The sequence below is a fragment of the Pantoea sp. SGAir0183 genome (assembly GCF_043545505.1).
In genome coordinates, this window is record NZ_CP028053.1 from 1 (window position 1) to 57671 (window position 57671).

Sequence of the window (57671 nt, forward strand, 5' to 3'; positions counted from 1 at the left end):
GTGTCACTTACGCTTTGGCAACAGTGTCTTGCCCGTTTGCAGGATGAGCTTCCTGCCACCGAATTCAGCATGTGGATCCGTCCACTACAGGCTGAATTAAACGACAATACGCTTGCCTTGTATGCTCCTAACCGCTTCGTACTCGACTGGGTTCGGGATAAATACCTAAACAGCATTAACGCATTGCTGAACGAATTCTGCGGTGCCAATGTCCCGCTGTTGCGTTTTGAGGTGGGCACGCGTCCGGTTCAACACGCCGCAGCGGTCAGCCAGCCCGCGATGGCCAGCGTCAGTGCGCCGGCAGAGCCTGTGCCAAGCCGTCCGGCACCGACACAGATTTTACGTCCGAGCTGGGACAACGTGCCTGCTCCTGCGGATGTGACCTATCGGTCCAATGTTAACAATCGCCATAACTTCGATAACTTTGTTGAAGGTAAATCTAACCAACTGGCGCGCGCGGCGGCACGCCAGGTGGCCGATAACCCTGGCGGTGCCTACAATCCGTTGTTCCTTTATGGCGGTACTGGCCTCGGCAAAACTCACCTGCTGCACGCCGTGGGTAATGGCATCATTGCGCGTAAGCCAAATGCGAAAGTGGTTTACATGCATTCCGAGCGCTTTGTGCAGGACATGGTAAAAGCGCTGCAAAATAACGCGATTGAAGAGTTTAAGCGTTACTACCGCTCGGTTGATGCGCTGTTGATCGATGACATTCAGTTTTTTGCCAATAAAGAGCGTTCGCAGGAAGAATTTTTTCACACCTTCAATGCCCTGCTGGAAGGCAATCAACAGATCATTTTGACGTCGGATCGTTACCCCAAAGAGATCAACGGGGTTGAAGATCGACTGAAGTCACGGTTTGGCTGGGGCCTGACCGTGGCGATCGAACCGCCTGAACTGGAAACCCGCGTTGCGATCCTGATGAAAAAGGCGGACGAAAACGACATTCGTTTGCCGGGCGAAGTGGCCTTCTTTATTGCCAAGCGTTTACGTTCGAACGTGCGTGAGCTGGAAGGGGCACTGAACCGGGTGATTGCGAACGCTAACTTTACCGGTCGGGCGATTACGATCGATTTCGTTCGCGAAGCATTGCGGGATCTGCTGGCCCTGCAGGAAAAACTGGTCACTATTGATAATATTCAGAAGACCGTTGCGGAGTACTACAAAATTAAAGTCGCGGATTTGCTCTCTAAGCGCCGTTCGCGCTCAGTCGCGCGTCCGCGTCAAATGGCGATGGCGATGGCGAAAGAGCTGACCAACCACAGTTTGCCGGAAATTGGCGATGCTTTTGGCGGTCGCGACCATACCACGGTGCTTCATGCCTGCCGCAAGATTGAGCAGTTGCGTGAAGAAAGCCACGACATCAAAGAAGATTTCTCTAATCTCATCAGAACATTATCTTCGTGACGCTATGAAATTTATTGTTGAACGTGAACAGTTGCTAAAGCCGCTGCAGCAAGTCAGCGGCCCCCTTGGTGGTCGTCCGACGCTGCCGATCCTTGGCAACCTGCTGATGCAGGTGAATGACGGATCGCTGTTGCTGACCGGCACCGATTTGGAAATGGAAATGGTGGCGCGCGTGGCGCTTACTCAGGCGCACGAGCCTGGCGCAACCACCGTGCCGGCACGCAAATTTCTCGATATTTGTCGCGGCCTGCCGGAAGGCGCAGAGATCAACGTCACACTGGAAGGCGAACGGATGTTGGTGCGCTCTGGCCGCAGCCGTTTCTCGCTTTCGACCTTGCCCGCCAGCGACTTCCCCAACCTGGATGACTGGCAGAGCGAGGTGGAATTCACGCTGCCGCAGGCAACGCTGAAACGGCTTATTGAAGCCACGCAGTTTTCCATGGCGCATCAGGACGTGCGTTACTACCTGAACGGCATGATGTTTGAGACCGAAGGCGAAGAACTGCGTACGGTCGCCACCGATGGTCACCGTCTGGCCGTCTGTTCCATGCCCGTTGGCCAGGCGCTGCCCAGCCATTCGGTCATCGTGCCGCGTAAAGGGGTTATCGAGCTGTTGCGTCTGCTGGATGGCGGCGATACGCCGCTTCAGGTACAGATTGGCAGCAGTAATATCCGTGCACATGTGGGCGACTATATCTTCACCTCTAAGCTGGTGGATGGTCGCTTCCCGGATTATCGTCGTGTGTTGCCCAAGAATCCGGATAAGGTGCTGGAAGCCGGTTGCGATCTGCTGAAACAGGCGTTTGCCCGTGCTGCGATTCTGTCGAATGAGAAATTCCGTGGTGTTCGTCTGCATATCACCGAAAATCAGCTAAAAATTACCGCGAATAACCCTGAACAGGAAGAAGCGGAAGAGATGCTGGATGTCAGCTATAACGGCAGCGAGCTGGAAATTGGGTTCAACGTGAGTTACGTGCTGGACGTGCTGAATGCGCTGAAGTGCGAGAACGTCCGTTTGCTGCTGACGGATTCTGTGTCGAGTGTGCAGATTGAAGATGTCGTCAGCCCGGCGGCGGCCTATGTCGTCATGCCTATGCGCCTGTAGGCCATCGTACGCTGGCCTGCTCGCCATTCGGGTTTCGGACGGTATTGTCCGTGACCCGAGCGGCTTGTTTTTCAAAGGCACAATCCCTTTCATCCTGACTTTTGCCCTTCACGCTGGATTGATTCATGGCTTTAACCCGCCTGCTAATAAAAGATTTTCGCAATATTGAACAGGCTGACCTGGCGTTAGCGCCGGGATTTAATTTTCTGGTGGGCGCGAACGGTAGCGGCAAAACCAGCGTGCTTGAGGCGATCTATACGCTGGGCCACGGACGTGCGTTTCGCAGTTTGCAGGCGGGACGGGTAATTCGGCACGATCAGGCCGCCTTTGTGCTGCATGGCCGGCTGGAAGGCCAGGAGCGCGAGTTCTCCGTCGGGCTCAGTAAAAATCGCGCCGGGGAGAGCAAAGTCCGCATTGACGGCAGCGACGGACATAAAGTGGCCGAGTTGGCGCAGTTACTGCCGATGCAGTTGATCACGCCAGAGGGTTTTACCCTACTTAATGGCGGTCCTAAATATCGCAGAGCCTATGTAGACTGGGGCTGCTTTCACAATACGCCGGGTTTTTTTAATGCCTGGAGCAACCTGCGGCGCCTGCTCAAACAGCGCAATGCGGCATTGCGTCAGGTCACGCGCTACAGTCAGGTTCGTCCCTGGGATCAAGAACTGGTGCCGCTGGCCGAACAGATTAGCCAGTGGCGCGCCGAGTACAGTGACGCGATCTCAGCCGAGATCGTCACCACCTGCGGGCAGTTTTTACCCGAATTTGATCTGCGTTTTTCGTTCCAGCGCGGCTGGGACAAAGAGAGCGATTATGCCGAACTGCTTGAACGCAACTTTGAACGCGATCGGGCCTTAACCTACACCGCCAACGGCCCGCATAAAGCGGACTTTCGTATTCGTGCCGAAGGTACGCCGGTGGAAGATTTACTCTCACGCGGGCAGCTTAAACTGCTGATGTGTGCATTGCGTCTGGCGCAGGGCGAGTTCCTGACTAACCAGAGCGGACGCCGTTGTGTTTACCTCATTGATGACTTTGCCTCTGAACTGGACGACAGTCGCCGCCGCCTGCTGGCGGAACGACTGAAGGCGACGCAGGCTCAGGTCTTTGTCAGCGCCATCTCGTCCGAGCATGTAATCGACATGACTGACGAAAAGGGCAAGATGTTCCGCGTGGAACAGGGTAAAATAGCGGTTCAACCTAAAGATTAAATGAGCGAGAAACGTTGATGTCGAATTCTTATGACTCTTCAAGTATCAAAGTTCTGAAAGGGCTTGATGCGGTACGCAAACGCCCGGGCATGTACATCGGCGATACCGATGACGGAACCGGTCTGCATCACATGGTATTCGAGGTCGTGGATAACGCAATCGACGAAGCGCTCGCCGGTCACTGTAAAGATATCGTTGTCACCATCCATGCGGACAACTCGGTTTCCGTACAGGATGACGGACGCGGTATTCCAACCGGTATCCACGAAGAAGAAGGCGTGTCCGCGGCAGAAGTGATCATGACGGTGCTGCACGCTGGCGGTAAGTTCGACGATAACTCGTATAAAGTCTCAGGCGGCCTGCACGGCGTGGGCGTGTCTGTGGTTAACGCCCTGTCACAGAAGCTGGAGCTGACCATTCGTCGCGAAGGTAAAGTGCACCAGCAGATTTATCTGCATGGCGTGCCCGAAGCGCCGCTGGCGGTGACAGGCGATACCGACGCGACCGGTACCCGTATCCGTTTCTGGCCAAGCCATGACACGTTCACCAACGTGACCGACTTCGAATACGACATCCTGGCGAAGCGCCTGCGTGAGCTCTCTTTCCTGAACTCCGGTGTTTCCATTCGTCTGGAAGACAAACGTGACGGCAAAAACGACCATTTCCACTACGAAGGCGGGATCAAAGCGTTTGTTGAGTACCTGAACAAGAACAAAACGCCTATCCATCCGACCGTATTCTATTTCTCGACCGAAAAAGACGGCATTGGCGTGGAAGTAGCTCTGCAGTGGAACGACGGCTTCCAGGAAAACATCTACTGCTTCACTAACAACATTCCTCAGCGCGACGGTGGTACGCACCTTGCCGGTTTCCGCGCCGCGATGACGCGTACCCTGAATGCCTACATGGATAAAGAGGGATACAGCAAGAAGGCCAAAGTCAGCGCCACCGGTGATGACGCGCGTGAGGGCCTGATTGCCGTGGTGTCGGTGAAAGTGCCGGATCCAAAATTCTCTTCACAGACCAAAGACAAGCTGGTGTCTTCTGAAGTGAAATCGGCCGTTGAGCAGCAGATGAATGAACTGCTGGCGGAATATCTGCTGGAAAATCCGGGCGATGCAAAAATCGTTGTCGGCAAAATCATTGATGCCGCCCGCGCCCGTGAAGCCGCGCGCCGTGCCCGTGAAATGACCCGCCGCAAAGGTGCGCTGGATCTGGCTGGCCTGCCGGGCAAGCTGGCGGATTGTCAGGAGCGCGATCCGGCTCTGTCTGAAATCTACCTGGTGGAGGGTGACTCCGCGGGCGGTTCTGCCAAGCAAGGCCGTAACCGTAAAAACCAGGCTATTCTGCCGCTGAAAGGGAAAATTCTGAACGTTGAGAAGGCGCGTTTCGATAAGATGCTGGCGTCTCAGGAAGTGGCTACGCTGATTACCGCGCTGGGCTGCGGCATTGGCCGCGACGAATATAACCCGGATAAACTGCGCTATCACAGCATCATCATCATGACCGATGCGGACGTCGACGGCTCGCACATTCGTACACTGCTGTTGACCTTTTTCTATCGTCAGATGCCAGAAATTATTGAGCGTGGTCACGTCTACATTGCTCAGCCGCCGCTGTATAAAGTGAAAAAAGGCAAGCAGGAACAGTATATTAAAGACGATGAGGCGATGGATCAGTATCAGATCGCTATCGCCCTCGACGGAACGACGCTGCACACCAATGCCAGCGCACCGGCATTAGGTGGTGAGCCGCTTGAATCTCTGGTCGCGGACTTTAACAGCACGCAGAAGATGATCAAACGTATGGAGCGCCGTTTTCCGCTGGCGATGTTACGTGCGCTGGTCTATCACGACACGCTGAGCGATCTGAGTAATGAAGCGGCCGTTAACGCCTGGATTAACGGACTGGTGAGCTATCTGACTGAACGTGAAGCGCACGGCAGCACCTATGTGGCACACGTACGTGAAAATCGTGAGCTGAATCAGTTTGAGCCTGTTTTACGCGTACGGACCCATGGCGTGGACACGGATTATCCTCTGGACAGCGAGTTTATTATGGGGCCGGAATATCGCAAAATTTGCGCCCTGGGTGGCAAACTGCGCGGCCTGCTGGAAGAGGATGCTTACATCGAGCGCGGTGAGCGCCGTCAACCGGTATCCAGCTTCGAACAGGCGATTGAGTGGCTGGTGAAAGAATCCCGTCGTGGTCTGTCTGTACAGCGCTATAAAGGTCTGGGTGAGATGAACCCGGATCAGTTGTGGGAAACGACAATGGACCCAGACAGCCGTCGCATGCTGCGTGTCACCATTAAAGATGCGATCGCCGCCGACCAGCTGTTTACAACCCTGATGGGGGATGCCGTTGAACCACGCCGCGCCTTCATCGAAGAGAATGCGCTGAAAGCCGCTAACATCGATATCTAATCGCGCCAAAAGATGTAAAACCCTTCCTCGTGAAGGGTTTTTTTTTGCCAGATCATCGTGGAGCGAAACGTAACACGTTATGGTTCACGCGTGCTGAAAAGCGCCGATAAACTGGTCAATGTGAGCTGAATCGCGCTAGCATTGCTGCAAACCCGACACAATGAGGATGCTATGGCTATTAAACTGATCGCAATTGATATGGATGGCACGCTGCTGAATCCGCAGCACGAGATCACCGCAGGCGTAAAATCGGCACTGAACCGCGCCCGGGAAAAAGGGGTTTCCATCGTGTTGGCGACCGGCCGGCCTTATGTTGGTATTGAACGTTATTTAATGGAACTTGATCTCCATACGCCAGGTCAGTACTGCATCAGTAATAATGGCGCGCTTGTTCATCGGGCTGAAGATGGTGAAGTCGTCGCCGATGTGACGCTGGGCTTTGACGATTACATGTATGTTGAGAAGCTGGCCAGAGAACTGGGCGTGCATTTTCAGGCGTTTGATAAATCACACCTGTATACGCCAAATAAAGATATCAGCGAATTTACAATTCATGAAGCCAGCCTGACCGGCATCCCGGTACGTTATCGGGCCGTTGAAGAAATGGATCCGGCAACGCGTTTTCCAAAACTCATGATGATTGATAAACCCGCTCTGCTTGATGCGGCCATCGCCAGACTGCCTGAGCATGCGCACCAGACGTATACCATTTTGAAAAGCGCGCCCTACTATCTGGAAATTCTCGACCGTCGGGTAAACAAAGGTTATGGCGTAAAAATGCTGGCGGAGAAACTGGGTTTGCAAGCGGAAGAGGTCATGGCGATAGGCGATCAGGAAAATGATCTGGCGATGATTGAATACGCAGGGACCGGCGTCGCGATGGGCAATGCGATTGATTCTGTGAAAAAAATAGCCCAGTTTGTGACCAAAACCAATATGGAAGATGGGGTTGCGCACGCCATTGAAAAATGGGTGCTTTAATCGGTTTCTTTTATGGGTAAAACCGCGCAGACAGGTCAGTCATCTGCACGGTTTTACCCATAACATCACTGCAACTGTCAAATAACGCGCCTGCTCACGAGTGCTTTCATGCCTGAAAAACAGATTACTTTTGCTCCTCGTCATCATCAACTGACCAACATCAACGTCTGGACGCCCGACAGCCAGTGGCTGGCCTTTGATGTGCGGCCTTCCGGCGCGTCGTTCACCGGTAAGACAATTGAACGCGTTAATGTGAATACCGGCGAAGTGGAAGTGCTGTATGAGGCAACGGCGGGCGCCCATGTTGGCGTGGTGACGGTTTGTCCCACCTTACCCGAGCGCTATGTCTGTATTCATGGGCCAGAGCATCCTGACGACAACTGGCATTATGACTTTCATCATCGCCGCGGCGTGATCATTGAAGCGGGTCAGGCCGCCAGTCTGGATGCATGCGATATCACGCCGCCCTTTACGCCAGGTGCTTTGCGCGGCGGTTCTCACGTCCATGTTTTTAGTCCGGATGGCTCGCGCCTCAGCTTCACCTATAACGATCACGTGATGCACGAGCTGGATATCAGTCTTGATCTGCGCAATGTCGGCATTGCCGTCCCGTTAAAAGCAGTGAAACCAGAAAAACAGCATCCGCGCGAATATGATGGCAGCCATTTTTGTGTAGTAGTCAGTGAAACGACAGCGCACCCACAGCCGGGCAGCGATCAAATCAATCGGGCCTATGAAGAGTGCTGGATTGGTCATCAGGGCTATGAAAAGCCGGACGGCAGCCGTCAACGCTGGGCCATCGCCTTTATTGGCGACACGCTTTCCGCGGCAGGAGACAAGCATCCCGAGGTATTTGTCGTCGATTTGCCAGAGGCACTGGAAGCCTATGCCAAACCCGGCCGCTCACCGCTGGAAGGGGACAGCCACCATCTACCTGCGCCACCAGCGGGGGTTCAACAGCGACGGTTAACCTATAGCAAGGGACTGGCGCAGCAACCTCGCCACTGGTTACGTAGCTCACCCGATGGCAGCGCTATCGCCTTTTTGATGGCGGACAGCCAGCAGGTGATTCAATTATGGTGGGTATCGCCTAACGGCGGTGAACCGCGTCAGATAACGCGGCTGAACCACAGCATTCAGTCTGCATTTAGCTGGCATCCTCGTGGTGAAGCCATTGCCTTTATTTGCGACAACAGCGTGATGCTGTGTCACTGGCAAACGGGAGAGTGCGAACGCTTAACCGCCCGCACCGGGTCGGCACCGTCCGGGGATGCGGTGGTCTGGTCACCGGATGGAAAAAAGATCGCTTTTATGCGGGAAAAAGAGGGCTGGCAGCACCTGTTTACTGTGACGGTTGCATAGCGGGCATGGGCTGAGCATGCGCCAGATTCTCCTCGGTGTGGGCCAGCTTTTCACTCTGAAGCACGCGGGCGCGCGGCGAATCCAGGGCTTTATCCTTGTCGCTGCGATAGTAATCCCAGGGCAGTAACAGCGTATCCATGACGGCAGAAAAAGGCAGATCAACCAGCGCCAGGGGCTTTAGCGCCCAGCTGGCCTGACTGTCCGTCAGAATGTCGGCACTGGCACGTGTGCCCGGATAGTAGCCCTGACTTGCACCGGTATGCGTCATGACGCTGGAACATCCACCGGAAGCGACTGCGCAACACATCACGCCAGCCAACGGTAACCTTTTCATCATTTTCATATGTCGTCCCTTCGATTCTGGCACCTGATTGCGTGAGCGCACCAGCGTACCCTCTCAGTCATGAAGTCCGTTCTGGTCCGGCAATTTACCCTTGAGTGTATGCCATTTCGCCAGTTTGGCGAAAAAAATCACGCATCGGGTCTTGAAAGACTGGCGTCTGCACCCATTTTCTAAACAAGGTCGTTAAGGCTGCCGCCGAAAGGGGCAATGCGGTCCTGCACAACCTGTCCAATAGTGGAAGGTTGCCAAAACTTGCTGACATTCAGGAGTCTTTTTATGCGTAACTTTGATCTGTCTCCCCTTTATCGCTCTGCCATCGGATTTGATCGCCTGTTCAACCTGCTTGAGTCCAATCAAAATCAGAGCAACGGTGGTTATCCCCCTTACAATGTTGAACTGGTTGATGAGAACCATTACCGCATCACTATCGCGGTAGCCGGTTTTGCTCAGAGTGAACTGGATATTACGGCCCACGACAACGTGCTCATCGTGCGTGGTGCGCATCCGGAAGAGCAGACAGAACGTAAATATCTCTATCAGGGCATCGCCGAGCGTAATTTCGAGCGTAAATTCCAGCTGGCTGACCATATCGTCGTGCGCGACGCGCGCCTGGAAAATGGTCTGCTGAGCATCGATCTTGAGCGTTTGATTCCTGAAGAAGCGAAACCACGCCGGATTGAAATTTTAAAATAAAGCGGCCGTGACGGCTGAGTAAACATGAGAACGGTCACAGCATACAGGTTGTGGCCGTTTTTTTATGACCGCGACAAGCAGATTGATGCGGATGCGGCGAAGCGATCGGTGATGGCCTGATGGTAAGAAAACGAAAAGCATCAGGTCGCGTTGACAAACGCAGGCTTCACCTGTCCCGCGCCTTCTTTTGCAGGTTCAGATCAATGCTGAATCTGTGCCAGATCTGCTTCACTCAACCCGGTCATTTTCATCACGGTTGTTCTGTCCAGGCCATGCTGAAGCATAGTGCGCGCAACCTCGCGTTTACCTTCATTGCGGCCTTCACGTAAACCGGTCTGAATTCCCTGCTTAATTCCCTTATCAAAGCCCTTCTGCATACCTTTTTGTTCAAGCTGCTGTGCAATGGTCATAAGCGTGTCTCCGTGTTGCGGCACCCGCAGGGCCAGTTCCTGAATAAAAGCCTCGACGTCTGGGGTTTCACCCGCCTGCACAATGTAGTGCACCAACGATACAATCTGTGATGACGAAAGATAACCGGACAGCAGCACAGGGACAAGTCTGTCCATCAGATTTGCGAGATCGCGCTGATGGATGTGCTTTTGCAGCAGCGTCAGTGCCGCCATGCTGCGATGTTCCACAATCTCATCGTCAGGCATTACCGTAATATCAACCAGAGGGAAGCAAGTACTGTAGAGCCTGCGAGCCAGTGCCGGATGCGTAAAATCATCCAGCCAGCAGGTGGAATAAGGATAGGGTCTGCGTTTACCCATATAAAACAGCACCGGTATCACCAGCGGCAGCGTTTTATAGCCGGCATCCAGGTGGCGCTTCATGGCCGCGACCGCGTAGCGAAGAAGCCTGAACGCCATATGCCTGTCAGGTGAAGACTGATGTTCGATCAGGACGTACATATAGCCCTCACCCGCTGTCGTTTTGAGACTATACAGCACATCACTGAAATACTGCCGGAGATCGGCTTCAACAAAGGAACCGGACGCCAGTTTTAACGTCCGTAAGTCGCAAATCGCGCGCAGATCTGCGGGAAGATGAATTTCCATGAAATCGCGGGCAATGTCAGGTTGGGTGAGAAACTGACGAAAGGTTGCATCATGTGGTGTTGGCGTTGCGTTTTTCTTCTTCATCATTGCTGGCCCGGTTATAAAGCACACGGGCGAAAGTCGTGATGAGTGAAAAGAGATGTCTGGCCGCCCTGGCAATGCGGATACTTCCATGCATCCGCATTGCTGTCCAGGCGGAGGTTTTATTCTGCGAGCGGGCTGCCAAAGCCAGCCCGAAAACGCGCGCATGCACAGGCATTTACGAAAAGGTAGTCACGTCGGGCACGTCAGTTTGACGAGTGGTAAGCGCTAATGTTGCGGCTGCCTGAGCCAGCGCTGACCAATCACGCCACCAAACATATTGACCAGCAGCCCGACAATGATGATTACAGCACCCACAATCTGCTGGCGTGATAAGGTTTCCCCCAGCACCAGGGCTGCCGAAACAATCCCAACAACAGGCACCAGCAGGGAAAGCGGTGCCACACGCCAGGTTTCATAACGGCTAAGCAACGTACTCCAGATGCCGTAACCCATAATGGTCGCCACAAAGGCCAGGTAAATCAGCGCCATCACCGTCTGTAGATCAATGTGCGTCAGACTGGTAATGATTGCCGACCGGCCTTCAAACAGCAGCGAACAGGCAAAGAAAGGAACGACGGGCACCAGCGCGCTCCAGACCACCAGCGACATAACCGGTACGGGATAATGCCGGGTGATGATTTTATTGGTGATATTCCCCAGTCCCCAGGAAAACGCCGCCGCCAGCATAAGCATCATAGTGGTCAGTGTTATGCCGGCGGCGCTCTGGCCAGCCATGCCGGAGGTGGCTAATAAAAAAATGCCTGAGGTGGCAATCAGCATGCCCGCAATGTGATTCCAGCGCAGCTTTTCGGCCAGAAACAGCGCCCCAAGCAGCAGCGTAAAGAACGCCTGCGCCTGTAATATCAGCGAAGCAAGGCCTGCAGGCATACCCAGTTTGATGGCCAAAAACAGAAACGCAAACTGCCCAAAACTGATGGTCATGCCGTAAAGTAAAAGCCACTTTACTGGCACAGCAGGACGGCGCACCAGTAAAAGGGCAGGAAAGGCAACCAGTGCAAAACGCAATCCCGCCAGCAAAAAGGGAGGCATGTTATGCAGACCCAGTTTTATGACAACAAAGTTCACGCCCCACGCAATCACTACACACAGGGCTAACAGCCAGTCTTTTCCCGACACCGCACTCTCCTTTTGCCCGCGCTGGCCCGCACGGCCATATGCGCATCACGTCTGTTAATAATGCAAAATGCCTTTGCGATCGGGTTAAGGCAGCGTTGCGCTTCATCAAGGCCGGCCGGATAGAGACGACGCCTTGTTGCCCGATCGGGTCTGTAGATTTAACTGTCGCGCCAGGCGAGCTCCACTTCTTCAGCCAGAATCTGTATGGCGCGCTCAATGTTTTCCGCATCCGGTACATAATTCATGCGCATGCACTGGTGCGTGTGCGGCCAGTCATGCTCCAGACCCGGAAAGAAAAAGTGGCCCGGCACCATCAGCACGCCCCGAGCTTTAAGCCGCTGGTACAGCAACTCCGTACTGATCGGTAAATCCCGGAACCACAGCCAGAGAAAAATTGCCCCCTCCGGTTTATGGATCAGACAGCGCTCCGCCGATAAGTAGCGGCGAATAAGGGTGATCGTTTGCATCACCTTGTGCTGATAAAAAGGTTTAATCACTTCTTCAGACAAGCGCAGCAGATCGCCACGTTGAATCATTTCGCTGGCAATGGCCGGGCCAATACTGCCCGGTGCCAGGCTGATGATGCCGTTCATGTTACCGATCGCGGTAATCGTGCTCTCATCGGCGATGATAATCCCGCAACGTGCGCCTGGCAGACCGAGTTTGGATAAACTCATGCAGAGAATGATATTGGGGTTCCACAGCGGCCGCACATCACTAAAAATAATGCCGGGAAATGGCACACCATAAGAATTGTCGATAAGTAACGGCACCTCATGCTGCTGCGCCAGCGCATCCAGTTGCAGAAGTTCGTCATCCGTAATGACATTGCCGGTTGGATTGGTCGGGCGCGATACGCAAATCAGCCCCACATCGTCATTCATGGGGAGATGTTCAAAATCGACGTGATACTTGAACTGCCCTTCCGGTAATAACTCTATGTTGGGCCTGGCAGAAATAAAGAGGTCTTCATCCAGGCCCGCATCAGCGTAACCCAGGTACTCTGGAGCCAGAGGAAACAGCACCCGTTTTTTACTGCCGTCACTGCGCCGCCCCGCGAACAGGTTGAAGAGATAAAAAAATGCGCTCTGACTGCCGTTAGTCAGCGCGATATTTTGCGCAGTGACAGACCAACCGCACTGCTCACGTAGCATTGCCGCCAGGGCATCCAGCAGCACGGCTTTACCGCGTGGACCATCGTAATTGCATAAGGCCTCACTCAGTTTGCCCTCGTCGTGCATCTGCTGCAGCAACTGCTGAAAATAATCGTTCATTGCCGGGATCTGTGCGGGGTTGCCGCCGCCAAGCATGATCGTGCCGGGCGTACGCAGGCCTGCGCCCATGTCTTCCATCAGACGTGAGATGCCGGAATGTTGAGTAAACTTGTCGCCGAACTGAGAAAAAGCCATAGCGGTTAAAAATTTGTAATAAAGAATGGGATAACCACCATAACGCCCGCTCCCGGCGGGCGCAATGGGCAGCCGCAGGATTACTTCAGCACCTGAGGATTCACGCAGTTCTTTTCAACCTTGCCGCTCAGGGCGGCAATGAGATTTTCTACCGCGTCCTGCATCATCCCATAGCGGGTTTCGTGGGTTGCAGAGCCAATGTGCGGCAACGTAACAACATTCGGTAACGACAGCAGCGGCGAGTCAGTCGGCAGCGGCTCTTTTTCGAAAACATCCAGCCCGGCGGCGTGGATCGTGCCCTCTTGTAGCGCGGTAATCAGGGCATTTTCATCTACCACTGGCCCACGGCCCGCGTTGATCAGCACCGCACTGGGCTTCATCATCGCCAGCTGTTCTGCGCCAATTAAATGATGCGTTTCTTCGGTAAGCGGCAGGCTGATGCAAACGAAATCGCTTTCTTTGAGCAGCGTTTCCAGCTCACACCGGCGGGCTGCAAACTGCGATTCGGCCTGGTCGTGCTGACGGCGCGCATTGTAGAGAATGTTCATGCCGAATCCGAAGTGCGCACGCTGGGCCAGCGCCATACCGATGCGTCCCATACCAAGAATTCCCATCGTCTTATGGTGCACATCCATGCCAAACCGGTCCGGACCAATACTTTTTTGCCAGTTGCCAGCTTTCACCCAGGCATCCAGCTCCGGTATACGTCTTGCCGTACTGAGAACCAGCACCATGATGGTGTCGGCCACCGTTTCCGTCAGTACCGTTGGCGTGTGCATCAGCACTACCCCTCGCTGATTCAGGGCATCCACATCAAAGTTGTCATAGCCGACAGAAACGCTGGAACAGGCGCGCAGTGCGGGCATTTTGGCCAGCAACTCGCCGTTGACTTTTCCGCCCGATCCCAGCATTCCTTCGGCCTGTTGCAGTGCCTGCGCATGTTGCTGCTGGCTTTCGGATGATAAATCGTTGATTTCGGTGATCGTGGCATAGTCTGCGAGACGCGCACGGAGATCGTCAGGCAATTTTTTATAAAGAATGACGGCGGGTTTCATCAGATAGCTTCCTGTAAATAAATGACGGGCAACACAAAGGTCGCCCGGAGAAGATGCTAACGCTTACGCTTTCAGGCCGGTTTCGCGCCTTGTAGCGGAGGCGCCTTATTTTGTGCGGGTTTGACGATAAGCGTCAGGACCACGGACAGCAGTAGTGCGCCACCCATAAAAATATAGGAGGCCGAAGGACTGCCGGTTGCCCCGTTCAGATAACCCACAATCCAGGAGCCGATAAACGAGCCCAACGCCCCCATACTGTTGATAAGCGCCATTGCGCCGCCGGAAACATTGCGGGGCAGCATTTCCGGAATAATGGCAAAGAACGGGCCATAAGGCGCGTACATCGCGGCACCGGCGACGACTAACAATGTATAAGACAGCCAAAAATTGCCCGAACCTACCATGTACGAACCGAGGAAGGCGAAGGCACCCACCAGCAACAGTGGCCAGACAAACAGTTTACGGTTTTGCGTTTTGTCCGATGCCCAGGACACCACCACCATCGCAATCGTGGCTGCCAGATAAGGCACAGCCGATAACCAGCCCGCTTCCACCATGCCCATTTGTGTACCGTTGCGCAAAATTGAAGGCAGCCACAGGACAAAACCGTAAACGCCAATACTCCAGGCAAAGTACTGCATACAGAGAATGATCACGTTACGATTGCGAAAGGCTTCGCCGTAGTTGCGCACTGCTTTGATGCTTTCTTGCTCTTTTTGCAGCGCGGCCTGTAGCGCGGCTTTTTCTGCATCGCTCATCCAGCGCGCTTGCGCAGGCTTATCCTGTACCATAAACCACCAGGCAATGGCCCAGATCACCGCAGGAATGCCTTCGAAGATAAACATTTCCCGCCAGCCAAACGCTTCTATCAGATACCCTGAAACCACGGACATCCACAGGACCGTGACGGGATTACCGAGAATTAAAAAGGTGTTTGCCCGCGAGCGCTCAGATTTTGTAAACCAGTTACTGATGTAAATCAGCATAGCAGGCATTACCGCAGCCTCGACAACCCCCAGCACAAAGCGAATCGCCGCCAGCACAGGGATGTTGCTGACAACGCCGGTGAGTGAAGCACAGCCGCCCCACAACAGCAGGCACCAGAAGATCAGTTTTTTTACACTGCGGCGCTCCGCATAGATCGCCCCAGGGATTTGAAAAAAGAAATACCCCAGAAAGAACAACGCACCCAGCAGGGAAGACATTCCTTTGGTAATGCCCAGATCGTCATTGATGCCAGCGGCGGATGCGAAGCTAAAATTTGCCCGATCCAGATAGGCAAGACTGTAGGTGATAAACACGATGGGCATAATGAACCACCAGCGTTTAGGCGCGATAATCTGCGTTTTCATCGGGAACTCCTCTGTTTCTGTTTGCGGGCCGGGCTACACATCACCTAACTGCTGACGCGTCGGCAAACCTTCGCTGTCACCACTCACCTGAATCGCCAGTGAACCAATTTTGTTCCCCCGGCGAATCGCCTCTATCAGTGGTTTCCCTTCCAGCAATGCACTTATGACTCCCACGGCAAACCCATCTCCGGCCCCGACCGTGTCCACAACCTGATCAACTTTGATTGCCGCCACCTGGCCCTGCTCACCCCCGGCTGTCTTATACCAGGCGCCCTCGCCGCCGGTTTTAATCACCACCGCTTTTACCCCTTTATCGAGATAAAAATCGGCAATATCCTGCGGTTGGCGATAGCCGGTTAAGATGTAACCCTCTTTTTCACCGGGCAGTACCCAGTCTGCGTATTCCGCTAACAGATTGAGCTGCTTACGCATTTCCTCTTCGCTGCGCCACAGCACCGGACGCAGATTAGGATCAAAGGAAATTGTTTTACCCCGCGCCCGCATCTCTTTCGCAGCATGCCTGGTCAGCTCAAGCGAACTGTCTGATATTGCTGCCGCCACGCCGCTCAGATGCAAATGGCGTGCAGAGCCAAAATAATCGTGGTCAAAATCCTCGGGTGACAGATGACTGGCAGCGGAGCCTTTGCGGAAATATTCCACGAGCGGATCGGAACCATCATCCACTTTAGATTTAAGCTGAAAGCCCGTGGGATAGCGCGGATCGACGGTCACCTGACGATGGTCGATATTTTCTTTATCCAGCACCTGACAAATAAAACGACCAAACGCGTCCTGTCCAATACGGCTCACCCAGCCTACTTTCAGCCCGAGGCGTGCCAGACCGATGGCGACATTCAGTTCTGCACCTGCGGCGCGTTTGATAAATGTTTCTACTGCAGCCAAATCACCCGTTTCGCGGGCGACAAACATGGCCATGGCTTCGCCGATCGTGATGACATCAAGCGTACCGTTAGGATGAGTCGTCATTTTTACTCCTCAGACATTACGCAGCAGCGTCACATAATGGCGCGTAACCGCAATCAGATTGTCGCCTTCCAGCGGAAATTCAATACCGCGAGGGGCTCTCGCCGGTAGCCGATGCAACAGGTCTTGCCAGCCCGGTCCGGCATCGTCGAGCGCAATAGCGCGATAGCTTTTCCCCTGCGGCACCGCTGATTTGACGTGCACGTAACCCACCTGGTCGGTCAGCAGGACTGCGGCCTGCTCCGGGTTTTCGCCTGTCCAGTGCCAGTTCCCCATATCGAAAGTCATGCCAATCGGCAATGCCGCCTCACGGGCAGCGTTAAAAAAGCGCAGCATCGGTTGCAGTTTGCCGTGCACTGTCTGGTCATTTTCCACGGTCAGCGGCACGCCATATTCCGCAATCAGCATGCGCAGTGTTTCGCTGTACAGAGCCCCCGTAAAATTGCCCAGCGCCACCTTTAGTCTCTGCGCGTTTAGTTGACGAGCTTCGGTAAAATAACGCGTCAGCAAAGGGTTCAGCTTGCCGTCCTCACTGAACAAGGTATCGGGTACAGAATAGCTGGCGCGCAGCCGGTGCTGATCAATGGCCAGCGCCAGCGCGGGCAGGTCATCGAAAGTCGTGTCATCGAACAATTCGCGACGGATTTCCACACCGTCCGCACCAGCCTTCTGAATGATCGGTAAGAGCGCCCTTTGTCCGCCCAGCGCAGCAATCTGTTGATATCCATAAGCCGCCGTGACGACGATAATTTCGGGCTCCATTGCGGACTCCTGAGGGGGAAAATCGGTATTAACGTTATAAAAACGTTAAATGGAACCGGTTCCAAAGCAAAGTAGCAAAATGCGGAATTATGATCGTGCTCACGAAGCGAGCACGTAAGTGAAGGGAACAATCTGAAAATTAGCGAAGACGCTGGCTTGATCCCCGGACAATCAGTTCACCCGAAAAAACCTGCTCACAGGGAGGATGATCGTGGCCTTCGATACGCGAAATCAGGCGCTCCAGCGCATGGTAGCCAATCTGCCAGGTGGGCTGTTTAAGCGTGGTAATCCCGACACCTGCCAGCGCCGCCCACTCCAGCTCATCAAACCCCAATAGACCCATATCGCTTCCCCAGTGCAAATTTAGACGCTGAAGGGAACGGGCCACCTGTAAGGTCAGCGCACCGTTTGCCACCATAACTGCGCAACGCCTGTCTGCATGACGCTGACAGAAGTCATGCAAGACGGTATCCATCACATCGGGCTGATGCAGCGAGACTTCTGCATTTTCATGGAGGATGGCCGGATGCGCAGCCAGACGCTGGCGAAACGCCTGCAGGCGCTCACGACGGGTATTCACGCTGCCTAAGGGTTCACTCAAAAACAGCAGCGCCTCATAACCGTTATCAATTAAGTGATCGGTGGCCGTTTCTGCCGCTTCAGCATTATTCAGGCCCACCACATCACAGGGAAAATCGGGGATTTTTCGGTCAATCAGCACCATCGGCAGCAAAGATTGCTGCAGCCGGCTCAGTACCTTTTCATGCATACCTACCGCGTTAACGACAATGCCTTCAACCTGATAGCTACTCAGCAACTGCAAATAATGCTGTTCAAGATCGACTTCATTGTTGGTGTTACACATAAGCAATGTAAAGCCGCAGGCACGACAGGCCGCTTCAATGCCGCACATAACGTCCACGGAATAGGGATTGGTGATATCGGCAATGATTAACCCGATTAGCCGGGTTCGCCCCCGTTTAAGCCCGCGCGCCATCTGGCTTGGCCGATAGTTAAGATCGCTAATTGCCTGTTCAATGCGCGCTTTTAAGTCGGGAGAAAGCACATGCTGTTCGCCGTTAAGATAACGCGAGACGCTGGTTTTCCCGGTTTTTGCCGCGCGGGCAACATCGCTAATAGTGGCGCGAGAAGGCCTGATTTTCATAGAATATTCCGCAAATTACGCATGCCGCGAGACTACCACAGGCGTCCGGCATGGCAAACACGTTAGCGCTGTGCGGGCAGTTGCAGACTGGGTTGCCACAAGACCTGTAGCCGGGCCAGCGGTGCGCCGTCCAGTAACTGCATCACCATGGTCGCAAGCTGTTCGCCTCTTTCCTGCTCACTGGCCTGACGAATCGCAATAACCGGAAAATCAATGATGGCGTCAACCGGGAGTCCATCCCAGGCCATCAAAGTGATGGCATCCTTACCCTGCAGTCGTCCTGCCTGCTGAAGCGCCATTAACGCGCCTTCGGCCAGCGTACTGCTATCAGTAATAATGGCCTGAGGTTGTAGTCCTTCAGCCAGCCAGGCGGAGACTTGTTGATACCCTGCGCGGCGCGAGGGAGCAACCGCCGCAGTGGCATAAGGTGGTACGGAATCCAGGGCGTTCAGGTAGCTCTGACGGCGATCGCGAACAAACGTACAGCGTTCGTTTCCCCCGAGAAAGGCGATGCGCTGCATGCCCTGGGTCAGGCAGTGTTTTACCGCCAGCGCGGAACCTGCGGCGTTATCGACATCAAACCAGGCATGATTTTGCTGTGCATCAGTGCGCCCCAGCGAGAGAAAATTAAAGCCCTTCTGCTGTAGGCAGCGCAGGCGTTCGTCCTGCGGCAAGGTGTGCGTGATGATTAGCGCATCGACCACGCGACTGCGTAGCATACGCATCAGTGAACGCTGTCCGTCACAGGGTTTATCCGTCAGCAACAGCAGGTCGATATCATAGTGGGAAAGACGCTGGTCCAGCACCAGTAATATCTTATTGAAATGGATATCGCTGAGGGGCGGGGCGCTCATCGGGTAGACGACGCCGACCGCGTTAGCGCGTCCGGTTTTTAAACGCCGGGCAGCTACATTAGGACGGTAGCCACGTCGCCGGGCTTCTTCTTCCACGCGCTGACGTGTGTGTTTTGCTACATCCTCATACCCATTCAGGGCGCGACTCACGGTGGTTACTGAGAGCCCCAGGACTGACGCAATGGCTTTAAGTGACATGATGCGTTATCCATTGTTCAATTTGAACCATGCTGGCATAAAGCGTTAACTGGCACTGTGTACAGGCACCAACTGGAAACCTTACCGAGTTTATTGTCTAAAAATTGTCGAATAACTGACAGTAGCATGTCTTTCGCCCCCAGTGACAGGGGGCGAAATGATCAATTTAACGGGCTCAGCGTAATTTCAACCCGGCGGTTTTGGGCTTTGCCTGCTTCAGTACTGTTGGTCGCAATGGGGCTGTCGGGGCCGACACCCTGCGTATGCAGACGGTCAGCCGCCACGCCCTGTACGATCAAGGCGCTGGCCACGCTTTCTGCGCGCTGCTGTGACAGGCGCATATTCAATGCGCGCGAACCCGTACTATCCGTATGCCCCACCACGTTTACGGCCGTTTTCGGATACTCTTTTAGTACCATTGCGACGCCGGTCAGGGTATTGGCACCGGCTGGCTTCAGACTGCTGCTGCTGGAATCGAAGGTCACATTGTTTGGCATATTCAACACAATATTGTCGCCCTGTCGCGTCACACTGACGCCCGTACCCTTCATTTTATCGCGCAGTTTGGCTTCCTGAACATCCATGTAATACCCCACACCGCCGCCTAAGGCTGCGCCGCTGGCGGCACCGATGAGTGCCCCTTTACCCCGATCTTTCTTCGAGGATGAAAGCACGCCCACACCGGCGCCGACTAATGCACCAAGACCTGCCCCCACGCCGGATTTTCCGGCCTGCGACTCGCCGGTATAGGGATTCGTGGTACAACCGGATATCACCAGGCTACCGCTGATTAATAACGAGATGGCAATCAATTTTTTCTGCATTATGTGTCCCTTGGGTTTCTCTAATCGGGGCGCCCCGGCCCCTTACTGGCCCTGATTATGCCGCGTAAAAGTGAGGGAAATCCTGAGACAATGTCTTATTTTGTAAAGGAGCGGTGTTAAATGTTATCAGGATGGCAAAAGCAGTTGGTTTGGTGATCGTTAATCAGGCCGCAGGCTTGCATAAAGGAGTAACAAATTGTCGGACCGATGAATTTGAAACCACGCGTCTTTAATGCTTTAGAGAGTGCTATAGCCTGCGGAGAGGTGGTCGGGCTCTGTTTGTAATCCGCATAGTGGTGAACAATTGGCTGGTTATCGACGAACTGCCAGACGAAATGGGCAAAATCTTCCCCTTCCGCCTCCATCGCCAGCATCGCTCTGGCGTTGGCAATAATCGCCGCAATTTTACCCGGGTGACGGATGATGCCGCTGTTTTGCATAAGTTGGACAACGTCCTGATCGTTCATCAATGCCACCGCCTGCGGATCAAACTGGTGAAAGGCCGCGCGGTAATTCTCGCGCTTTTTCAGCACCGTAATCCAGGATAACCCGGCCTGTTGACCTTCCAGACACAGCATTTCAAACAGCGCCAGTTTATCTCTCTGCGCACGGCCCCACTCATTGTCATGGTAAGCCAGATAGAGGGGATCCTGCGTAACCCAGCCGCATCGTTGCATCATGGTATTCCTTTATAAAGCGCCAGTTTGTTGACCGATGGTAGAGGGAAACCGCCACCATTTGAACCCGCCACATGACAAAATGCGAGGCGGCTTCCATAGTCACCACCAAATCCGTAAAGCATTGAAAGCGAAGGCAGCCCCACGCCAGGCGAATACAATGATAACGATAGTCATTTTCAGGTCATTCCATGCGTAACGAAGTCATTCTTATCGGCCGTGAAATCACGGTATTCCTTTTTGCCTCCCTGTTTATCACCTTCATGCTTGTCCCCCTCTATATGGATGTGGTGTGGATGGATAACGCGCTGCACGAAGCCTCTTTTACTGAAACCACACAGGAACTGTTGTTAGTTAGTCTCGCCGGCGCATTTTATATTGCCGCACGACACCGTCCCGACCAGTGCGGTGGATTAACCTTAATAGCCGGTTTTTACAGCTGTATGCTTATCCGCGAGCTGGATTTCTTCTTCGATCTTGTTCGTCACGGCAGTTGGGTGTGGTTTGCACTGGCGACCGCACTGGCGAGTTTCGCCGTCGCCATGCGTACTCCCAGGCAGACGCTCCGTACGCTGGCGAACCTGCTGCACCATAACCGTTGGCCCGTGATGGCGACCGGACTGATGATTGTGCTGGTTTTCTCACGTCTGTTTGGCATGAACACCCTCTGGCAACACCTGATGCCCGATCATTACAACCGCGGGGTAAAAAACATGGCCGAAGAAGGGGTAGAGCTGCTGGGATACAGGCCGGTCTGCGCTATCTGTGGCAAACCCGGCCGTGAACGCGCAAGTCTCTGTCCGCCCCACGGTTGCATAACAGGCGCTCGCCGGGGAGATCGCCGGCAACGCTTTTTCAGCGATCCCGCGCCTTAAAAAAGGTACAATATGCCCTTCTGCACCGCGACAGGTGATCCGGTGTTGGGTGTAAGTTAACCGCAGGTCTTTTCATGTCAGTCAAAATCTTAACGTCAACGCTAATCGGTCTGGAGGCTTTCCGTCAGGACCCGCAGAGCGCCTTACAGCAGGCTGAAGACGGCATGCTGGCGGTGCTGGATAATTACACGCCAGTGATGTATGCCCTCACTCCCGCGCGTCTTGCACAGTTATTAGCCCTTGAAGCCGCCGCTCAGCAACCCAGTGATGTGGCGCTGGATGACAGTCTGTATGACGATGTTTCTGCTACGCTGCATAAACCCGTCGGCAAGTTTGCCATGTATGACGGCTGGCAGCCTGACGCCGACTTTACCCGCCAGGCAGCAATCTGGGGCGTCGCGCTCAGCGAGCCGGTGACGGCGGCAGAGCTGGCCGCCTTTGTGGCTTACTGGCAGGCCGAAGGCCGCCTTTTTCATCATGTACAGTGGCAACAGAAGCTGGCGCGTAGCCTGCAGATGAACCGCGCCGCCAATGGCGGACAGCCGCGTCGCGATATTACGCAGATCAGCAGTACTGACTACGATATTCCCGATGGTTTCCGAGGTGAGTAATGAAAACGCCCAACGATCTGTTTAACCGTCTGAAAAGAATGATGCCAGCAGGAACCCGTCCCAAATTCACTAATGGTGAAGAGTTGCTGGCCTGGAACCAGGAACAGGGGCGGTTGCGTTCAGAAGCGATTGTGCGAGAAAACCGCGCGATGAAAATGCAGCGTATCATGGGGCGTTCTGGGATTCGTGATCTGCATATTAACTGCTCATTCGACAACTACCGCGTCGAGAATGAAGGTCAGCGCAAAGCCCTGGAGCAGGCGCGCCAGTATGCTGCTAATTTTGAAGGAAACATTGCCAGTTTTGTCTTTGCAGGTCGGCCGGGCACAGGGAAAAATCATCTGGCTGCCGCCATCGGTAACGATCTGATTTTGCGTGGCAAGAGCGTGCTTATCGTGACTGTCGCGGATCTGATGTCCAGCATGAAAGGAACGTTCAGCGGCAGCAGTGATATCACCGAAGAGCGACTGATTCAGGATCTGAGCAGCGTGGATTTGCTGGTCATTGATGAGATTGGTATGCAGAGTGAATCGCGCTACGAAAAAGTGATTATTAACCAGATTGTTGACCGCCGCTCGTCATCTAAACGTCCGACGGGGATGCTCACCAATCTCGATCCCACCGGCATGAACGCCCTGTTAGGTGAACGCGTGATGGATCGTATGCGTTTAGGTAACAGCCTGTGGGTGCGCTTCGACTGGGAAAGCTATCGCAGCCGCGTCCGGGGTGACGAATACTGATGTTGCTGCCCGCTGAAGCGGGCGGTAGGGTTACTCCCCAGTTGCATGATCGTGTGGCCTGGCCCCCATTTCTGACGTAATCCCCTTATTCAGAGGACATTGCTATTTGGCAGCCCTCTCTGCCCAATGCTAAGTTTTCATTAGACATCAAACTAATAAGACTTCGTTGGCGGTGGGCGTTCCCTCGCCGCTGTGCACCTCTGGGGTAAGCCGTCATGAGAGCAACTGGCAAAGGGCCTGCATTGATGCGGCTGAATAATCAAAAGCGCGTAATGGCTCAACTGCGTCAGCTGCGCATCACATCGCGCCAGGATCTGGCGCAGGTACTGGCGCTCAGCAAAAATACCGTTTCGCAGATTATTGATGATCTGCTGGAAAACGGTTGGGTTCAGGAACTAGGTAAAGCCAGCGTTTCTTCGGCTGGCCGTCCTAAAATTCACATTACCCTGCGCCCGGAAAAGCTGGTCAGTGCCGGTATCATGGTGGAAAAAAACCTGATTCACTGGCAGATCTGCGATTACTTTTCACAACCGCTTGCCGAACAGACAATACGGACGGACACCAGTAAACCTGGCCCGATCCTGGCTGAAATCGGCGCCTTGTGCGAAAAACTGATGGAAGCCTGGCCAGGGCTGCTGGGAATTGGGCTGGGGTTTCCCGGTGTCGTCGATTCACGGCGAGGCTGGATGCATTTATCGACCCACCTGGGCTGGCAGAATGTTGACCTGGCCAGTGATCTGCGCAAACAGATCGCCTTGCCGATTCGGATTATGAATAACGTCAGGGCCGCTGCGCTGCTGTCTGTGCAACAGCTCAATCTGCCCGCCGAAAGCGGGCATTTTTATTTGCGCATTGCGGAAGGCATTGGCGGCGCGCTGGTGCAGCATGGCGTGGTTTTCACCGGCAACAGCTGGACCGCTGGTGAAGCAGGACATCTTACCGTCCAGCCAAATGGCCCTCGCTGTAGCTGTAATCGACAGGGTTGTCTGGAGGCGATGATCAGCAAACCTGCCATTAACCAACAGCTTGCCCAGCGTCAGCCGGGATTAACCTGGCACAGTCGTGACAGCGCACCGAATGTCGTAAATGAAGTGATGCAGCTGGCAGGCAACTATCTGGGCATCGCGCTCAGCCAAATCATGTTATTACTGAATCCTGCCACGATCATCATTGACTGTCCCTGGAGCATCAGCCCGACCTTTTGCCAGGCCGTGCTCAATCAGACGCAGGCCAACAAACTGGCGTTTATTGCGGCCCATACGCAGGTACATTTTCTGCAATCGCATCTGGCCCCGGCAACCGGGCTGGCGCTGGCCATTATCGAACAGATGGAGCAGCGTCTCGAGTAACAGGCCACTGAGCGTGGCCCGGTGGCTTAGCGCTGGCGAAAATCGGGAATAACCAGATCGCCACGCATTACTGAGGAATGTAACACGCTCTGCGTCTGTTGATTCAGTGCCTTCACAATACGCGCGGCCATGGCATCCATTGAATATGAGATAGCCGGAATCGTCGGGATACCGGGCAGATCCAGCGTGCCGGCCAGACTAAAGACCATAATGTCTTTTGGCACCTGCTTATTGAACGCCTGCAACTGAGGAATCACTTTTTGTGCCTGCTGTTCATCGGCCACCAGCAATGCATTGAAATTGAGCGTGGAGGCATTGTTCAGAAGTTCCTGCAACGCCACTGAAGAAGATGGCGTGTCCATAAAGACCAGATTACGGTTAAAAGGCAGGAAATTTTTTTCCAGGGCATGTTTATAGCCCAGCAGAACCTGATCGGCAAAGCCCATGCCCTCGGGATGAATCAGAGCAATTTGACGACGATTTTGACTGATAAGATAGTTACAGGCCGTTTCCGCTGCAAAAGCATGATCACGCTGGATACTGTTCACTTCTTCGCCGGATTCCAGACAATCCACCAGCATCACGTTTGGCTGACGCAGGTTTAACGGAAAGCGCGCGCCGATAATTAAGACGTCATCACATAACCCACAGGTCAACTCACTGAGGCAGGTCATCACGTCCGCTTTCGTGTTGGCGAAACGAAGTAACAGGTGTTTTTGATGCTGACTGAAATGTTTCTCCAGCGCATAAAGGTAACCCGTCGTCTGATTGATATTTTCCTGCGCACAAATAACACCGATACAGCCCGTAGACTGACTCAGTAGTGACTGGGCGATGACATTTGGACGATAATTCAGTTCATCCACCGCTTTTAACACCGCAGCCCGACTGGCCTCTTTCACCCCACGTGACCCACTCAACACGCGCGATACGGTGGCTTTTGACACGCCAGCCAGTCGCGATACATCGTTGATAGTAGACATCATTTTCCCCTAACAGAACCAAACGGCTCCCTGAAAACTGACCGAAACGGCGGCTTAATTTTTCGCCACAGGCAGTATAGCGTTTTCATTTTTTCATGGAAACCGATTTTCCGTTTCTACTCAATAATGATTTTTACCGCTTAATTTAGTGATCTGAATCGTAATTAAACACCCGTTATCAGCCAGAGCATGATGCCTGTCACACTTCCTTTTGCGACAAATGGAAACCGGTTTCCATATCGTATCAAATCATCTCCGTAACAAGTTTTACACGTAAAGGAGCGTTCTCATGATCAGGATTATGTTGTGCTGTTCGGCAGGTATGTCCACCAGCATGCTGGTGCGCAAAATGGTAGAGGTGGCGGATCAGCGTGGCCTCGCTGTGCAGATTGATGCCTGGGGCATTGCCGAGTTTGATACGCAGTTTCCAACGTATCAGGTTGTGCTACTCGGCCCGCAAGTGAAGTACATGTTAAACACGCTTTCAGAAAAAGCTGCCACCCACGGTATTCCTGTCCGGGCTATTGATATGACGGACTACGGTATGCAACGCGGTGACAACGTGCTGGATTACGCTCTGTCGCTTATTGAAGCGACACACTAAAAGGTGTCATTTATGGGTTCGTTATATCAGTCAATGGTGACGGTGATTGAACAGGCTATTACGCCCCTCGCCGGAAAATTGGGTCAGCAAAAGTACGTTATCGCTATTCGTGATGGTTTTACGGCGGCCCTGCCGTTTATGATTATTGGCTCGTTCATGCTGGTGTTTATTTTCCCGCCCTTTTCAGCGGATACCACCAACAGCTTTGCCCGGGCCTGGCTCGACTTTTCGGTCACTTATCGCCAGCAACTGATGCTGCCGTTTAATCTCAGCATGGGCGTCATGACCTTCTTTATCTCAGTCGGCATCGGTGCCAGTCTGGGCCGACAGTTCAACCTTGATCCCATCATGTCAGGTTTACTGGCTTTTATGGCCTTTTTACTGGTGGCAGCGCCCTATGCTGATGAAAAGATCTCTACGCAGTACCTGTCCGGTCAGGGAATTTTTACGGCCCTGATTACCGCGATTTATGCCACCCGTGTTTATGCCTGGCTCAAACAGCATAACGTCACGATTCGCCTGCCCAAAGAAGTCCCCACTGGCGTCGCCCGTTCTTTTGAGATTTTAATTCCGGTATTGGTGATCATTGGCACCCTGCATCCGCTTAATCTGTTTATTGAAGCCAAAACGGGCATGATTATTCCTCAGGCGATTATGCATCTGCTGGAACCGCTGGTATCCGCCTCGGATTCCCTGCCAGCCATCTTGCTGTCGGTGCTGCTGTGCCAGATTTTTTGGTTCGCCGGTATTCATGGCGCACTCATCGTCACTGGCATCATGAATCCCTTCTGGATGGCTAATCTCTCCGCCAATCAGGCCGCTCTGGCAGCCGGTGCGGCGCTGCCCCATGTCTATCTGCAGGGCTTTTGGGATCACTATCTGCTTATCGGCGGCGTCGGTTCCACTTTGCCGCTGGCCTTTTTACTGCTGCGCAGCCGGGTGCTGCATCTGCGTACCATCGGCAAAATGGGCGTGGTTCCCAGCTTCTTTAATATCAATGAGCCGATCTTATTTGGTGCGCCCATCATCATGAATCCCCTGCTGTTTATTCCCTTCGTCTGCGTCCCGATGATTAATGCCGTTCTGGCCTATACCGCCACAAAACTGGGCTGGGTTGCGCAGGTCGTTTCGCTGACGCCCTGGACGACGCCCGCGCCGATTGGTGCTTCCTGGGCGGCCAACTGGGCGCTTAGTCCACTGGTCATGTGCCTGATCTGCATGGTGATGTCGGCACTGATGTACTTACCTTTTCTGCGCGCTTACGAACGCAGCCTGATCAAAGCAGAAGAGAAAAAAATTCAGGATACCGTGCCCGCAGGCAATACCGTGCACGGTCATCCCCAGGCTTAAGGAGTCAGTCACATGCACTACCGTTTTCCCGACAATTTCTGGTGGGGCAGCGCCAGTTCGGCGTTGCAAACCGAAGGCTGTAGCCTTCAGGGCGGTAAAAGCGCCACCACCTGGGATCACTGGTTCGCACACCAGCCGCATCGTTTCCATCACGGTATTGGTCCGGCCGATACCTCCGGCTTTTATCAACACTGGCGGCAGGATATCGCGCTGCTAAAAGCGTTAAAGCACAACAGCTTTCGCACCTCGCTGAGCTGGGCGCGGCTCATGCCGGACGGAGCGGATGAGATCAATCCCGAGGCCGTCGATTTCTATCACAGGGTCATTGATGAATTACTGGCGCAGGGGATTACGCCGTTTATCACGCTGTTTCATTTCGATATGCCGCTGGCCCTGCAGGAGAAAGGGGGCTGGGAAAACCGCGAAGTGGTACAGGCGTTTGGCCGCTACGCGCAGCGCTGTTTCGCGCTGTTCGGTCACAAAGTGAAGCACTGGTTTACTTTTAATGAGCCCATTGTGCCGGTTGAAGGCGGCTATCTGTATGATTTTCATTATCCCAACGTGGTGGATTTTAAACGCGCCGCTACCGTGGCCTTTCATACCGTACTGGCACATTCCCTGGCGGTACGAGCCTGGCGTAACGGCGGCTATGATGGCGAAATAGGCGTGGTACTGAATCTCACACCGTCCTATCCGCGCTCAACGAATCCGGCAGATGTCAACGCAGCACAGCATGCCGACCTGCTGTTTAACCGCAGCTTTCTCGATCCGGTTCTCAAGGGCGAATATCCGTCTGCGCTGCTGGACTTATTAAAACAGCATGACCAGTTGCCACACTGCCTGCCTGGCGACAGCGCCTTGCTTGCCGACGGCATCATCGACCTGCTGGGTGTCAATTATTATCAACCGCGCCGGGTGAAGTGCCGGGACAGCGCCGTCAACCCTGACGCACCGTTTATGCCGGAGGCATTATTCGATCATTACGACATGCCTGGCCGACAAATGAACCCATACCGCGGATGGGAAATCTATGCGCCGGGTATTTACGATATTCTGATCAACCTGCGCGATAATTACGGCAACCCTCGCTGCTTTATTTCTGAAAATGGAATGGGCGTCGAAAATGAACAGCGTTTTATTCAAGACGGTAAAGTTCAGGATGATTACCGTATCGAATTTGTTTCCGAACATCTTAAATGGCTGCATAAAGGCATTCGCGAGGGCTGTCATTGTCTGGGTTATCATATGTGGACCTTTATCGACAACTGGTCCTGGCTGAATGGCTATAAAAATCGCTATGGCTTAGTGCAGCTCGATCTGGAAACACAACAACGTACGATAAAAAAGAGCGGGAATTGGTTTGCTAACGTTGCCGAAAATAACGGTTTTGACTGAGAGCGATAATAATGATTGAACTTGAAGACGCTGTAATGACGATTATCGTCAATTCAGGACACGCCCGCAGCCTGTGCTTTGAAGCCCTGCAGGCGGCGCGGCAAGGCGAGTTTGAGGAGGCCCATGCGCGCCTCAAAGAGGCCGACGACTATTCCCGCAAGGCCCATCAGATGCAAACCCGGTTAATTGAACAGGATGCTGGCGAGGCCCGACAGCCGATGACGTTAATTATGGTCCATGCTCAGGATCATTTAATGACGTCGCTATTAGCCCGTGAATTATCAGAAGAAATAATTCATCTCTATCAACGGTAATTTGATCGCTTAATACAGGAGAACGCCTGACAAAAAACATCCCTCTGGAAAGAAAACATACTCTACAAATCAACTTGTTTTGGTGACAGTCAATAAGCCGAAACGGGCGGGTTATTATCTGAAAACAACAGCACGCGTCTTTCGGGTTAATTCGTGTTAACCCGAAGGATGAGGTGTAAACGAGATAACCATGAACATGATAAAAACATTTTCACTTCCTCTGGCGGTGAGCGCCGCGCTGTGCCCGATTGCCGGCCTCGCACAGGAATTCACGCAGGAACAAATCGACGCTATCGTCGCCAAAGCCGTCGATAAAGCTTTAGCAGAGCGTCAGGCTAAGATGGATGCCGCCGTCGCGAAAAAAACGGATGTGATAACAGAACCGCAGAGTCCTGCACAGTCACCGGATATGGCCATTCCTTTTGGCGTGAAGTTTAGCGGCTACGCCCGTTATGGCGCGCATTACCAAAGTGGTGACCAAAAGTATGTCAATGTTGATGGCTCTTACAATGGCGCCTCCGGTATTGGTCGCCTGGGGAACGAAGGTAACGGCGGCGAATTCCAGCTCTCTAAAGCGTTTAAAAGCACGAACGGTGCCATCTGGGACGTGAACGTGATGATCGATCACTGGGGCGATGAAGTGAACCTGAAAAAAGCTTACGCTGGCGTGACCAATGTGCTGGCCTCGAATCCTAATGCCTATCTTTGGGCCGGACGGGACTTTCATCAGCGCCCGCAACAGAACATCAATGACTATTTCTGGATGAATCACGATGGTCAGGGCGCGGGCGTAAAAGACTTTGACGTAGGCGGGATAAAATTTGACCTTGCTGCCGTCGCGGCGGTGGAATCCTGTAATCCTGAAGTGCTTAGCGATGAATCCAATCCATCACGCATTACCTGTACGGGCGGATCGGGAACCGGCGATAAAGGAAACTATGCCGCCACATCTAAAATCCACGGCATGAAACTGGGGCCGCTGGATCTGGAGATGTATGCCAATTACGGTTTCGACTCTAAGGCCGTGGAAAGCGAGGATCGCCTCAACGCCTGGCAGGGTGCGTTTGTCGTAAGCCACACCACCGATCATGGCGTCAATAAAGTGATTGCACGCTACTCAGACAATGCGGATAACAGCGTTTACAGCAAAACCCATGGCCTCAGCACGCTTTACACCAGCTTTGAAGGTAAGCACCTGTTTACTCAGCAGGCGCAGGTGGAGTATCTGCTGGCCTATCACGATTATGACAACAGTCGACTGAAAAGCGACAACCGGAAAAACTACGCTGCCATTGTGCGCCCGATGTATTTCTGGAATGACGTGCACTCCACCTGGCTCGAAGCCGGTTATCAACGGGTCAACTATGATGCAGGCGGTAGCAACAACGGCTGGAAGCTGACGCTGTCGCAAAATATCGCTATCGCGATGGGCCCGGAGTTCCGTCCCATGCTGCGCTTCTATGTGACGGGCGGCAAGGTCGATGATGCGCGCACCGCACGCGTGAATGGCCGGGAAAACGATATTCTGGACGACTTCAATCTGGGTGCGATGTGGGAAGCCTGGTTTTAAGACGAAACACGGGTCGTCTACGGCCAGTGTGAGGCGGTGTTCGGATTTACCTGCAACGATAAGCAACCCTCGCCCCTCGGGCATTTCTGCCGTATGCCCGATTGGGTGGTAAGCTGTACGAAGGGCGCGCTACACCGCCTTGCCGTGTCAACGCGACATTCACCTCAGCGACCTGATAAGGAAAAGCACCATGTCGGCAATCGGTAATACATTTCATCACATCGGTATTGTGGTTCAGGATATTGAAGCCAGTGAAGCCTGGTATAGCCAGATGCTGGGATTTACGCGTCTGTATGATTATGGCTGGCCGGGCGTACAGGTTGTTTTTATTGCGCGGGGCAATGTGAAACTGGAGCTGTTTCAACATGCGCAGGCTACCCCGATGGATCCACAGCGGCAACGCGCAGAAACCAATCTGAAAATCGGCGGTATCAACCATTTCGCGCTTCAGGTCGACGATCTCGATGAGGCGGTTGCGGAACTGCAGGCAAAAGGTGTCGAGCTCGTTTCCCCGCCCCGTGCCGTACCCAACGGCGATGGCGATCGTTTCGCTTTCATTCATGATAACGAGAAGATGCTCGTCGAGCTTTTTCAGCCCGGCCGCTAACCCGCCTCCTGTCTGGAATGATTTCACTCGCGACGGGGCGAACGCGCGCGTCGCCTGATAGAACCTGACAAAGGCTTTACGCTACCCCTTTTCCTTTAAATACCCATATGAACCCTGTCACAAAACGCGCATTCGGTTTTTTGGGCTGGTTAAACGTCCACCCGCCCGGCAAACTTGTTAAAGCCTTGTTGCACATAGCCCAATGTAATTGTTAACGGCCATTAATGCGCATAGCGCATCAGTCGATGAGTTTATTGCGCTTATTTACTTTATTTTCCTGATCCAGTCTTCAGCAACAGGCGCAGCAAAAAGCGTCAATGATAAACTGGAGATACCGATGCATTCCTCGACTTCACCTATGACCACTCGCGCCAGAATCGGCGCAATCTTGCGCGTTACCTCGGGCAACTTTCTGGAACAGTTTGACTTCTTTCTGTTTGGTTTTTATGCCACCTACATCGCGCATACTTTCTTTCCGGCGAGCAGTGAGTTCGCCTCACTGATGATGACCTTTGCCGTCTTCGGCGCAGGTTTCCTGATGCGCCCGATCGGCGCCGTGGTGCTGGGCGCTTATATTGATAAAGTCGGCAGACGCAAAGGATTGATCGTAACCCTGTCCATTATGGCTACGGGCACCTTTCTGATCGTATTAATCCCGTCTTATCAGAGCATTGGCCTTTGGGCCCCGATGCTGGTGCTTATCGGTCGCCTGTTGCAGGGCTTCTCTGCCGGTGCCGAACTGGGCGGCGTGTCGGTTTACCTGGCCGAAATCGCTACGCCAGGCCGTAAAGGCTTCTATACCAGTTGGCAGTCGGGCAGCCAGCAGGTCGCCATTATGGTTGCCGCTGCCATGGGCTTTGCCCTGAATGCCGCCCTGGAAGAGAGCGCGATTCGTGAATGGGGCTGGCGTATTCCGTTCCTGTTTGGCTGCCTGATTGTGCCTTTCATTTTCTTTCTGCGTCGTAAGCTGGAAGAAACGCAGGAATTTAATGCTCGCCGTAAGCATCTGGCGATGCGCGAGGTCTTTAAAACCCTGTTAGCTAACTGGCAGGTAGTGGTTGCGGGCATGTTGATGGTGGCGATGACCACAACAGCGTTCTATCTGATTACCGTTTATGCCCCCACCTTCGGCAAGAAGGTGCTGATGCTCAGTGCGTCTGACAGCCTGCTGGTTACGCTGCTGGTGGCCATTTCCAATTTCCTCTGGCTGCCGGTCGGGGGTGCCCTGTCGGACCGCTTTGGACGTAAGCCGGTTCTGATTGCCATGACGTTGCTGGCCCTGGCAACGGCTTATCCGGCCCTGACGCTGCTGGCCGAAGCACCGAGTTTTACGATGATGCTGACCGTACTGCTGTGGCTGTCATTTATCTACGGCCTGTATAACGGTGCGATGATTCCTGCCCTGACCGAGATTATGCCAACCGAAGTTCGGGTGGCGGGCTTTTCACTCGCTTACAGCCTCGCAACGGCTGTCTTTGGCGGATTTACCCCGGTGATTTCAACCGCATTGATAGAGTACACCGGCGATAAAGCGTCACCCGGTTACTGGATGAGCTTTGCTGCCGTCTGTGCCCTACTGGCGACGCTGTATCTTTACCGCCGCAGCGCTGTCAATTTACAACCCGCCGTTAAACATTAAGTCAGGGACTCCATTATGAAACGACTATACCGATCACTCCTTGCCACCCTCGTGCTTTCAACCGTCAGCACGACGGTACTGGCAAAGGACGTGACCGTGATGATCTCTGGTGGCTTTAAAGCCGCCCTGGAGAAACTCACGCCTCAGTTTGAAGCCCAAAGCGGTGACAAAATTATCCTGGTATCCGGCCCTTCAATGGGTAAAACCCCGCAGGCAATCCCTAACCGCCTGGCACGTGGTGAAAAGGCCGATGCGGTAATTATGGTGGGCAATGCGCTGACTCAGCTGGAAAAAGACAAGTGGATAAAACCCGGCTCACGCGTGGAGCTGGCTGACTCGCCGATTGGTATTGTCGTGAAGCAAGGCGACGCTAAGCCCGCAATTAAGACGGATGATGAATTACGTCAAACCTTACTGAGCGCGAAGTCTATTGCGTATTCCGATAGCGCCAGCGGTCAGTATGTCAGCAGCGAGTTGTTTAAGAAGTTAGGCATTGAAGACAAAGTCAAAGACAAAGCACATCAGGTCGAACGTATTCCTGTCGCCTCGGAAGTGGCAAAAGGCCACTATGCACTGGGACTACAGCAGGTCAGCGAACTGCTGCCCGTCAAGGGCGTGACTTTTGTTGGCGAGTTGCCTGACGATGTCCAGTACATTACCCGCTTTGCGGGCGCTGTCCCGGCGAAAGCCGCGCATCCGGAAGCAGGTAAAGCGCTACTTGATTTCCTGGCCTCAGCCCAGGCGCAGGCGGTCGTTCACGCAACCGGTATGCACTCGGTGAAAACGCAGCAGCCTGTTACGCAGCGTGATACTGTTCAGTAATGAGCTTTTCCAGTTCTGCTGCAATATACGACTGAATACGTCCGCTGCGTCTGAGCAGCCCTACAGTACGTTTCACCACCGGATCGGTGAGGGGTAACTGCACCAGCACCGAATGACCGGATGACGGCATTGACATGGCGGGCACGGCAGCAATGCCGATTCCCGCTTCAACCATACCGAGCATCGTGGTCACATGTCGGGTCTCACAGATACTGGGACGCGCCGGAACAACATGACCCAGGGCAGAATCCAGCAGGTTGCGATTACCCGACGTCTTATCCAGCCCCACATAATCCTGCTGATAAAATTCCTGCCATGTCAGCCCTTTACGGCTGGCAAGCGGATGGTCGTGTCGGCAGGCGACAACATACACATCCTCAACCAGGGGTAAAAATTCGGTGCCAGGTGGTGGATTGCCGGAGAAGCAAATGCCAAAATCTGCCTGACCACTGGTTACCGCCTCGATCACGTTGCCTGCGCTGCTATCAATGATTTTGACGCGTACGCGAGGATAGCGGGCCTGAAAGCGGCGAATGACATCCGGCATAAAATAGTAGGCCGCAGAGGGCACCGTCGCCACCGTCACCAGTCCGGTCCGATCCTGGCTGACTTTACTGATATCGGCCATAACCTCTTCAAAATTAGCGAGCAGCTGCTCCGAACGTGCGGCAAATGTCTGACCATAAAGCGTAAGCGTAACCCGGCGCGTGGTTCTGTCGAACAGCTTAATCCCCAGTGCCGTTTCCAGCTTTTCAATCCTGCGGCTCAGGGCCGACTGGGACAGGCAAATGGACTCCGCTGCAATGCGGAAATTGCCATATTCGACCAGGGCGCGAAACGCGTACAGATCGTTAAGATCGAAATTAACCGGCATGGCGACAGACATTCCCGTGATGTTGAAAAGGCTGGAACCATAGTGCCTTATCGCTTAACAGCAAACAAAGTGAAATATGCGCGAAACGGCGGGTGTTAAGCGGGGAAACCGGTCACCCGTAAAGGCAGGCGACCGGAAAAAATACTCAGACAGGATGTGGCGTGGATGAACGGGAAACGTTTCTGACCGCTTCCTCGACGCGCTCAGAATTGCTCTGAATACTGGCGATTACCTCACCCGCCTGACGCATAAGATTGACTCCACGCGCCGTGTTTTTCAGGTTATTTTCGATGTCTTCCAGCACCTTTTTCGCCAGCTGATTATTACTGGACACCACGCGTCCTATTTCTTCTGTCGCTTCGTTAATACGTGCCGCCAGCGTGCGTACCTCGGCGGCTACGATGGCAAAACTGCGCCCCGACGTGCCAGCGCGGGCAGCCTCAATGGCTGCATTCAGCGCAATAAAGCGCGTCTGCTCGGCGATATTGCGAATGGAATGCACCATATCGGCAATCCGGTCAGACTGGCCGTTCAGGCCAAAGACATCCGCCGAAACGCTGTTCATCTCATTGGCGATTTCCGCCATCGTTCTGACGCTGTCTTCGATGACATCGGCACCCGTTACCGAGCTTTCACGTGTCTGTTGCGCCATCTTCCATGCGTGCTGAGCGGCTTCGTTTTCCTGCTGGTTTTGCAACACCTGCTCCGTCACATCCGTCGCGAATTTCACGATCTTATATAACCGGCCTTCGGTATCAAAAACCGGGTTATAGGTTGCACGCAGCCAGATGGTTTTACCCTGGCGGTTAAGGCGCGGATACTGGCCGGAAAAAAATTCGCCCTGGTTCAGGCGTTGCCAGAACTGCTGATATTCCTGGCTGTTACGCAGTTCCTCAGAGCAAAACATACGGTGATGCCGCCCGAGGATCTCATCGGCTTTGTAGCCGGTCGCTTTCAGGAAGTTTTCATTCACCTCCAGTACTTCCCCGGCCTTATTAAATGCAATGACGGCCATTGAGCGGCTGATCGCCTGTACCATGGCATCCTGCTGCTGCGCTTCGCTGATACGCTCGGAAATATCAGCCGCCAGCTTGATGACCTTAATGACCCGACCCTGCCGATCTTTTACTGGCACATAGCTGGCTTCCAGCCAGACGGGATGATTATCTTTGCCTAAACGCAGGTATTTACCGCTGAAGCTCTTGCCGCTGGCCAGCCGTAGCCAGAACTGGCGATACTCGGCTGAGTTGACCAGCGAGGGCGAGCAAAACATGCTGTGATGACGACCCACGATTTCTTTTATCTCATAGCCCATCTTGTTGAGAAAAAGATCATTTGCCCGAAGGATCGTGCCTTCTGGCGTAAACTCGATGATCGGAATGGCATCATTCAGTGCTTTGAGCGAATCGGCGGCGTGTTTATGCTGGTGTTTTGAGAAAAGGGAAAATAATTTTTTTAGAATTGTCATTTTTATACTGCCATGTTGAGTGGTCTGGAGAGTTTATCGGCAGAAGAAAGAGCAGGCTTGAGACAATGGAGAATAAACAGGCAACAGATTGTGACCGGGCTAATAACGTTAATTAAAGGATGAATACAGCGCCCTTTATTTTTGGCCGCGTTAAAACGTAATGACTGACATTAAGTGAAAATTATTTGCACACCAGGTTTACGTCACTGTCGACATAAACCGTCCTTTTAACGCTCTGCAGCGACCAAAAAAAAGCTGCCATCAGGCAGCTCTTTGCGCTTCTTTCAACACGACGCGGTTATTTATACAGCTCGGCGGTCATGTGGACACGGTCGTTCGTGTTGGCTTCGATGATTCTGTACTGCGCACCCTGCTGTTCAGCCTGGGCTGCAATTTTCGCTTCGGTACCATCAAGGGTTGAACCAGTTGCGGTGACAGTTTGCGCAAAAGCAGAGGCTGACATCAGTGAAAGCGCAGCAACGGCAGCAAGGGAAAGTGTTTTCATGGTTTTCATAATCCGGTTCCTTATCGTGTAAGCGGGAAAGCAGTGTGCTTTCGATGGGAGTAATGATAACCATAGTTATTAATGCAAATTTAACAATAAGTGCCGCAATTGTGATCATACTATCTATCACGCTGATAGCTAAAACCTCATGCCGACGTTGCGGAATTGACATATAACGTTTTGGTAAGGGTGACTGAGGCAGGAGAAGCAGAAGCTCAGCGCGATCTGCAGCTATATTTCACGTTTTGCTATGCCAGGGATTAAGGATATCTCACTTGTCTGGCAGATCTTATCTGCGCACTAAGAGCGGTTAACTGCGAAGCTTGTGCGCTTTTAAACGCACACATCTGGATGACTGCTGCCAGACGACAAACAGGATAATGCTTTATTGCTGCTTGCGCGCGTTAGTACGTAGCGCGACCTTTTCCCCTGTTGGTTTCTTATGTGTCAACCCGTGGCTTAGATTCCAGAGAGCGGATGGGTTTGTTTGTCACGGCTTTCGGCTTTCGGCTTTCGGCTTTCGGCTTTCGGCTTTCGGCTTTCGGCTTTCGGCTTTCGGCTTTCGGCTTTCGGCTTTCCAGGTAAGCAAAGCGCACTAAAATTTGCCAGTAATCCTGAAAAATCATGCCTTTTCGCCCTCCTCCGCTCTTTTCTTTAACTACCTGTTTTTCCTGTGGCAAAAGCGACTGGAATATTACGCGTTAATGTGCGTCTTTTCATCGCGGTGATATAGTCTGCTGAGAGGCTTTATCAGCGCCATCTGCGCGCTGATATTTTGTGGAGGAGAGCTTTAATGGCGCTGTACGCTCTGGACTGGTTTAGTCGCAATGGTATGGAGTGCTCGCGCGTTAAAGCGCATAACGCAACCTTTCCAAAACACACGCACGATGAATATGTGCTTAGCGCCAACCTGTCGGGCATTGAGGAAATCACACTTAATGGCCAGACACAGCAGGTCAATGCGGGTCAGATCACCCTGTATAATCCGGCCAGCATCCAGTCTTCACGTTTCGATCAGCACGGCGCTGAATTCCTCAGCATCCATATTCCGCAGACGCTATTAAAAACATTCAATCTCAGCCAAAATCTCAGCAGTCACCGTGAGGCACCCGTTTTAGCTGAAGGCGTTTTCACGCATCAGGCGTTATTTAACGCTATATGTCGCTATGCCCAACTGACACAACACCATGACAGCGAAGAGGAAGAGCAGGCACTTTTGCTGTTGTGCGCAGAATTGTTCTCTGAGAAAGTCACGCGAGATGCCGTGGTCGATAAAGACCTGGACCGCATCATTGCTTTTATGCGTCAGCATGTGAACATGAAGCTTACGCTGAATGCATTGGTGCAGGTAGCGGGAATAAGCAAATACGCGCTGGTGAGGCGTTTTACTGCTTATACCGGGCTTCCACCTTTGCAGTATCACATGCAGCTTCGCCTGTGTGCAGCGCGGGCGCTTCTGCGACAGAATCAGCATCCTCTGGACGCCGCGCATCGCCTGGGATTTTACGATCAAAGCCATTTTATCAATGCGTTTCGCAAAGTAATGGGCACCACGCCCAAACACTATGCTTCACAAGTAGGTTCAGGAAAGCAAAAATTCTTTATAACCTGAAACGATGACGTAAAAAGCAAAACAGGCAAAGATAAGGGCAGAAAGCATGTAGGAATATCTCAACAACTTTTGTCCTAATAGCCTGCCGCCCACGCTGCCAACCAGACAGAGCACACCCGTCCATATCACCCCGGCCAGAAAAAAACCGCTCAGAAATAGCGTGGTTCCAGTAAGGTTTTGCTCCCCGAAACGGGAAATGAGCGCGCCACCCACCGTCGCAAACCACAGAATGGCGGTGGGCGAGGACAGGGCCAGTACAATTCCGCGACGAAACTCACGGAACAGCGATTGCCTGACAGTCACCTGTGATGTGTCGATATCGTTAACTGTACTGAAGGCAGCCATCAGCATTTTAACGGTGAACCCTGTCAGCAGAAGCCCTCCACCCGCCCAGATTATCCATCGCACTATCTCGAATTGCAGCAACACCGCCATGCCCGCCAGCGCCAGCACGGCATAAAAAAGATCGCCTATACAGGTGCCGATGCCCAGCGAAAATCCCTGAAAATATCCCCGCTGCATTGCCAGCGTAATCATAGCGATGTTGGCAATGCCGATATCCAGACACAGTGACAGACTTAAGAAAAACCCCGTCGAAAAGGACATCATCGCACTACACTCCTGCACGAAAGAACCTCGCGCTGTGCCACCTGATATGAGCCTGTAAATTCTGTAAAAAGAGCCCATTCCGGAGAGCGAAGCGTAAACTGAAGCGGCGTCATTGAGTTCCCTGCCTGAACGTGAGTGATACCTTATTTCATTCTTTTACTCAGCTCAGGTATTGGAAAAAATTGCAGCGAAGGGATGAAGGGAGAGTCAGCCGACGGGGAAAGGGAATAAAGCGGGCGGTACGACATGATCCGCCCGGGGAACCTGGAGCAGAATAATCAGGCGGTGGTGTTAATGTTCCGCCCTACAGCCGGGTTCGCGGGAAGGGCAGTAACGCCTTCCACCAGTGTAGTGATGGTATCTGCCTGTTGGTTCAGGGTTTTCTTTAACAGCGTCGCATTGGCTTCACCACGTGCCTGCCATTGATCTAACCCTGCAGACAGCGTTGTGAGTTGCTGAATATCCATGCAGTTGCTCCTTATGTTGACTGAGCCCCAAACGGGGGTCACATAATACTGGCGACGGATTTCGCCAGTGGCGCATAAAGTATCGGCACATATACGCAAAACTTAAGCATGATTAACAGTACCGTGAAGCACACTGCTTATCGTGAAACAAACCGCGGCACAAAACTCACCGGAAAATTCAGCGAATTCGCGATAAAACACGCATCGTGAGCATCGTGGTGCAGCGCTTCTGCGCGCGCAGCGTCCGCCGGATCGCGCAATGTGACCAACGGCTTCAGCGTGATTTGCTTGAAATGCCCCCGCTCACCCTCGACCATTGTGCCCTCCGCCGCATCCTCATAAGCCTCGACGATGATACCGGCATCAGCGCACAGATGCAGATACCATAATTTATGGCAGGCGGACGCCGAGGCCAGTAACAGTTCTTCGGGATTCCAGCGCGTGGCATCGCCCCGAAAGGCCGGATCGGCACTCAGTGCGATGGTCGCTTTCCCCTCAGCGGCAAGCTCACCATTGCGGTCGTACGCAGTGTAGGAATCTGTACCGCTGCCACGGTTACCGGTCCAGCGAATGTGAATATGGTAATGATGTTCCCGATTAGCCATCTTGCATCCTTTAAAGGCTGAAGGTGATTCTGGAGACAGTATCCATCGTGATTTCAGGCCTGTAGCCCAGCGGATTGATGCTCAGAGCCTGATGTTATAACGGACAATATCATCCACCTGTGCCAGCTTATCGTACAATCTGCGGGCAGGATTGTTTTCATTTGTCACCCAATATACTTTCGCCCAACCCAGTTCACGGGCTTCATCGCAGACTGCCACGATTAGGGCTTTTCCCGCACCTACGCCGCGCTTGTTTTCCTTAACAAAGAGATCTTCCAGATAGCATACGGGCCGAGTGACCCAGGTCCCCTCGTGTATCACACATATCGCGAAACCGATCACGCTGCCGTTTTGTTCGGCGAGTCGACACATGAGCGCGGAGTCAGGTGAATGGATTCTCTGCCAGGTAGACAGCGTGACGCTCTCATCCAGGTGATGACCATAAAACAGCAGGTAATCTTTCCAGAGCCCCAGCCAGGCTGCGTAATCATCCGGCAGGGCATTACGAACGTTAAGCATTGACGTTCCTTTTAGTCGATGGGCCAGATAACTCGCCGCTGTAATGCCATGACGACGCTACACATCGCGGATACGAAAACAGCGACTGACGGCTTGTTGGAGCCTGCTCAATCAGTAAAGCAGCTGTCTCCCTCAGAAGCTATCTTAATGCGATGGAGTCTGTAAAATCGTGGCTGATGACCATAATAACGATGACAGCGCAGGCGCATTCAGCCAGGGTATTACGAATGGCTGTGGAATTTTGCGATTCCTACTTAAGCGAGGCAGCGGCCCAGCCCTTTCTCAAAGAAAACCATAATATAAAGAAGTATATTTTCGACAGTCTGTCAGAAAAGCACTGAACTACACAGTCCCTCAAAAAAAGGGTGACCATGGATCATGGTGATTGTTAAACAGAGTCACAGCAAGCTCTGCCACACTGTTTAACAGAACATAACCTCAGAAAATTTTGAATAATTAATTATATAAATCAAAAAATTAAATCTTTTATAGCTACTTTAATATGCCTTACGGTGTTACTCAGTTGAATATATTCATTCTGACATTCTCGTCTTGTCTTTCAGAGAAAATATAAGTGGAAAGCCAGCCCAGGACATTCGGACCGGCTTCCTTATAGATGATGGCGACAGGTCATCGGTTCATTCATGTACTCACAGAAATGCCAACATCGCCTTCTTACGCCACTTCTCCATTTTCCTGCCTGTACTCTTTCGGTGTCGTCGCATAGCTCTTCTTGAACACCGAATAGAAATACTGCAATGAGGGATAACCACACATCTGCGAGATCTCATTGATACTGAGTGACGAGCCCGCCAGCAGTTCCTTTGCCTTTTCCAGCTTTTCTCGATGGATCATGGCGTGAATCGTATCGCCGGTTTCGTCGCGGAAACGCTTCTCCAGGTTAGAACGCGACAGGCCAATGGCATCCAGTACCTGCTCCACCTTAATGCCCTTACAGGCGTTAAAACGGATAAAATGCATCGCCTGAATCACTGCCGGGTCGTGCAGCGAGCGGAAATCGGTTGAGCGGCGGGCAATCACTTTCACTGGCGGTACCAGAATGCGCTGGAGCGGCAGAACCTGCTTATCCAGCAGGCGGTGTAACAGCTTAGCGGCCTGATAACCCATCTGTCGTGAACCCTGAACTACCGAGGAAAGCGCGACGCGAGAGAGATAACGGGTCAGTTCTTCGTTGTCGATGCCAATTACGCACAGCTTCTCAGGCACCGGAATCTTCAGGTGCTCGCAGGCCTGCAGCAGATGACGCGCACGTGCATCAGTGACAGCAATAATGCCGGTATGCGGGGGAAGGGTTTGCAGCCAGTCGGCCAGGCGGTTTTGCGCGTGCTGCCAGTTCTCAGAGGCGGTTTCCATGCCCTGATAAACCACGCCCATATAGCGCTCACGCATGACGCGTTGGCGAAACGCCAGTTCGCGCTCCTGTGCCCAGCGTTTACCACTGGAAGCCGGCAAACCGTAAAATGCAAAACGGTTGATACCGCGCGCTTTCAGGTGCAGGAAGGCACTTTCCACCAGCGCGCTGTTGTCGGTGGCAATGTAGTGTACCGGCGGGTAATCCTCTTCACGATGATAGGAGCCACCCACACCGACGACCGGCACCGCCACGTCTGCCAGCGAACGCTGAATGGCGCTGTCGTCATAATCCGCAATCACGCCGTCGCCCAGCCACTCATGGATATTGTCAATGCGGCAGCGGAAATCCTCCTCAATGAAAATATCCCAGTTTGTCTGTGAAGCCTGTAAATACTCGCCAACGCCTTCAACCACCTGACGATCGTAAACCTTGTTGGCGTTAAACAGCAGGGTAATGCGGTATCGTTTCTCATGCATAGTGGCAGCGTCCCGTTAACTCCCAGCGCATTGCATAGCACAGCTGGATGCATCACAGAAATGGTTTGCGCCACAGTGTGATCGTTCACACGATTACATACGGCGGCGCGTTGCGGTGTCCATCCAGACCGCCAGCAGCAAAATCGCCCCTTTTACGATGTACTGCCAGAAGGTCGGCACATCCATCATGCTCATGCCGTTATCCAGCGAGGCCATGATAAACGCGCCCATCACCGCCCCGGCGACGGATCCGACCCCGCCAGCCAGGCTGGTGCCGCCGATAACACAGGCTGCAATCGCATCCAGTTCGGCGATGTTCCCGGCAGAAGGCGATCCCGCGCCCAGACGTGAGCTGAGGATCAGCCCCGCGATCGCCACCATCAGGCCATTGATGGCAAACACCGCCAGCTTGGTGCGCGCCACATTGATACCGGAAAGCCGGGCGGCATCAATATTGCCGCCGATGGCGTAAATGCGGCGGCCAAAAGCCGTGCGGGTGGCCATAAACATTCCCGCCAGCAGCAGCAATGCCAGCAGCAGTACCGGAGTAGGTACGCCACGGTAATCATTCAGCAGCCAGATCGCCCCCAGCACCAGCACGGCGGTGATCGCCTGGCGTGCCACGGTGCTTGTCGCCGCCGGTTGAGCCAGCCCCAACTGCTGACGACGCAGCCGTAAGCGCCACTGCCACAAAATAAACAGTGCCAGGCCGATAAAGCCAAAACCAAAACCGAAGCCGCCTGGCAAATAGCTTTGCCCAATCTGGGACATCGCCGGACTGGTCGGGGCAACGGTAGTTCCGTCGGTGATACCGACCAGGATGCCGCGAAACGCCAGCATACCGGCCAGCGTTACGATAAACGAAGGCACCTTGCGGTAGGCCACCCACCAGCCATTCCAGGTGCCCAGCAGCAGGCCAAGCACCAGCGTGACCACAATGGTCAGTGGCAGCGGCCAGCCCAGCCAGACGTCAAAGATCGCCGCCGCGCCGCCCAGCAGCCCCATCATAGAGCCAACTGAGAGGTCGATCTCAGCGGAGATAATAACAAACACCATGCCCACCGCCAGGATGCCGGTTATCGCTGTCTGGCGCAGCAGGTTAGAGACGTTGCGCGGGCTGAGCCAGGCACCGTCAGTAGTCCAGGTAAAAAACAGGGCAATCAACACAATCGCCCCCAGCATGACCAGCACCTGCAAATTACGCAGGCCGAGCTTGCTGGAGACGGGCTTGTTGGCCGGCGTCGATACGGCGGGCTTGGTTTCGCTGTTAAGCATAATGTTCACTCCGCAGAGCGGCTTCCATCACCTGCTCCTGAGTCAGATTGTCGTTAATCAGATCGGCTTTGATTTGCCCTTCATGCATCACCAGAATGCGGTCGCTGAGGCCCAGCACTTCGGGCAACTCAGACGAGATCACAATGACGGAGATGCCCTGCTGTACCAGCGCATTGATTAGCACATAAATTTCCTGCCGCGCACCCACATCAATACCGCGCGTGGGCTCATCCAGAATCAGAATTTTTGGATTGAGCAGCAGGCATTTCGCCAGAATCGCTTTTTGCTGGTTGCCGCCGCTGAGGCGGCCAATCGGCAGTTCAGGTGACGAGGTTTTGACCCGCAAGCGGGCGATAGCGGCATTAATGGCGTGCAGCTCGCTGGCTTCGTCAATTGTGGACAGGCGCTGGCTGAACTGATCCAGCGCCGCCAGAGTGATGTTTTTGCCCACGCCCATCAGCGGCACAATGCCGTCTTTTTTACGATCCTCCGGTACCATGGCAATGCCGTGCGCGATTGCCTCCTGACAGTCGCGGATAGTCACTTTGTTGCCGTTAATCCGGATCTCACCCTGCCAGCGACCAGGCCAGACGCCAAACAGACACTGAACGGTTTCCGTTCGGCCAGCACCGACTAATCCGGCGATACCAAGGATCTCTCCCTTACGCAGGGTAAAGGACAGGTTATTCACGCGCTTGATGTGGCGGTTGACCGGGTGCCAGGCCGTCAGGTTGCTGACCTGCAGCACCGTGTCGCCAATCTCGTGAGGTGAATGTGGATAGAGCGCCGTGAGTTCACGTCCGACCATCATGGTGATGATATCGTCCTCACTCAGGCCCGCCGCCGGACGAGTGGCAATATGCTGACCATCGCGAATCACGCAGATGGTGTCCGAAATCGCCCGCACCTCGTTCAGTTTGTGCGAGATATAAATACAGGCGATACCGTGCTCGCGCAGGTTGTGGATGATACTGAGCAGTACCGTGGTTTCCTGCTCGGTCAGCGAGGACGTCGGCTCATCGAGGATAAGCAGCCGCACCTGTTTGTTGAGCGCCCGCGCAATCTCCACCAGCTGCTGTTGCCCCAGGCCCAGCTCACCCACGCGCGTGTCGGGCGAGACGTTAAGTTTGACCCGTTCCAGCAACTGCTGGCAGCGCAGCGTCATGGTTTCATCGTCCACCATGCCAAAGCGCCCCAGCTCTGCGCCCAGGAAGATGTTCTCCATCACGGTCAGTTGCCGTACCAGCGCCAGCTCCTGATGGATAATGACAATTCCTTTGCGTTCGGTATCGCGAATAGTCTGTGCCTGGATCGGGTCCCCGGAAAACTGAATCTGCCCCTCAAACTCCCCGTGCGGATACAGTCCGCACAGGATTTTCATCAGGGTCGATTTGCCAGAGCCGTTTTCACCACACAACGACAGCACTTCACCGGCATCCAGTTGCAGGCTGACGTTGTCCAGCGCCTTCACCGCGCCGAAACGCTTGGTGATATTTTTCATTTCCAGCAACATCGGTCTTCTCCTTCGCAGGATGGCGATCAGAGTTCACTCTTCTTATGGAAACCGTCTTTCACCACGGTACTGTCGATATTGTCTTTGTTGACCTCGATGGGCGTCAGCAGGCGCGACGGCACGTCTTTCAGGCCGTTGTTGAGTTTGGCATTGCTGGCAGGCGTCTGACCGTTGCCCAGCTCGACGGCGACATTAGCTGCTTCAGTCGCCAGTTCTTTGATCGGTTTGTACACCGTCATGGTTTGCGTGCCATTCATGATGCGTTTGATGGCGGCAAGATCGGCATCCTGCCCGGAGATGGCGACCTTACCGGCCAGCCCCTGCGCGCTGAGCGCCTGGATCGCTCCCCCCGCGGTAGCATCGTTTGAGGCCACAACGGCATCGATGTGGTTTTTATTGGCGGTCAGGGCGTTTTCCATGATTTTCAGTGCATTTTCCGGCAGCCAGGCATCAACCCACTGGTCACCGACAACTTTTATGCTGCCATTATCAATAGAGGGTTTTAACACCTTCATCTGCCCTTCGCGGAACAGGCGGGCGTTATTATCGACAGGCGATCCGCCCATCAGGAAGTAATTGCCTTTGGGTACTTTTTTCACCAGGCTTTCAGCCTGCATTTCGCCGACTTTTTCATTATCAAACGAAATATAGAAATCGATATCGGCATTATTAATCATGCGATCATAGGCCAGAACTTTAATGCCTTCGCGTTTCGCTTCTGCCACGACGTTACTTAATACCTGACCGTTGTAGGGAATAATAACCAGCACATCCACGCCGCGGTTGATCATATTTTCGATTTGCGACATTTGCGTTTCTTCGTTGCCATTGGCAGACTGCACGAAGACTTTCGCGCCCTTTGCTTCCGCCTGTTTAACGAAGATATCGCGGTCTTTTTGCCAGCGTTCCAGACGTAAATCGTCAATGGCCATGCCGATTTTGACTTCTTTTGCCAGACTGGCCTGACTGAACAGCGTAAGCGCCGCAAGCGCAGCGAGTAATGCGGGTTTCATTTTCATCATGGTCATCCTGTAGGGAACGGTTATTGTCGTTGTAAGGCTATGAACCAGGCGGATGAATTGTTCACCTTATTTTTACCTGCCAGCAATTACTGATTTTTATCCGGCTATTACGTTTTTTGGTTTATTTCTGAATTTTTGAGCGCGATCCAAATTTTAACATTTTCAGACTCGCCGTTACCGCAAACTGCACAGCATGAGGTCATCTCATCGTCATATTTTTTTGCGAGCAAGCGCACAATAAATAATTCTCTTACTGCCTGTGTGAAATATCGTAATTGAGTGGTCAGAAAGCGGATACGCACAATATGGCTTCTGGGTAACCCATTCGGGACCACTGTTAAGGAGCAAACCATGCACGCTTATTTTGACCAGTTTGATCGCGTTCGCTACGAAGGCGCAAAAACCAGTAATCCTCTGGCCTTCCGCCACTACAACCCTGACGAAGTCATCCTGGGGAAAACCATGGCTGAGCATCTGCGCTTCGCCGCCTGTTACTGGCACACCTTCTGCTGGAATGGCGCGGACATGTTTGGTGTCGGCGCTTTTGATCGTCCATGGCAAAAAGCGGGCGATGCGCTGGCGCTGGCCAAACTGAAAGCGGACGTTGCCTTTGAGTTTTTCCACAAGCTGAACGTGCCTTACTACTGCTTCCACGATGTGGACGTCTCACCTGAAGGTGACTCCTTAAAAAGCTATCGCGAAAACCTGGCGGTAATGACCGATACGTTGCAGGCGAAACAGCAGGAAACGGGCTTAAAACTGCTCTGGGGCACCGCTAACTGCTTTACGCATCCGCGTTACGGTGCGGGTGCCGCCACCAATCCGGATCCGGAAGTGTTTTCCTGGGCCGCCAGTCAGGTGTGCAGTGCAATGAAAGCGACCCAAACGCTGGGGGGCGAAAACTACGTACTGTGGGGCGGACGCGAAGGCTATGAAACGCTGTTAAATACCGACCTGCGCCAGGAGCGCGAGCAGATTGGCCGCTTTATGCAGATGGTCGTTGAACATAAGCACAAAATCGGCTTCCAGGGCACGCTCCTGATTGAACCCAAACCGCAAGAGCCGACCAAACATCAGTACGATTATGACGTCGCGACGGTTTATGGCTTCCTGAAGCAGTTTGCCCTGGAAAAAGAGATTAAGGTAAACGTGGAAGCCAACCATGCCACGCTGGCGGGTCACTCATTCCATCACGAAATAGCGACGGCAATTGCGCTGGGTGTATTTGGTTCGGTCGATGCCAATAGGGGTGATGCCCAGTGTGGCTGGGACACCGATCAGTTCCCGGTCAGCGTGGAAGAGAACGCGCTGGTGATGTATGAAATTATCAAAGCAGGCGGCTTTACCACAGGCGGCTTAAACTTTGATGCCAAAGTACGTCGGCAGAGCACCGACAAGTACGATCTGTTCTATGGACACATCGGAGCCATGGACACGATGGCGCTGGCGTTGAAAGTGGCGGCGCGTATGCTGTCTGACGGTGAGCTTGATCAGCGCGTGGCACAGCGCTACAGCGGCTGGAACGGGGAGTTTGGTCAGCAGATTTTGAAAGGTGAGTTTTCACTGGAAACGCTCGCGGCCCATGCGCACCAGCAGCAGTTCAATCCGCAACATCGCAGCGGTCGCCAGGAACAACTGGAAAACCTGGTGAATCATTACCTCTATGACTTCTAATCCGTAAGGAGCGCGACATGGTAATCGGGATCGATATCGGCACATCCGGCGTAAAAGTCGTGTTGCTGGATGTGCAAGGGCAGGTGGCGGCGGTGGAAACGGCCCCACTAACGGTTTCCCGCCCGCATCCGTTATGGAGCGAGCAAGATCCCGAAAGCTGGTGGCAGGCCACGGATAAGGCAATGCAGGCACTGGCACAGCGTCACGACCTGAGCACGGTGAAAGCTGTGGGCCTGACAGGACAGATGCACGGCGCGACCTTGCTGGACGCGCAGCATCGGGTGCTGCGTCCCGCCATTCTCTGGAACGACGGACGCAGCGGCGATCAGTGCCGTGAACTGGAGCAGCGGGTACCTGACTCACGGCGCATCACCGGTAACCTGATGATGCCAGGCTTTACCGCGCCCAAACTATTATGGGTGCAACAGCACGAACCAGACATTTTTGCCCGGATTGCCAGGGTGCTGCTGCCTAAAGATTACCTGCGCTGGCGCCTGAGCGGCGAGTTTGCCAGCGACATGTCTGATGCAGCCGGAACCATGTGGCTGGATGTGGAAAAGCGTGACTGGAGTGAGCAGATGCTCGCGGCCTGCGGGCTGGATCACAGCCAGATGCCAGCCCTGTTCGAAGGCAACCAGATTACCGGTACTTTATCAGCCGCGATCGCGCAGCGCTGGTCGCTGCCGCAGGTGCCGATCGTGGCGGGCGGTGGCGATAACGCGGCAGGCGCGGTCGGCGTCGGCATGGTCGCGCCGGGGCAAGGGATGTTGTCACTCGGTACCTCCGGCGTGTACTTCGTGGTCAGCGAAGGCTATCTCAGCAATCCCGAGCAGGCGGTACACAGCTTTTGTCATGCGCTGCCGCAGCGCTGGCACCTGATGTCTGTAATGCTGAGCGCCGCTTCCTGCCTGGACTGGGCAGCGTCACTGACGGGCTGCGATGATGTCCCGCACCTGTTAGCCGAAGCGGAACGTGCAAAAGACGATGCGCCCGCCTTGTGGTTTTTGCCTTATCTTTCCGGTGAACGCACACCGCATAATAATCCGCATGCCTGCGGCAGCTTCTTTGGGTTTACCCACCAGCATGGGCGACCCGAGCTGGCGCGCGCCGTGCTGGAAGGCGTCGGTTTTGCGCTGGCAGACGGCATGGATGTGGTTCACGACTGCGGCGTAACACCCGAAAGCATCATGCTGATTGGCGGTGGAGCACGAAGTCGCTACTGGCGGCAGATGCTGGCAGATATCAGCGGACAAACACTGGACTACTGCGAAGGTGGCGATGTCGGCCCGGCGCTGGGTGCCGCCCGACTGGCGCAGATGGCAATAGATAACAACCTGACCATTCCGGCCCTGAAGCAGGTGCAGCGCCATGAGCCAGATCCGGCTCGTCATGCACATTATCAGCCGAGACGTGAGACGTTCAGTCGGTTGTATCAGCAGTTGCTGCCGCTGATGAATCAGTAATTCAGAAAAAAGGGGCAACAGGGTTGCCCCTTTTTCTTTTAACCAATCGCCCCCAGCACATCGTCCTGGCTTTGCTTTTTCGGCAGCAGGAACAGCGTTGCTGCAATATCCAGCAGGTAGATCAGGGCCAGTAGCGTGATAGCAGCTACGAAGGAGAATTTACCCGCCAGCAGCCCGATTACCAACGGACCCAATCCACCGACGCCGCGCCCCAGATTAAACAATACGTTCTGCGCGGTCGCACGAACCTGCGGCGGAAAGGTATCTGAGATCAATGCGCCATAGCCGCCAATCATACCGTTGACGAACAGGCCCATCAGCGCACCGGTAAACAACATCACGGTCGGATCGCGCAGTTGCGCATAAACCACAACCATCACGACCGCACCGAACTGGTAAAGCAGGAAGATTTTCCAGCGCGCAAAGCGATCGGCCAGCACGCCAAACAGCCAGATGCCAAAGGTCATGCCCACCACGGTTACTGCCGTCCAGACGCCGGATTTGGTCAGACTGAAACCGAAGTTAGAGGACAAGTAGCTGGGCATCCAGATCATCAGGCCGTAATAACCGAAGTTCTGAACGGAACAGAGAATAAAGATCCCCAGGCTGGCTTTGCTGGTGGCGCGGTCTTTAAACAGCAGTTTCAGTCGGGCGGGAAAGGACAGCGAGGGAACATGTTTAATTTGACGGGTGAAGCTCTCAGGTTCGCCCATGCTGCGGCGAATAACAAATGACACCAGCGCGGGCAGTAATCCCACCAGGAACATGCCGCGCCAGCCAATCACACTCAGTAAAGGCGGGGTGATAAATGCCGCCAGCAGTACGCCGAGTTGCCAGCCGATGCCGACCCAGGCCGAGGCGCGGTTGCGCTTTTCTGCCGGCCAGGCTTCTGCAATCAGCGCCATGCCGATGCCAAACTCACCGCCCAGTCCCATGCCCGCCAGCGTACGGTACGCCAGCAGATCCCAGTAACCCTGCGCCACTGAACACAATCCGGTAAAGACAGAGAACATCAGTATCGTGATGGTTAACACACGAATGCGCCCATAGCGATCGCTGAGGTGGCCAAACACAATGCCGCCGATGACCGCGCCGATCAGCGTCCAGGTCACCAGTGAACCAGCCTGTGACGGATCCAGTGCCAGCGACAGGCTGATAGCGGGCAGCATAAACCCGAGAATCAGCAGATCGAATCCGTCCATGGCATAACCGCTGACGGCAGCCAGCATCGCTTTCGCAGGCGTAATGCTCTGCTTAACAGGGGAAGAAGAGGACATGAGTGCGCACCCGTTGGTTAAAAAACTGGCGCAAGTATAAAGAGCGAAGAGGATGGGGTCTATGCAGAATAGCCGGAGCCGTGCGCCTTATGGCGCACGGTTGCGCGAGATCAAGACGGTTTGTTGCTACCGTCGTCGTCACCGGATAACAGCGCGTCCAGCCTGTCGCCGCCCACGTGACGGAAATCCTGACCTTTCACGAAGTAGAAAATGATTTCGCAGATATTCTGGCAGCGGTCACCGATACGTTCGATGGCGCGGGCGCAAAACAGCGCCGTCAGAACGCTGGGAATCGTCCGCGGATCTTCCATCATGTAGGTCATCAGCTGACGCACAATGCCTTCGTACTCTTTATCCACTTTCTTGTCTTCGCGGTAGATCTGCACGGCTTCGTTAAGGTCCATGCGCGCAAAGGCATCCAGCACATCATGCAGCATCTGCACAGTATGACGGCCCAGCGATTCCAGGCTGACCAGCAGCGGCAGATGTTGCTGGCCAAACTTCTCCAGCGCAGTGCGGCTGATTTTCTCGGCAACATCGCCGATGCGTTCCAGTTCGGAGATGGTTTTGATAATCGCCATGACCAGACGTAAATCGATAGCGGTCGGCTGACGTTTGGCGATGATGCGCACACAGGCTTCATCAATCTCCACTTCCATCATGTTGACCTTCTGGTCGCCATCAATGACGCGCTGGGCCAGTTCGCCGTCCAGATTATGCATGGCGGTAATGGCATCGGTCAGCTGCTGCTCAACCATGCCGCCCATGATCATCACCTGCGTGCGGATGTGCTCCAGCTCAGCGTTAAACTGACCGGAGATGTGTTTATTCAGATTTAAACTGTCCATGGCGATCTCCTGTCTAATCAGCCGTAGCGACCTGTAATGTAGTCTTCCGTTTGTTTCTGTGCCGGCTTGGTGAACAGCGTGTCGGTGTCGCTGAATTCAATCAGTTCGCCCAGATACATAAACGCCGTGTGGTCGGAACAACGTGCCGCCTGCTGCATGTTGTGTGTCACGATCACGACGGTGTAATCCTGCTTCAGTTCAGTAATGAGTTCTTCGATACGGCCGGTAGAAATGGGATCCAGCGCTGAACAGGGCTCATCCAGCAGCAGGACTTCCGGACGAATGGCGATACCGCGCGCAATACACAGACGCTGCTGCTGGCCGCCTGACAGACTGTAGCCACTCTGATGCAGCTTGTCTTTGGTTTCAGTCCACAGGGCCGCCTTGGTAAGCGCCCACTGCACACGCTCGTCCATATCGGCGCGAGACAGCTTTTCAAACAAGCGCACGCCAAAGGCGATATTGTCATAAATCGACATCGGGAAAGGCGTTGGCTTCTGGAACACCATGCCAACCCGGGCGCGCAGCAGGGCGATATCCTGGTTGGACGCCAGAATGTTGTCGCCGTCCAGCAGAATATCCCCTTCCGCGCGCTGCTCGGGATAGAGCGAATACATTTTATTGAAGGTTCGCAGCAAAGTGGATTTACCACAGCCTGAAGGGCCGATAAAGGCCGTCACCTGATTCTTCGCAATATCCAGGTTGATGTTTTTCAGAGCGTGAAACTTGCCGTAATAAAAATTCAGATTACGGACCTGAATCTTACCCGCTGATGCAGTCGCAGTACTCATTGCTTTTCTCTCTTATACGACACCGCACAGGGCCGTGTCAGTCGTTAACCGTGTTTACCCTTGGCGAATACCACGCGTGCTACGATATTTAACAGCAACACACAGAGGGTAATAATCAGTACGCCCGCCCAGGCCAGACTTTGCCACTCGGCGAACGGACTCATCGCAAATTTAAAGATGGTGACCGGAAGGTTTGCCAGCGGCTGCATCATGTCGGTGCTCCAGAACTGGTTCGACAGCGCAGTAAACAGCAGCGGCGCGGTTTCGCCCGCGATGCGCGCTACCGCCAGCAGCACACCCGTAATAATCCCGGATACGGACGCTTTCAGCGTAATGGCGGAAATCATCTTCCATTTCGGCGTACCCAGCGCATAGGCTGCTTCGCGCATGCTGTCAGGTACCAGTCGTAACATGTTTTCCGTCGTGCGAATCACTATTGGAATCTGTAACAACGCCAGCGCTATCACACCTGCCCAGCCTGAGAAGTGGTGCATCTGCGCCACGACAATGGTGTAGACAAACAGGCCCACAACAATCGATGGGGCAGACAGCAGGATGTCGTTAATGAAACGAATCACTTCCGCCAGTAAAGACTTACGACCATATTCTGCCAGATACACACCCGCCAGAATGCCCAGTGGCGTGCCAATGAATGTCGACCATAAAATCAGTAAACCGCTACCTACCAGCGCATTGGCTAATCCGCCTCCCGCCGTGTTTGGCGGCGGTGTGGACTCGGTAAACAGCGACCATGAAAGCCCGTCAATGCCGCGGCTCACGGTGGTAAACAAAATCCAGACCAGCCAGAATAAGCCAAATGCCATCGTCAGCAAGGACAGCGTTAAGGCGATTTTGTTCTTGGTGCTACGCCACGACTGCATTTTGCGACGTGACGCTTCCAGTTCGGCCCGAGCCTGTACTTCCATTGTTGTCATGATCGCGCTCCTTCACTTTTTGCCAGACGCATAATCATTAACTTGGAAATCGCCAGCACAATAAAGGTGATAACAAACAGAATCAGGCCCAGTTCCATCAGTGCCGCTACGTGAACACCCGATTCGGCTTCAGCAAACTCATTCGCCAGTGCCGAGGTGATACTGTTACCTGGCATAAACAGTGAGGCACTGTCGAGCTGGTAGGTGTTACCGATAATAAAGGTGACCGCCATGGTTTCGCCCAGCGCACGTCCCAGGCCCAGCATGATGCCGCCGATGACGCCGTTTTTAGTAAACGGCAACACGATGCGCCAGATCACTTCCCACGTGGTGCAGCCAATCCCATAGGCTGACTCTTTCATCATCACCGGCGTCTGCTCAAACACGTCGCGCATGACTGAAGCAATATAGGGAATGATCATGATGGCCAGAATCACACCTGCGGCCAGAATACCGATACCAAACGCCGGACCGGAGAACAGAGCGCCAATAATCGGAATGCCCGAGAGGACATCACCAACGGGCGTCTGGAAATATTCTGCGAACAGCGGAGCAAAGATAAATAAGCCCCACATACCATAAACAATACTCGGAATCGCAGCGAGCAGCTCAATTGCGGTTCCCAGTGGACGTCGTAACCAGCCTGGTGAGAGTTCGGTCAGAAAAAGAGCAATACCGAAACTGACCGGTACCGCAATAATCAACGCAATGATTGAGGTGACAAGTGTGCCGTAAATCGGCACCAGTGCACCGAATTGTTCGTTAGGGGCGTCCCAGGTTTTGGTCCACAAAAACGCGAAACCAAATTTCTGTATGCTTGGCCAGGAAGAGAAGATCAGGGAGACGATAATGCCGCCCATAAGCAACAGAACAATCAGCGCAGAGAGTTTTACCAGCGCGCCAAAAATTCGGTCACCTTGCTTACCTGGGGCTTTGAATGCCGACTTCGTTGCAGCCATAGAAGTCTTCGTCCTCAGAAGTTATCAGGGCGGCAGACGCCGCCCTTGAAGGCTGACCAGCACGCAGGCTGGTCAGGGTCATTCACTTACTTATAAAGCGCTTTACCAGAACTGTCTTTGATATTGGCTTTCCAGGCAGCACGGATCTGCTGAACCACGCTCTCCGGCAGGGTGGCATAATCCAGCGCATTGGCCGTTTTACCGCCATCTTTGTAGGCCCAGTCAAAGAACTTCAGGACTTCGGCACCTTTCGCCGCATTAGTCTGATCTTTGTAAATCAGGATAAAGGTGGTTGAGGTGATCGGCCATGCATCATTGCCTTTCTGGAAGGTCAGATCCTGAGCAAACGATTTGCTCCAGTCTGCGCCTTTCGCGGCATTAGAGAAGCTGGTTTCGCTTGGCGCAACCGCTTTGCCGTCCGCATCCATCAGTTTGGTATAGGTCAGGTTATTCTGTTTGGCATACGCGTACTCAACGTAACCAATAGAACCTGGCAGACGCTGTACAAAGGCTGCTACGCCATCGTTACCTTTACCGCCCAGACCGGTTGGCCAGTTAACGGTGTTGCCTTTACCAATTTTGCTGTTCCACTCTTCGTTCACTTTCGCCAGGTAGCTGGTGAAAACGAAAGAGGTACCTGAACCATCCGCGCGACGCACCACGTTGATGTTGGTATCGGGCAGTTTCACGCCTGGGTTCAGTTTAACAATCGCAGGATCGTTCCACTTTTTGATGTTACCCAGATAGATGTCGCCAACGGTTTTACCGTCCAGCGTCAGCTGACCAGATTTGATGCCTGGCAGGTTAACCGCCAGCACCACGCCACCGATTACGGTAGGGAACTGGAACAGACCATATTTCTGCAGATCTTCGTCTTTCATAGGCGCATCGGAGGCACCGAAATCAACGGTTTTGGCGATAATTTGTTTTACACCGCCAGATGAACCAATGCCCTGATAGTTGATTTTGCTACCGGTGGCTTGCTGATACTCTGCTGCCCACTTGGCATAAACCGGCGCCGGGAATGTACCGCCAGCACCGGTCAGATCGGTGGCTGCAAATGCAGAAACCGCACTAACGGCAAGAGAGGCGGCGAGGATTCGGGCTACGGTGCTACGCATCAGTGTCATGTTCCCTCCAGGGGAGAAAAGTCAGGCTAAGTGCCTTTTTAGTAAGAGTCAGTGATTGCTGCAGGAGGGAAAATAGGACAGTTTAGTGACAGAAAAATGTAGTTAATATTACAGTTATATGACAGGCACAATTATTGCTCATTTCATAAGACTCCTCTCGAAAAGGACATGTTCGATGAGATTTATGAAGAAGCTTCTGGTGTGCAATGTCGTCCTGCTCTGTACGCTGGCAGGCTTACAGGCTTACAGGCTTACAGGCTTACAGGCTTACAGGCTTACAGGCTTACAGGCTTACAGGCTTACAGGCTTACAGGCTTACAGGCGGATGATACGACACCCACGATTCATTTAGATAAATTTTATACCGCAGCTAATAACAGAGGCGCTCTGGCTATATTGGGTTATTACGGCGCCGTTAAACAATCATCCGTCGATGTTGAAGGTGTTATTGCAATGAAAGATAAGATTAAAGACTTAACAAAAACGCTATAAAATCAGGCAAGTAACCTCAGTCAACTCGCCAAAAGCTAAGCAAAAATGATGATACGATAAATAACCTGCAGCGTTCACTCGATGAGGCTAACCGCAAAATCAGCGATCAACAGCGTGCACTGGAGCAATGCAGTAACAAGATCAAATAAATGAAACGCGTGAATCCCGTCGGGGATTCACGCATAAGATGCATTACTCGACCGTTACCGATTTCGCCAGGTTACGCGGCTGATCCACATCGGTGCCTTTGATCAGGGCCACATGATAGGAGAGCAGCTGGAGCGGCACGGTATAGAAGATAGGCGCAATGGCCTCTTCGACGTGCGGCAGAGGAATGATTTTCATTCCTTCGCTGTCACTGAAACCGGCATCCTGATCGGCAAACACGTACAGCAGACCGCCACGCGCGCGCACTTCTTCGATATTCGATTTCAGCTTCTCTAACAGTTCATTGTTCGGCGCCACCACAATGACCGGCATATCGGCATCGATCAACGCCAGCGGACCGTGCTTGAGTTCACCTGCCGCATAGGCTTCCGCATGAATATACGAGATCTCCTTCAGCTTGAGCGCCCCTTCCATCGCGATAGGGTACTGATCACCACGGCCAAGGAACAGGGCATGGTGCTTATCAGAGAAATCTTCGGCCAGGTTTTCAATCAGCTTATCCTGCGCCAGCATTTGCTCAATGCGGCTTGGCAGAGCCTGCAGACCATGCACAATCTCGTGCTCTTTTTCTGCGGACATGCCGTTCAGGCGACCGAGTTTTGCCACCAGCATCAGCAGTACGGTCAGTTGAGTGGTAAAGGCCTTTGTAGAGGCTACACCAATCTCCGTACCCGCTTTGGTCATTAGCGCCAGATCGGATTCACGTACCAGCGACGAACCCGCGACGTTACAGATAGCCAGCGATCCCAGGTACCCCAGCTCTTTCGACAGGCGCAGCGCGGCCAGCGTATCCGCCGTTTCCCCCGACTGAGACAGGGTAATCAGCAGGCTGTTTTTACGTACCGCCGATTTACGGTAGCGGAATTCGGACGCAATCTCGACATCACAAGGGAGGTTTGCCAGCGCCTCGAACCAGTAACGCGAGACCATGCCAGAGTTGTAAGAAGTGCCACAGGCGATGATCTGGATGTGCTCAACCTTGCTGAGCAGCGCTTCTGCATTTGGCCCCAGTTCGCTGAGATCGACTGCACCGTGATTAAAACGCCCCGTTAAGGTGTTTTTAATCGCATTTGGCTGCTCATAGATCTCTTTTTGCATGTAATGGCGATAGATACCTTTATCGCCGGCATCGTACTGTACGCTGGATTCGATCTCATTGCGGCGCACGGTATTACCCGCACGATCGACGATCGTAACATCGCGACGGCTGATTTCAGCGATATCGCCCTCTTCCAGATAAATAAAGCGGCGAGTGACCGGCAACAGTGCCAGTTGGTCAGAAGCAATGAAGTTTTCACCCACACCACGACCGATCACCAGTGGGCTGCCTGAACGGGCAGCCACCAGACACGATGGATCGCGACTGTCCATGATCACCATGCCATAGGCACCGCGTAGTTGGGGAATCACACGCTGCAGGACTTCACGCAGCGAACCGCCCTTTTTCTGCTCCAGATGAACCAGATGCGCTACCACTTCGGTATCGGTTTCTGAGCTGAAATGGTAACCCTGCGCAATCAGCGCTTCACGAAGCGGCTCATGGTTTTCGATAATACCGTTGTGCACTATAACGATATGCTCAGAAACGTGCGGATGCGCATTGGCCTCTGAGGGTTCGCCATGGGTTGCCCAGCGCGTATGCGCGATACCGGTTCCGCCGATCAGTGG

General features: G+C 53.5%; 53 protein-coding genes and 1 pseudogene (1 of these 54 running past the window's edge). 23 read left to right on the forward strand and 31 right to left on the reverse strand.

Annotation, left to right across the window (positions count from 1 at the left end):
• The 6 genes from dnaA to C1N59_RS00030 all read left to right on the forward strand — a co-directional run bounded on the left by dnaA (nt 1) and on the right by C1N59_RS00030 (nt 8492).
• Entirely contained in the window at nt 1-1407 is a 1407-nt protein-coding gene (gene dnaA, locus C1N59_RS00005; protein ID WP_006121378.1) for a chromosomal replication initiator protein DnaA, read from the forward strand.
• Nucleotides 1408-1411: 4 nt separating this feature from the next.
• Entirely contained in the window at nt 1412-2512 is a 1101-nt protein-coding gene (gene dnaN, locus C1N59_RS00010; RefSeq protein WP_006121377.1) for a DNA polymerase III subunit beta, read from the forward strand.
• A 125-nt stretch (nt 2513-2637) separates the two neighbouring features.
• A complete protein-coding gene (gene recF, locus C1N59_RS00015) occupies nt 2638-3723 on the forward strand; it encodes a DNA replication/repair protein RecF (protein ID WP_394550139.1) in 1086 nt (361 codons plus the stop codon).
• A 17-nt stretch (nt 3724-3740) separates the two neighbouring features.
• Nucleotides 3741-6149: a DNA topoisomerase (ATP-hydrolyzing) subunit B gene (gyrB, locus tag C1N59_RS00020; RefSeq protein ID WP_006121375.1), complete on the forward strand. Its 2409-nt coding sequence runs from the start codon at nt 3741-3743 to the stop codon at nt 6147-6149.
• A 171-nt stretch (nt 6150-6320) separates the two neighbouring features.
• On the forward strand, nt 6321-7130 hold the full coding sequence (gene yidA / locus C1N59_RS00025; protein WP_006121374.1) for a sugar-phosphatase: 810 nt from the start codon (nt 6321-6323) through the stop codon (nt 7128-7130).
• Nucleotides 7131-7238: 108 nt separating this feature from the next.
• Nucleotides 7239-8492, forward strand: a complete 1254-nt coding sequence (locus C1N59_RS00030) for a DUF3748 domain-containing protein (protein ID WP_110268666.1) — start codon at nt 7239-7241, stop codon at nt 8490-8492.
• Here C1N59_RS00030 and C1N59_RS00035 read toward each other — a convergent pair.
• Nucleotides 8473-8835: a YceK/YidQ family lipoprotein gene (locus tag C1N59_RS00035; RefSeq protein ID WP_006121372.1), complete on the reverse strand. Its 363-nt coding sequence runs from the start codon at nt 8833-8835 to the stop codon at nt 8473-8475. The two genes, C1N59_RS00030 and C1N59_RS00035, sit on opposite strands and share 20 nt — an antisense overlap.
• 276 nt (nt 8836-9111) lie before the next feature.
• Between C1N59_RS00035 and ibpA the strand changes: the two genes are divergently transcribed.
• Complete coding sequence (gene ibpA / locus C1N59_RS00040) at nt 9112-9528, forward strand: small heat shock chaperone IbpA (protein ID WP_006121371.1); 417 nt, start codon at nt 9112-9114, stop codon at nt 9526-9528.
• A 200-nt stretch (nt 9529-9728) separates the two neighbouring features.
• On the opposite strand, the gene C1N59_RS00045 is transcribed toward ibpA, so the two are convergent.
• The 11 genes from C1N59_RS00045 to C1N59_RS00095 all read right to left on the reverse strand — a co-directional run bounded on the left by C1N59_RS00045 (nt 9729) and on the right by C1N59_RS00095 (nt 21087).
• The gene (locus tag C1N59_RS00045; RefSeq protein WP_394550930.1) at nt 9729-10670 is read right to left on the reverse strand and encodes an Rpn family recombination-promoting nuclease/putative transposase; all 942 of its coding nucleotides are present in this window, start codon (nt 10668-10670) and stop codon (nt 9729-9731) included.
• 225 nt (nt 10671-10895) lie between these two features.
• The gene (locus C1N59_RS00050; protein WP_058701535.1) at nt 10896-11807 is read right to left on the reverse strand and encodes an EamA family transporter; all 912 of its coding nucleotides are present in this window, start codon (nt 11805-11807) and stop codon (nt 10896-10898) included.
• A 158-nt stretch (nt 11808-11965) separates the two neighbouring features.
• The gene (locus tag C1N59_RS00055; protein WP_394550140.1) at nt 11966-13216 is read right to left on the reverse strand and encodes a valine--pyruvate transaminase; all 1251 of its coding nucleotides are present in this window, start codon (nt 13214-13216) and stop codon (nt 11966-11968) included.
• A gap of 80 nt (nt 13217-13296) precedes the next feature.
• Nucleotides 13297-14271 carry a glyoxylate/hydroxypyruvate reductase GhrB gene (ghrB, locus tag C1N59_RS00060; protein WP_394550141.1) on the reverse strand — a complete coding sequence of 325 codons (975 nt, stop codon included), beginning with the start codon at nt 14269-14271 and terminating at the stop codon, nt 13297-13299.
• A gap of 71 nt (nt 14272-14342) precedes the next feature.
• On the reverse strand, nt 14343-15623 hold the full coding sequence (locus C1N59_RS00065; RefSeq protein WP_039339172.1) for an MFS transporter: 1281 nt from the start codon (nt 15621-15623) through the stop codon (nt 14343-14345).
• Nucleotides 15624-15656: 33 nt separating this feature from the next.
• Entirely contained in the window at nt 15657-16610 is a 954-nt protein-coding gene (locus C1N59_RS00070) for a sugar kinase (protein ID WP_039339171.1), read from the reverse strand.
• A gap of 9 nt (nt 16611-16619) precedes the next feature.
• On the reverse strand, nt 16620-17369 hold the full coding sequence (locus tag C1N59_RS00075) for a sugar phosphate isomerase/epimerase family protein (RefSeq protein ID WP_394550142.1): 750 nt from the start codon (nt 17367-17369) through the stop codon (nt 16620-16622).
• Nucleotides 17370-17508: 139 nt separating this feature from the next.
• Nucleotides 17509-18534 (reverse strand): LacI family DNA-binding transcriptional regulator, encoded by a 1026-nt coding sequence (locus tag C1N59_RS00080; RefSeq protein WP_394550143.1) that lies wholly within the window; start codon nt 18532-18534, stop codon nt 17509-17511.
• Nucleotides 18535-18596: 62 nt separating this feature from the next.
• A complete protein-coding gene (locus tag C1N59_RS00085; protein ID WP_394550144.1) occupies nt 18597-19586 on the reverse strand; it encodes a LacI family DNA-binding transcriptional regulator in 990 nt (329 codons plus the stop codon).
• Between the two features lie 161 nt (nt 19587-19747).
• Nucleotides 19748-20410 (reverse strand): OmpA family lipoprotein, encoded by a 663-nt coding sequence (locus C1N59_RS00090; protein WP_006121355.1) that lies wholly within the window; start codon nt 20408-20410, stop codon nt 19748-19750.
• 116 nt (nt 20411-20526) lie between these two features.
• Nucleotides 20527-21087 carry a DNA-3-methyladenine glycosylase I gene (locus C1N59_RS00095; RefSeq protein ID WP_033737277.1) on the reverse strand — a complete coding sequence of 187 codons (561 nt, stop codon included), beginning with the start codon at nt 21085-21087 and terminating at the stop codon, nt 20527-20529.
• Nucleotides 21088-21278: 191 nt separating this feature from the next.
• Here C1N59_RS00095 and C1N59_RS00100 point away from each other — a divergent pair.
• The 4 genes and pseudogenes from C1N59_RS00100 to C1N59_RS00115 all read left to right on the forward strand — a co-directional run bounded on the left by C1N59_RS00100 (nt 21279) and on the right by C1N59_RS00115 (nt 24662).
• Nucleotides 21279-21871 (forward strand): annotated as a pseudogene (locus tag C1N59_RS00100) (hypothetical protein).
• A 165-nt stretch (nt 21872-22036) separates the two neighbouring features.
• Nucleotides 22037-22573, forward strand: a complete 537-nt coding sequence (dnaT, locus tag C1N59_RS00105; RefSeq protein ID WP_006121358.1) for a primosomal protein DnaT — start codon at nt 22037-22039, stop codon at nt 22571-22573.
• Complete coding sequence (dnaC, locus tag C1N59_RS00110) at nt 22573-23313, forward strand: DNA replication protein DnaC (protein WP_006121359.1); 741 nt, start codon at nt 22573-22575, stop codon at nt 23311-23313. Before dnaT ends, dnaC begins: the two co-directional genes overlap by 1 nt.
• 215 nt (nt 23314-23528) lie before the next feature.
• Nucleotides 23529-24662 (forward strand): ROK family transcriptional regulator, encoded by a 1134-nt coding sequence (locus tag C1N59_RS00115; protein WP_058708572.1) that lies wholly within the window; start codon nt 23529-23531, stop codon nt 24660-24662.
• A gap of 26 nt (nt 24663-24688) precedes the next feature.
• Here C1N59_RS00115 and C1N59_RS00120 read toward each other — a convergent pair whose 3' ends face one another.
• Nucleotides 24689-25645 (reverse strand): LacI family DNA-binding transcriptional regulator, encoded by a 957-nt coding sequence (locus tag C1N59_RS00120; RefSeq protein WP_054688619.1) that lies wholly within the window; start codon nt 25643-25645, stop codon nt 24689-24691.
• 289 nt (nt 25646-25934) lie between these two features.
• Between C1N59_RS00120 and C1N59_RS00125 the strand changes: the two genes are divergently transcribed.
• From C1N59_RS00125 to C1N59_RS00160, 8 genes are all read left to right on the forward strand, one after another.
• Nucleotides 25935-26249 (forward strand): PTS sugar transporter subunit IIB, encoded by a 315-nt coding sequence (locus tag C1N59_RS00125; protein WP_033737272.1) that lies wholly within the window; start codon nt 25935-25937, stop codon nt 26247-26249.
• Nucleotides 26250-26261: 12 nt separating this feature from the next.
• A complete protein-coding gene (locus C1N59_RS00130; protein ID WP_033737270.1) occupies nt 26262-27599 on the forward strand; it encodes a PTS sugar transporter subunit IIC in 1338 nt (445 codons plus the stop codon).
• Nucleotides 27600-27611: 12 nt separating this feature from the next.
• On the forward strand, nt 27612-28994 hold the full coding sequence (locus C1N59_RS00135; protein WP_205950907.1) for a glycoside hydrolase family 1 protein: 1383 nt from the start codon (nt 27612-27614) through the stop codon (nt 28992-28994).
• 11 nt (nt 28995-29005) lie between these two features.
• Nucleotides 29006-29308 (forward strand): PTS lactose/cellobiose transporter subunit IIA, encoded by a 303-nt coding sequence (locus tag C1N59_RS00140; protein ID WP_033737266.1) that lies wholly within the window; start codon nt 29006-29008, stop codon nt 29306-29308.
• Nucleotides 29309-29498: 190 nt separating this feature from the next.
• Nucleotides 29499-30878 carry a carbohydrate porin gene (locus tag C1N59_RS00145; protein ID WP_394550145.1) on the forward strand — a complete coding sequence of 460 codons (1380 nt, stop codon included), beginning with the start codon at nt 29499-29501 and terminating at the stop codon, nt 30876-30878.
• 190 nt (nt 30879-31068) lie between these two features.
• Entirely contained in the window at nt 31069-31485 is a 417-nt protein-coding gene (locus C1N59_RS00150; protein WP_164482749.1) for a VOC family protein, read from the forward strand.
• Nucleotides 31486-31822: 337 nt separating this feature from the next.
• The gene (locus tag C1N59_RS00155; protein WP_033737399.1) at nt 31823-33124 is read left to right on the forward strand and encodes an MFS transporter; all 1302 of its coding nucleotides are present in this window, start codon (nt 31823-31825) and stop codon (nt 33122-33124) included.
• A 15-nt stretch (nt 33125-33139) separates the two neighbouring features.
• Nucleotides 33140-33946, forward strand: a complete 807-nt coding sequence (locus C1N59_RS00160; protein WP_394550147.1) for a substrate-binding domain-containing protein — start codon at nt 33140-33142, stop codon at nt 33944-33946.
• Here the strand turns inward: C1N59_RS00160 and C1N59_RS00165 are convergent.
• From C1N59_RS00165 to C1N59_RS00175, 3 genes are all read right to left on the reverse strand, one after another.
• Nucleotides 33921-34820: a LysR family transcriptional regulator gene (locus C1N59_RS00165; RefSeq protein WP_033737398.1), complete on the reverse strand. Its 900-nt coding sequence runs from the start codon at nt 34818-34820 to the stop codon at nt 33921-33923. The two genes, C1N59_RS00160 and C1N59_RS00165, sit on opposite strands and share 26 nt — an antisense overlap.
• 145 nt (nt 34821-34965) lie before the next feature.
• Nucleotides 34966-36288 (reverse strand): methyl-accepting chemotaxis protein, encoded by a 1323-nt coding sequence (locus C1N59_RS00170; RefSeq protein WP_033737258.1) that lies wholly within the window; start codon nt 36286-36288, stop codon nt 34966-34968.
• Nucleotides 36289-36586: 298 nt separating this feature from the next.
• Nucleotides 36587-36802, reverse strand: coding sequence for a YdgH/BhsA/McbA-like domain containing protein (locus C1N59_RS00175; RefSeq protein WP_033737256.1), 216 nt, complete (start codon nt 36800-36802; stop codon nt 36587-36589).
• Between the two features lie 784 nt (nt 36803-37586).
• Between C1N59_RS00175 and C1N59_RS00180 the strand changes: the two genes are divergently transcribed.
• The gene (locus tag C1N59_RS00180; RefSeq protein ID WP_054634766.1) at nt 37587-38405 is read left to right on the forward strand and encodes a helix-turn-helix domain-containing protein; all 819 of its coding nucleotides are present in this window, start codon (nt 37587-37589) and stop codon (nt 38403-38405) included.
• Here the strand turns inward: C1N59_RS00180 and C1N59_RS00185 are convergent.
• The 8 genes from C1N59_RS00185 to xylF all read right to left on the reverse strand — a co-directional run bounded on the left by C1N59_RS00185 (nt 38376) and on the right by xylF (nt 46263).
• Nucleotides 38376-39014 carry a LysE family transporter gene (locus C1N59_RS00185; protein ID WP_054634767.1) on the reverse strand — a complete coding sequence of 213 codons (639 nt, stop codon included), beginning with the start codon at nt 39012-39014 and terminating at the stop codon, nt 38376-38378. The two genes, C1N59_RS00180 and C1N59_RS00185, sit on opposite strands and share 30 nt — an antisense overlap.
• Nucleotides 39015-39292: 278 nt before the next feature.
• Nucleotides 39293-39481, reverse strand: a complete 189-nt coding sequence (locus tag C1N59_RS00190; RefSeq protein ID WP_006121221.1) for a YjfB family protein — start codon at nt 39479-39481, stop codon at nt 39293-39295.
• 137 nt (nt 39482-39618) lie between these two features.
• Complete coding sequence (locus C1N59_RS00195) at nt 39619-40086, reverse strand: OsmC family protein (protein ID WP_394550148.1); 468 nt, start codon at nt 40084-40086, stop codon at nt 39619-39621.
• 81 nt (nt 40087-40167) lie between these two features.
• Nucleotides 40168-40605, reverse strand: coding sequence for a GNAT family N-acetyltransferase (locus tag C1N59_RS00200; RefSeq protein ID WP_375093975.1), 438 nt, complete (start codon nt 40603-40605; stop codon nt 40168-40170).
• A 675-nt stretch (nt 40606-41280) separates the two neighbouring features.
• Entirely contained in the window at nt 41281-42456 is a 1176-nt protein-coding gene (gene xylR, locus C1N59_RS00205; protein ID WP_033737245.1) for a D-xylose utilization transcriptional activator XylR, read from the reverse strand.
• 93 nt (nt 42457-42549) lie between these two features.
• Nucleotides 42550-43731 (reverse strand): xylose ABC transporter permease XylH, encoded by a 1182-nt coding sequence (gene xylH, locus C1N59_RS00210; protein ID WP_375093977.1) that lies wholly within the window; start codon nt 43729-43731, stop codon nt 42550-42552.
• Entirely contained in the window at nt 43724-45244 is a 1521-nt protein-coding gene (locus tag C1N59_RS00215) for a xylose ABC transporter ATP-binding protein (protein ID WP_006121215.1), read from the reverse strand. The genes xylH and C1N59_RS00215 overlap by 8 nt, the downstream gene beginning before the upstream one ends.
• Before the next feature lie 26 nt (nt 45245-45270).
• Nucleotides 45271-46263 carry a D-xylose ABC transporter substrate-binding protein gene (gene xylF / locus C1N59_RS00220; RefSeq protein ID WP_039339152.1) on the reverse strand — a complete coding sequence of 331 codons (993 nt, stop codon included), beginning with the start codon at nt 46261-46263 and terminating at the stop codon, nt 45271-45273.
• Between the two features lie 354 nt (nt 46264-46617).
• Here xylF and xylA point away from each other — a divergent pair, with 354 nt between their 5' ends.
• Both xylA and xylB read left to right on the forward strand, forming a co-directional pair.
• Nucleotides 46618-47940: a xylose isomerase gene (xylA, locus tag C1N59_RS00225; protein ID WP_394550149.1), complete on the forward strand. Its 1323-nt coding sequence runs from the start codon at nt 46618-46620 to the stop codon at nt 47938-47940.
• 17 nt (nt 47941-47957) lie between these two features.
• Complete coding sequence (xylB, locus tag C1N59_RS00230) at nt 47958-49403, forward strand: xylulokinase (RefSeq protein WP_394550150.1); 1446 nt, start codon at nt 47958-47960, stop codon at nt 49401-49403.
• A gap of 38 nt (nt 49404-49441) precedes the next feature.
• On the opposite strand, the gene C1N59_RS00235 is transcribed toward xylB, so the two are convergent.
• The 6 genes from C1N59_RS00235 to pstS form a co-directional block, all read right to left on the reverse strand.
• Nucleotides 49442-50680 carry an MFS transporter gene (locus tag C1N59_RS00235; RefSeq protein ID WP_394550151.1) on the reverse strand — a complete coding sequence of 413 codons (1239 nt, stop codon included), beginning with the start codon at nt 50678-50680 and terminating at the stop codon, nt 49442-49444.
• Nucleotides 50681-50790: 110 nt separating this feature from the next.
• A complete protein-coding gene (phoU, locus tag C1N59_RS00240; RefSeq protein WP_006121211.1) occupies nt 50791-51528 on the reverse strand; it encodes a phosphate signaling complex protein PhoU in 738 nt (245 codons plus the stop codon).
• Between the two features lie 17 nt (nt 51529-51545).
• Nucleotides 51546-52319, reverse strand: a complete 774-nt coding sequence (pstB, locus tag C1N59_RS00245; RefSeq protein WP_033737235.1) for a phosphate ABC transporter ATP-binding protein PstB — start codon at nt 52317-52319, stop codon at nt 51546-51548.
• A gap of 44 nt (nt 52320-52363) precedes the next feature.
• The gene (gene pstA / locus C1N59_RS00250; protein ID WP_033737233.1) at nt 52364-53254 is read right to left on the reverse strand and encodes a phosphate ABC transporter permease PstA; all 891 of its coding nucleotides are present in this window, start codon (nt 53252-53254) and stop codon (nt 52364-52366) included.
• On the reverse strand, nt 53251-54213 hold the full coding sequence (gene pstC, locus C1N59_RS00255) for a phosphate ABC transporter permease PstC (protein WP_006121208.1): 963 nt from the start codon (nt 54211-54213) through the stop codon (nt 53251-53253). The genes pstA and pstC overlap by 4 nt, the downstream gene beginning before the upstream one ends.
• Nucleotides 54214-54299: 86 nt before the next feature.
• Complete coding sequence (pstS, locus tag C1N59_RS00260; protein ID WP_006121207.1) at nt 54300-55343, reverse strand: phosphate ABC transporter substrate-binding protein PstS; 1044 nt, start codon at nt 55341-55343, stop codon at nt 54300-54302.
• Nucleotides 55344-55511: 168 nt separating this feature from the next.
• Between pstS and C1N59_RS00265 the strand changes: the two genes are divergently transcribed.
• A complete protein-coding gene (locus C1N59_RS00265) occupies nt 55512-55835 on the forward strand; it encodes a hypothetical protein (protein ID WP_394550152.1) in 324 nt (107 codons plus the stop codon).
• A gap of 192 nt (nt 55836-56027) precedes the next feature.
• Here C1N59_RS00265 and glmS read toward each other — a convergent pair whose 3' ends face one another.
• Nucleotides 56028-57671: the 3' portion of a glutamine--fructose-6-phosphate transaminase (isomerizing) gene (gene glmS / locus C1N59_RS00270; RefSeq protein ID WP_394550153.1), read on the reverse strand. Its footprint extends 186 nt past the window's final position; only the last 1644 of its 1830 coding nucleotides appear in the window; its start codon lies beyond the right edge, outside the window — the gene reads right to left on this strand; it ends in the stop codon at nt 56028-56030.

Bases quoted from the DNA above. Each gene is read 5' to 3' on its own strand.
- dnaN (WP_006121377.1), top strand. From the start codon at position 1,412: ATGAAATTTATTGTTGAACGTGAACAGTTGCTAAAGCCGCTGCAGCAA.
- recF (WP_394550139.1), top strand. From the start codon at position 2,638: ATGGCTTTAACCCGCCTGCTAATAAAAGATTTTCGCAATATTGAACAG.
- gyrB (WP_006121375.1), top strand. From the start codon at position 3,741: ATGTCGAATTCTTATGACTCTTCAAGTATCAAAGTTCTGAAAGGGCTT.
- yidA (WP_006121374.1), top strand. From the start codon at position 6,321: ATGGCTATTAAACTGATCGCAATTGATATGGATGGCACGCTGCTGAAT.
- C1N59_RS00030 (WP_110268666.1), top strand. From the start codon at position 7,239: ATGCCTGAAAAACAGATTACTTTTGCTCCTCGTCATCATCAACTGACC.
- C1N59_RS00035 (WP_006121372.1), bottom strand. From the start codon at position 8,835: ATGAAAATGATGAAAAGGTTACCGTTGGCTGGCGTGATGTGTTGCGCA.
- ibpA (WP_006121371.1), top strand. From the start codon at position 9,112: ATGCGTAACTTTGATCTGTCTCCCCTTTATCGCTCTGCCATCGGATTT.
- C1N59_RS00045 (WP_394550930.1), bottom strand. From the start codon at position 10,670: ATGAAGAAGAAAAACGCAACGCCAACACCACATGATGCAACCTTTCGT.
- C1N59_RS00055 (WP_394550140.1), bottom strand. From the start codon at position 13,216: ATGGCTTTTTCTCAGTTCGGCGACAAGTTTACTCAACATTCCGGCATC.
- ghrB (WP_394550141.1), bottom strand. From the start codon at position 14,271: ATGAAACCCGCCGTCATTCTTTATAAAAAATTGCCTGACGATCTCCGT.
- C1N59_RS00065 (WP_039339172.1), bottom strand. From the start codon at position 15,623: ATGAAAACGCAGATTATCGCGCCTAAACGCTGGTGGTTCATTATGCCC.
- C1N59_RS00070 (WP_039339171.1), bottom strand. From the start codon at position 16,610: ATGACGACTCATCCTAACGGTACGCTTGATGTCATCACGATCGGCGAA.
- C1N59_RS00075 (WP_394550142.1), bottom strand. From the start codon at position 17,369: ATGGAGCCCGAAATTATCGTCGTCACGGCGGCTTATGGATATCAACAG.
- C1N59_RS00080 (WP_394550143.1), bottom strand. From the start codon at position 18,534: ATGAAAATCAGGCCTTCTCGCGCCACTATTAGCGATGTTGCCCGCGCG.
- C1N59_RS00085 (WP_394550144.1), bottom strand. From the start codon at position 19,586: ATGTCACTTAAAGCCATTGCGTCAGTCCTGGGGCTCTCAGTAACCACC.
- C1N59_RS00090 (WP_006121355.1), bottom strand. From the start codon at position 20,410: ATGCAGAAAAAATTGATTGCCATCTCGTTATTAATCAGCGGTAGCCTG.
- C1N59_RS00095 (WP_033737277.1), bottom strand. From the start codon at position 21,087: ATGCAACGATGCGGCTGGGTTACGCAGGATCCCCTCTATCTGGCTTAC.
- dnaT (WP_006121358.1), top strand. From the start codon at position 22,037: ATGTCAGTCAAAATCTTAACGTCAACGCTAATCGGTCTGGAGGCTTTC.
- dnaC (WP_006121359.1), top strand. From the start codon at position 22,573: ATGAAAACGCCCAACGATCTGTTTAACCGTCTGAAAAGAATGATGCCA.
- C1N59_RS00115 (WP_058708572.1), top strand. From the start codon at position 23,529: ATGAGAGCAACTGGCAAAGGGCCTGCATTGATGCGGCTGAATAATCAA.
- C1N59_RS00120 (WP_054688619.1), bottom strand. From the start codon at position 25,645: ATGTCTACTATCAACGATGTATCGCGACTGGCTGGCGTGTCAAAAGCC.
- C1N59_RS00125 (WP_033737272.1), top strand. From the start codon at position 25,935: ATGATCAGGATTATGTTGTGCTGTTCGGCAGGTATGTCCACCAGCATG.
- C1N59_RS00130 (WP_033737270.1), top strand. From the start codon at position 26,262: ATGGGTTCGTTATATCAGTCAATGGTGACGGTGATTGAACAGGCTATT.
- C1N59_RS00135 (WP_205950907.1), top strand. From the start codon at position 27,612: ATGCACTACCGTTTTCCCGACAATTTCTGGTGGGGCAGCGCCAGTTCG.
- C1N59_RS00140 (WP_033737266.1), top strand. From the start codon at position 29,006: ATGATTGAACTTGAAGACGCTGTAATGACGATTATCGTCAATTCAGGA.
- C1N59_RS00145 (WP_394550145.1), top strand. From the start codon at position 29,499: ATGAACATGATAAAAACATTTTCACTTCCTCTGGCGGTGAGCGCCGCG.
- C1N59_RS00150 (WP_164482749.1), top strand. From the start codon at position 31,069: ATGTCGGCAATCGGTAATACATTTCATCACATCGGTATTGTGGTTCAG.
- C1N59_RS00155 (WP_033737399.1), top strand. From the start codon at position 31,823: ATGCATTCCTCGACTTCACCTATGACCACTCGCGCCAGAATCGGCGCA.
- C1N59_RS00160 (WP_394550147.1), top strand. From the start codon at position 33,140: ATGAAACGACTATACCGATCACTCCTTGCCACCCTCGTGCTTTCAACC.
- C1N59_RS00165 (WP_033737398.1), bottom strand. From the start codon at position 34,820: ATGCCGGTTAATTTCGATCTTAACGATCTGTACGCGTTTCGCGCCCTG.
- C1N59_RS00170 (WP_033737258.1), bottom strand. From the start codon at position 36,288: ATGACAATTCTAAAAAAATTATTTTCCCTTTTCTCAAAACACCAGCAT.
- C1N59_RS00175 (WP_033737256.1), bottom strand. From the start codon at position 36,802: ATGAAAACCATGAAAACACTTTCCCTTGCTGCCGTTGCTGCGCTTTCA.
- C1N59_RS00180 (WP_054634766.1), top strand. From the start codon at position 37,587: ATGGCGCTGTACGCTCTGGACTGGTTTAGTCGCAATGGTATGGAGTGC.
- C1N59_RS00185 (WP_054634767.1), bottom strand. From the start codon at position 39,014: ATGATGTCCTTTTCGACGGGGTTTTTCTTAAGTCTGTCACTGTGTCTG.
- C1N59_RS00190 (WP_006121221.1), bottom strand. From the start codon at position 39,481: ATGGATATTCAGCAACTCACAACGCTGTCTGCAGGGTTAGATCAATGG.
- C1N59_RS00195 (WP_394550148.1), bottom strand. From the start codon at position 40,086: ATGGCTAATCGGGAACATCATTACCATATTCACATTCGCTGGACCGGT.
- C1N59_RS00200 (WP_375093975.1), bottom strand. From the start codon at position 40,605: ATGCTTAACGTTCGTAATGCCCTGCCGGATGATTACGCAGCCTGGCTG.
- xylR (WP_033737245.1), bottom strand. From the start codon at position 42,456: ATGCATGAGAAACGATACCGCATTACCCTGCTGTTTAACGCCAACAAG.
- xylH (WP_375093977.1), bottom strand. From the start codon at position 43,731: ATGCTTAACAGCGAAACCAAGCCCGCCGTATCGACGCCGGCCAACAAG.
- C1N59_RS00215 (WP_006121215.1), bottom strand. From the start codon at position 45,244: ATGTTGCTGGAAATGAAAAATATCACCAAGCGTTTCGGCGCGGTGAAG.
- xylF (WP_039339152.1), bottom strand. From the start codon at position 46,263: ATGAAAATGAAACCCGCATTACTCGCTGCGCTTGCGGCGCTTACGCTG.
- xylA (WP_394550149.1), top strand. From the start codon at position 46,618: ATGCACGCTTATTTTGACCAGTTTGATCGCGTTCGCTACGAAGGCGCA.
- xylB (WP_394550150.1), top strand. From the start codon at position 47,958: ATGGTAATCGGGATCGATATCGGCACATCCGGCGTAAAAGTCGTGTTG.
- C1N59_RS00235 (WP_394550151.1), bottom strand. From the start codon at position 50,680: ATGTCCTCTTCTTCCCCTGTTAAGCAGAGCATTACGCCTGCGAAAGCG.
- phoU (WP_006121211.1), bottom strand. From the start codon at position 51,528: ATGGACAGTTTAAATCTGAATAAACACATCTCCGGTCAGTTTAACGCT.
- pstB (WP_033737235.1), bottom strand. From the start codon at position 52,319: ATGAGTACTGCGACTGCATCAGCGGGTAAGATTCAGGTCCGTAATCTG.
- pstA (WP_033737233.1), bottom strand. From the start codon at position 53,254: ATGACAACAATGGAAGTACAGGCTCGGGCCGAACTGGAAGCGTCACGT.
- pstC (WP_006121208.1), bottom strand. From the start codon at position 54,213: ATGGCTGCAACGAAGTCGGCATTCAAAGCCCCAGGTAAGCAAGGTGAC.
- pstS (WP_006121207.1), bottom strand. From the start codon at position 55,343: ATGACACTGATGCGTAGCACCGTAGCCCGAATCCTCGCCGCCTCTCTT.
- C1N59_RS00265 (WP_394550152.1), top strand. From the start codon at position 55,512: ATGTTCGATGAGATTTATGAAGAAGCTTCTGGTGTGCAATGTCGTCCT.